The organism is Pseudomonas sp. TNT3, assembly GCF_010095445.2.
In the GTDB taxonomy this organism is placed as follows: domain Bacteria; phylum Pseudomonadota; class Gammaproteobacteria; order Pseudomonadales; family Pseudomonadaceae; genus Aquipseudomonas.
This window is the reverse complement of the sequence record NZ_WFGV02000005.1, coordinates 57,672-115,342: the sequence shown is the minus strand read 5'-3', so window position 1 is coordinate 115,342 and position 57,671 is coordinate 57,672. Positions and strand designations below refer to the sequence as shown.

At 59.0% G+C, this 57,671-nt stretch carries 51 protein-coding genes and 1 riboswitch (2 of these 52 cut by a window edge); of the genes, 25 read left to right on the top strand and 26 right to left on the bottom strand.

Features of this window, described 5'->3' with window-relative positions:
* The 3 genes from GBC55_RS05220 to GBC55_RS05210 all read left to right on the top strand — a co-directional run.
* Positions 1-874: the 3' portion of an IlvD/Edd family dehydratase gene (locus tag GBC55_RS05220; RefSeq protein WP_162436760.1), read on the top strand. It extends 863 nt beyond the left edge of the window; the window shows 874 of its 1,737 coding nt (coding positions 864-1,737); its start codon lies beyond the left edge, outside the window; its stop codon occupies positions 872-874.
* A 225-nt stretch (positions 875-1,099) separates the two neighbouring features.
* Complete coding sequence (locus tag GBC55_RS05215; protein WP_162436761.1) at positions 1,100-1,816, top strand: FadR/GntR family transcriptional regulator; 717 nt, start codon at positions 1,100-1,102, stop codon at positions 1,814-1,816.
* 123 nt (positions 1,817-1,939) lie between these two features.
* Entirely contained in the window at positions 1,940-6,805 is a 4,866-nt protein-coding gene (locus GBC55_RS05210) for a DUF6543 domain-containing protein (RefSeq protein ID WP_162436762.1), read from the top strand.
* 53 nt (positions 6,806-6,858) lie between these two features.
* Here GBC55_RS05210 and GBC55_RS05205 read toward each other — a convergent pair whose 3' ends face one another.
* Positions 6,859-9,243: an RND family transporter gene (locus GBC55_RS05205; protein ID WP_162436763.1), complete on the bottom strand. Its 2,385-nt coding sequence runs from the start codon at positions 9,241-9,243 to the stop codon at positions 6,859-6,861.
* Between the two features lie 28 nt (positions 9,244-9,271).
* A complete protein-coding gene (locus tag GBC55_RS05200) occupies positions 9,272-10,324 on the bottom strand; it encodes a YCF48-related protein (RefSeq protein WP_162436764.1) in 1,053 nt (350 codons plus the stop codon).
* A 366-nt stretch (positions 10,325-10,690) separates the two neighbouring features.
* On the opposite strand from GBC55_RS05200, the gene GBC55_RS05195 reads away from it, so the two are divergent.
* Both GBC55_RS05195 and GBC55_RS05190 read left to right on the top strand, forming a co-directional pair.
* Positions 10,691-10,837, top strand: a complete 147-nt coding sequence (locus GBC55_RS05195; RefSeq protein ID WP_162436765.1) for a hypothetical protein — start codon at positions 10,691-10,693, stop codon at positions 10,835-10,837.
* A gap of 81 nt (positions 10,838-10,918) precedes the next feature.
* Positions 10,919-11,458 (top strand): dihydrofolate reductase family protein, encoded by a 540-nt coding sequence (locus tag GBC55_RS05190; RefSeq protein WP_162436766.1) that lies wholly within the window; start codon positions 10,919-10,921, stop codon positions 11,456-11,458.
* 153 nt (positions 11,459-11,611) lie between these two features.
* Here GBC55_RS05190 and pepN read toward each other — a convergent pair whose 3' ends face one another.
* From pepN to GBC55_RS05160, 6 genes are read right to left on the bottom strand one after another with little or no spacing between them, the layout of a single operon-like run.
* Complete coding sequence (pepN, locus tag GBC55_RS05185; protein WP_162436767.1) at positions 11,612-14,269, bottom strand: aminopeptidase N; 2,658 nt, start codon at positions 14,267-14,269, stop codon at positions 11,612-11,614.
* A 10-nt stretch (positions 14,270-14,279) separates the two neighbouring features.
* Positions 14,280-15,110, bottom strand: coding sequence for a DUF2797 domain-containing protein (locus GBC55_RS05180; RefSeq protein ID WP_162436768.1), 831 nt, complete (start codon positions 15,108-15,110; stop codon positions 14,280-14,282).
* The gene (locus tag GBC55_RS05175; RefSeq protein WP_162436769.1) at positions 15,107-15,367 is read right to left on the bottom strand and encodes a DUF1315 family protein; all 261 of its coding nucleotides are present in this window, start codon (positions 15,365-15,367) and stop codon (positions 15,107-15,109) included. Before GBC55_RS05175 ends, GBC55_RS05180 begins: the two co-directional genes overlap by 4 nt.
* A 34-nt stretch (positions 15,368-15,401) precedes the next feature.
* The gene (locus tag GBC55_RS05170) at positions 15,402-16,271 is read right to left on the bottom strand and encodes a rhomboid family intramembrane serine protease (RefSeq protein WP_162436770.1); all 870 of its coding nucleotides are present in this window, start codon (positions 16,269-16,271) and stop codon (positions 15,402-15,404) included.
* On the bottom strand, positions 16,268-17,239 hold the full coding sequence (locus GBC55_RS05165; protein ID WP_162436771.1) for a metallophosphoesterase: 972 nt from the start codon (positions 17,237-17,239) through the stop codon (positions 16,268-16,270). The genes GBC55_RS05170 and GBC55_RS05165 overlap by 4 nt, the downstream gene beginning before the upstream one ends.
* Positions 17,239-18,129: an NAD(+) kinase gene (locus GBC55_RS05160; protein ID WP_162436772.1), complete on the bottom strand. Its 891-nt coding sequence runs from the start codon at positions 18,127-18,129 to the stop codon at positions 17,239-17,241. The genes GBC55_RS05165 and GBC55_RS05160 overlap by 1 nt, the downstream gene beginning before the upstream one ends.
* Before the next feature lie 112 nt (positions 18,130-18,241).
* Between GBC55_RS05160 and GBC55_RS05155 the strand changes: the two genes are divergently transcribed.
* The gene (locus GBC55_RS05155) at positions 18,242-19,192 is read left to right on the top strand and encodes a DUF1853 family protein (RefSeq protein WP_162436773.1); all 951 of its coding nucleotides are present in this window, start codon (positions 18,242-18,244) and stop codon (positions 19,190-19,192) included.
* 165 nt (positions 19,193-19,357) lie between these two features.
* Here the strand turns inward: GBC55_RS05155 and GBC55_RS05150 are convergent, their stop codons facing one another.
* Complete coding sequence (locus GBC55_RS05150) at positions 19,358-20,641, bottom strand: arsenic transporter (RefSeq protein ID WP_162436774.1); 1,284 nt, start codon at positions 20,639-20,641, stop codon at positions 19,358-19,360.
* Positions 20,642-20,896: 255 nt separating this feature from the next.
* Positions 20,897-21,457 carry an NAD(P)H-dependent oxidoreductase gene (locus tag GBC55_RS05145; protein ID WP_162436775.1) on the bottom strand — a complete coding sequence of 187 codons (561 nt, stop codon included), beginning with the start codon at positions 21,455-21,457 and terminating at the stop codon, positions 20,897-20,899.
* Positions 21,458-21,633: 176 nt separating this feature from the next.
* Here GBC55_RS05145 and GBC55_RS05140 point away from each other — a divergent pair, with 176 nt between their 5' ends.
* Positions 21,634-21,894, top strand: coding sequence for a hypothetical protein (locus GBC55_RS05140; RefSeq protein WP_162436776.1), 261 nt, complete (start codon positions 21,634-21,636; stop codon positions 21,892-21,894).
* A gap of 88 nt (positions 21,895-21,982) precedes the next feature.
* Positions 21,983-22,876 carry a LysR substrate-binding domain-containing protein gene (locus GBC55_RS05135; RefSeq protein ID WP_162436777.1) on the top strand — a complete coding sequence of 298 codons (894 nt, stop codon included), beginning with the start codon at positions 21,983-21,985 and terminating at the stop codon, positions 22,874-22,876.
* Here the strand turns inward: GBC55_RS05135 and GBC55_RS05130 are convergent.
* The 5 genes from GBC55_RS05130 to GBC55_RS05110 form a co-directional block, all read right to left on the bottom strand.
* The gene (locus GBC55_RS05130; protein WP_162436778.1) at positions 22,842-23,456 is read right to left on the bottom strand and encodes a GNAT family N-acetyltransferase; all 615 of its coding nucleotides are present in this window, start codon (positions 23,454-23,456) and stop codon (positions 22,842-22,844) included. The genes GBC55_RS05135 and GBC55_RS05130 overlap by 35 nt on opposite strands.
* Before the next feature lie 14 nt (positions 23,457-23,470).
* The gene (locus GBC55_RS05125; protein ID WP_162436779.1) at positions 23,471-25,726 is read right to left on the bottom strand and encodes an Orn/Lys/Arg decarboxylase N-terminal domain-containing protein; all 2,256 of its coding nucleotides are present in this window, start codon (positions 25,724-25,726) and stop codon (positions 23,471-23,473) included.
* A gap of 154 nt (positions 25,727-25,880) precedes the next feature.
* Complete coding sequence (gene dnaQ, locus GBC55_RS05120) at positions 25,881-26,639, bottom strand: DNA polymerase III subunit epsilon (RefSeq protein WP_162436780.1); 759 nt, start codon at positions 26,637-26,639, stop codon at positions 25,881-25,883.
* A gap of 183 nt (positions 26,640-26,822) precedes the next feature.
* The gene (gene rnhA / locus GBC55_RS05115; protein WP_008028618.1) at positions 26,823-27,275 is read right to left on the bottom strand and encodes a ribonuclease HI; all 453 of its coding nucleotides are present in this window, start codon (positions 27,273-27,275) and stop codon (positions 26,823-26,825) included.
* 92 nt (positions 27,276-27,367) lie between these two features.
* A complete protein-coding gene (locus GBC55_RS05110; protein ID WP_162436781.1) occupies positions 27,368-28,126 on the bottom strand; it encodes a methyltransferase domain-containing protein in 759 nt (252 codons plus the stop codon).
* Positions 28,127-28,191: 65 nt separating this feature from the next.
* Here GBC55_RS05110 and gloB point away from each other — a divergent pair, with 65 nt between their 5' ends.
* The 8 genes from gloB to fabI all read left to right on the top strand — a co-directional run bounded on the left by gloB (position 28,192) and on the right by fabI (position 38,984).
* A complete protein-coding gene (gloB, locus tag GBC55_RS05105) occupies positions 28,192-28,959 on the top strand; it encodes a hydroxyacylglutathione hydrolase (RefSeq protein WP_162436830.1) in 768 nt (255 codons plus the stop codon).
* Positions 28,960-29,058: 99 nt separating this feature from the next.
* Positions 29,059-30,489: a transglycosylase SLT domain-containing protein gene (locus tag GBC55_RS05100; protein ID WP_162436782.1), complete on the top strand. Its 1,431-nt coding sequence runs from the start codon at positions 29,059-29,061 to the stop codon at positions 30,487-30,489.
* Positions 30,490-30,786: 297 nt separating this feature from the next.
* The gene (locus GBC55_RS05095) at positions 30,787-32,619 is read left to right on the top strand and encodes an extracellular solute-binding protein (RefSeq protein WP_162436783.1); all 1,833 of its coding nucleotides are present in this window, start codon (positions 30,787-30,789) and stop codon (positions 32,617-32,619) included.
* On the top strand, positions 32,616-34,457 hold the full coding sequence (locus GBC55_RS05090) for an extracellular solute-binding protein (RefSeq protein WP_162436784.1): 1,842 nt from the start codon (positions 32,616-32,618) through the stop codon (positions 34,455-34,457). Before GBC55_RS05095 ends, GBC55_RS05090 begins: the two co-directional genes overlap by 4 nt.
* 4 nt (positions 34,458-34,461) lie before the next feature.
* Positions 34,462-35,535 (top strand): microcin C ABC transporter permease YejB, encoded by a 1,074-nt coding sequence (locus GBC55_RS05085; RefSeq protein ID WP_162436785.1) that lies wholly within the window; start codon positions 34,462-34,464, stop codon positions 35,533-35,535.
* A 1-nt stretch (position 35,536) separates the two neighbouring features.
* Positions 35,537-36,556 (top strand): ABC transporter permease, encoded by a 1,020-nt coding sequence (locus GBC55_RS05080; RefSeq protein WP_162436786.1) that lies wholly within the window; start codon positions 35,537-35,539, stop codon positions 36,554-36,556.
* 1 nt (position 36,557) lies between these two features.
* A complete protein-coding gene (locus tag GBC55_RS05075; protein ID WP_162436787.1) occupies positions 36,558-38,168 on the top strand; it encodes an ABC transporter ATP-binding protein in 1,611 nt (536 codons plus the stop codon).
* 21 nt (positions 38,169-38,189) lie between these two features.
* The gene (gene fabI / locus GBC55_RS05070; RefSeq protein ID WP_008152082.1) at positions 38,190-38,984 is read left to right on the top strand and encodes an enoyl-ACP reductase FabI; all 795 of its coding nucleotides are present in this window, start codon (positions 38,190-38,192) and stop codon (positions 38,982-38,984) included.
* 161 nt (positions 38,985-39,145) lie between these two features.
* Here the strand turns inward: fabI and GBC55_RS05065 are convergent, their stop codons facing one another.
* Entirely contained in the window at positions 39,146-40,024 is an 879-nt protein-coding gene (locus GBC55_RS05065) for a LysR family transcriptional regulator (protein ID WP_162436788.1), read from the bottom strand.
* Between the two features lie 107 nt (positions 40,025-40,131).
* Here GBC55_RS05065 and GBC55_RS05060 point away from each other — a divergent pair, with 107 nt between their 5' ends.
* Positions 40,132-40,557 carry a VOC family protein gene (locus GBC55_RS05060; RefSeq protein WP_162436789.1) on the top strand — a complete coding sequence of 142 codons (426 nt, stop codon included), beginning with the start codon at positions 40,132-40,134 and terminating at the stop codon, positions 40,555-40,557.
* 18 nt (positions 40,558-40,575) lie between these two features.
* Here GBC55_RS05060 and GBC55_RS05055 read toward each other — a convergent pair whose 3' ends face one another.
* The 6 genes from GBC55_RS05055 to GBC55_RS05030 form a co-directional block, all read right to left on the bottom strand.
* Positions 40,576-41,190 carry a GGDEF domain-containing protein gene (locus GBC55_RS05055; protein ID WP_162436790.1) on the bottom strand — a complete coding sequence of 205 codons (615 nt, stop codon included), beginning with the start codon at positions 41,188-41,190 and terminating at the stop codon, positions 40,576-40,578.
* 74 nt (positions 41,191-41,264) lie between these two features.
* Positions 41,265-41,843, bottom strand: coding sequence for a hypothetical protein (locus GBC55_RS05050; RefSeq protein WP_162436791.1), 579 nt, complete (start codon positions 41,841-41,843; stop codon positions 41,265-41,267).
* Between the two features lies 1 nt (position 41,844).
* Entirely contained in the window at positions 41,845-44,013 is a 2,169-nt protein-coding gene (locus GBC55_RS05045; RefSeq protein ID WP_162436792.1) for a xanthine dehydrogenase family protein molybdopterin-binding subunit, read from the bottom strand.
* Positions 44,014-44,037: 24 nt separating this feature from the next.
* Positions 44,038-44,493: a (2Fe-2S)-binding protein gene (locus GBC55_RS05040; protein ID WP_162436793.1), complete on the bottom strand. Its 456-nt coding sequence runs from the start codon at positions 44,491-44,493 to the stop codon at positions 44,038-44,040.
* A gap of 203 nt (positions 44,494-44,696) precedes the next feature.
* The gene (locus tag GBC55_RS05035) at positions 44,697-45,854 is read right to left on the bottom strand and encodes an NnrS family protein (RefSeq protein ID WP_247266862.1); all 1,158 of its coding nucleotides are present in this window, start codon (positions 45,852-45,854) and stop codon (positions 44,697-44,699) included.
* Complete coding sequence (locus tag GBC55_RS05030) at positions 45,851-46,099, bottom strand: transmembrane sensor/regulator PpyR (protein ID WP_162436795.1); 249 nt, start codon at positions 46,097-46,099, stop codon at positions 45,851-45,853. Before GBC55_RS05030 ends, GBC55_RS05035 begins: the two co-directional genes overlap by 4 nt.
* A 289-nt stretch (positions 46,100-46,388) precedes the next feature.
* Here GBC55_RS05030 and GBC55_RS05025 point away from each other — a divergent pair, with 289 nt between their 5' ends.
* The gene (locus tag GBC55_RS05025) at positions 46,389-47,222 is read left to right on the top strand and encodes an AraC family transcriptional regulator (RefSeq protein WP_162436796.1); all 834 of its coding nucleotides are present in this window, start codon (positions 46,389-46,391) and stop codon (positions 47,220-47,222) included.
* A gap of 30 nt (positions 47,223-47,252) precedes the next feature.
* Here GBC55_RS05025 and GBC55_RS05020 read toward each other — a convergent pair whose 3' ends face one another.
* On the bottom strand, positions 47,253-47,840 hold the full coding sequence (locus GBC55_RS05020) for a LysE family translocator (protein ID WP_162436797.1): 588 nt from the start codon (positions 47,838-47,840) through the stop codon (positions 47,253-47,255).
* Between the two features lie 167 nt (positions 47,841-48,007).
* On the opposite strand from GBC55_RS05020, the gene GBC55_RS05015 reads away from it, so the two are divergent.
* From GBC55_RS05015 to GBC55_RS05005, 3 genes are all read left to right on the top strand, one after another.
* A complete protein-coding gene (locus tag GBC55_RS05015) occupies positions 48,008-48,628 on the top strand; it encodes a LysE family translocator (RefSeq protein WP_162436798.1) in 621 nt (206 codons plus the stop codon).
* 61 nt (positions 48,629-48,689) lie between these two features.
* Entirely contained in the window at positions 48,690-49,772 is a 1,083-nt protein-coding gene (locus tag GBC55_RS05010) for a bifunctional transcriptional activator/DNA repair protein Ada (protein WP_162436799.1), read from the top strand.
* A gap of 1 nt (position 49,773) precedes the next feature.
* Complete coding sequence (locus GBC55_RS05005) at positions 49,774-50,391, top strand: DNA-3-methyladenine glycosylase (RefSeq protein WP_162436800.1); 618 nt, start codon at positions 49,774-49,776, stop codon at positions 50,389-50,391.
* Positions 50,392-50,533: 142 nt separating this feature from the next.
* Here the strand turns inward: GBC55_RS05005 and mntP are convergent, their stop codons facing one another.
* Entirely contained in the window at positions 50,534-51,103 is a 570-nt protein-coding gene (mntP, locus tag GBC55_RS05000) for a manganese efflux pump MntP (protein WP_162436831.1), read from the bottom strand.
* A riboswitch (yybP-ykoY riboswitch) is annotated at positions 51,102-51,279 on the bottom strand. Its footprint overlaps the gene before it by 2 nt.
* A 169-nt stretch (positions 51,280-51,448) precedes the next feature.
* Between mntP and GBC55_RS04995 the strand changes: the two genes are divergently transcribed.
* Positions 51,449-51,853 (top strand): PaaI family thioesterase, encoded by a 405-nt coding sequence (locus GBC55_RS04995; protein WP_162436801.1) that lies wholly within the window; start codon positions 51,449-51,451, stop codon positions 51,851-51,853.
* A gap of 45 nt (positions 51,854-51,898) precedes the next feature.
* Positions 51,899-52,387, top strand: coding sequence for a GFA family protein (locus tag GBC55_RS04990; protein ID WP_162436802.1), 489 nt, complete (start codon positions 51,899-51,901; stop codon positions 52,385-52,387).
* Between the two features lie 28 nt (positions 52,388-52,415).
* On the opposite strand, the gene miaE is transcribed toward GBC55_RS04990, so the two are convergent.
* Entirely contained in the window at positions 52,416-53,024 is a 609-nt protein-coding gene (gene miaE / locus GBC55_RS04985; RefSeq protein ID WP_162436803.1) for a tRNA isopentenyl-2-thiomethyl-A-37 hydroxylase MiaE, read from the bottom strand.
* Between the two features lie 160 nt (positions 53,025-53,184).
* On the opposite strand from miaE, the gene GBC55_RS04980 reads away from it, so the two are divergent.
* Positions 53,185-54,048: a universal stress protein gene (locus tag GBC55_RS04980; RefSeq protein WP_162436804.1), complete on the top strand. Its 864-nt coding sequence runs from the start codon at positions 53,185-53,187 to the stop codon at positions 54,046-54,048.
* A 98-nt stretch (positions 54,049-54,146) separates the two neighbouring features.
* Here the strand turns inward: GBC55_RS04980 and GBC55_RS04975 are convergent, their stop codons facing one another.
* Entirely contained in the window at positions 54,147-54,617 is a 471-nt protein-coding gene (locus GBC55_RS04975) for a DUF1289 domain-containing protein (RefSeq protein ID WP_162436805.1), read from the bottom strand.
* A gap of 511 nt (positions 54,618-55,128) precedes the next feature.
* Here GBC55_RS04975 and acnB point away from each other — a divergent pair.
* Positions 55,129-57,671, top strand: the 5' portion of a protein-coding gene (acnB, locus tag GBC55_RS04970) for a bifunctional aconitate hydratase 2/2-methylisocitrate dehydratase (RefSeq protein ID WP_162436832.1). The gene runs 67 nt beyond the window's last position; the window shows 2,543 of its 2,610 coding nt (coding positions 1-2,543); the start codon lies at positions 55,129-55,131; the stop codon falls past the right edge of the window.

The following is a 57,671-nucleotide window of genomic DNA, read 5'->3' as shown; positions in this document are numbered from 1 at the left end:
TGTGGACCTGGAGCTGGATGACTGGACCCGCATGGGTCGAGGCATGCCGACCATCGTCGACCTGCAACCGTCCGGTCGTTTCCTCATGGAAGAGTTCTACTATGCCGGAGGCTTGCCCGCCGTACTGCGCCGCCTCGGCGAAGCCAATCTGATTCCCCATCCTGATGCGTTGACCGTCAACGGCAAATCCATTGGCGAGAACACCAGGGAAGCGCCGATCTATGGTCAGGACGAGGTCATTCGCACCCTCGACAATCCCATCCGCGACGACGGGGGCATCTGTGTGCTGCGCGGCAACCTGGCGCCGCTCGGTGCCGTGCTCAAACCGTCCGCCGCCAGTGCTGAGCTGATGCAGCATCGCGGTCGTGCGGTGGTGTTCGAGAACTTCGACATGTACAAGGCGCGGATCAACGATCCAGAGCTGGACGTGGATGCGAACTCGATACTGGTCATGAAAAACTGCGGCCCGAAGGGTTATCCGGGCATGGCTGAAGTTGGCAACATGGGCTTGCCGGCCAAGCTGTTAGCGCAAGGTGTGACGGACATGGTGCGCATTTCCGATGCGCGCATGAGCGGCACCGCCTACGGCACGGTGGTGCTGCATGTCGCCCCCGAAGCCGCTGCCGGCGGGCCTTTGGCGACGGTAAAAGAAGGAGACTGGATCGAACTCGATTGCGCCAGCGGGCGACTGCACCTGGATATTCCGGACGCGGAGCTCGCGGCGCGCATGGCGGATCTGCAACCACCGCAGCAACTGATTGTGGGCGGTTATCGTCAGCTGTACATCGATCATGTACTGCAAGCAGATCAGGGCTGTGACTTCGATTTCCTGGTCGGATGCCGAGGCGCCGAAGTGCCGCGCCACTCGCATTAAGCGCAAAAGATCGCAGCCTGCGGCAGCTCCTGCATTGGAATGCATTCCACTGTGGGAGCCAGCCTGCTGGCGATTACGGTCTGTCAGTCGATACCCATGTGGCCTGACACACCGCTAATCGCTAGCAGGCTGGCTCCCACATTTGGTTTGTGTATCCACCTCAATACTGTGTCGTGCCTGCTATCATGCGCGGCATCTCCATCCCACAGGATCGCGCCGTTCCCCATGGATTACCGCAAACCCTCCGACCGCAAAAGCATGCACTCGCGCATCGTCCAGGAACTGGGCATGCAGATCGTTTCCGGGCGGTTCAAACCGGACGACAAGTTGCCCGCCGAAGCGCTGTTGTGCGAAGAGTACGCGGTCAGCCGACCGGTGCTGCGCGAAGCCACGCGGGTACTGGTTGCCAAAGGCCTGGTGTATTCCCGTCCGCGCGTCGGCACGGTGGTCAAGCAGCGCAAGGAATGGCACATGCTCGACCCGGACGTGTTGCACTGGCTGATGCAAAGCAGTCCGCAAAATGAATTCTTCGACCTGCTGACCAGTGTGCGCAGCATCATCGAACCCGCTGCGGCCGCCCTGGCCGCCCAGTTCGCCACCGACGCGGACATCGCCTCCATCGGTGAAGCCTATCAACGCATGGAAGCCGCGCCGACACCGGAAGCCTTGCTGCAACCGGACCTGGATTTCCATAGCCGGATCGCCGATGCGACGCACAACGATTTGCTGGCGAACCTGTGCAACATGCTCTCGGTCGCGATTGCCGAAGCGCTGAAGCATTCCAACCAGCGACCGAACCTGCATGAACTGGCATTGCCACGGCATAAGGCAATCCTCACCGCCATCGAAAACCGCGACGCTCTCGGTGCACGGCATGCGACGCTGGTGCAGCTGGATGATGCGCGCAATGCCCTGAGCACGGTGCTGGGGCAGACCTTGTAATATTCGCGATACCCCACTACCGCACGCACGACGACAAAAACCGTTTTCCTGTTTCGGACCGATGATCGGTCCATTACTCCGGCAGCCACCTAGGCCCGGATTTAACAGGAAAAGGATGTCGTCATGCCCGCCTCAAACACCCCCGCTTCATCCCGGGCGCCGAGCCAATTATTCGCTCAGGCCGTTCACCAGCGTTTCACCAATCGTCCGTCGCTGTTCTCCGTGGTTTTCAATGCGCTGCGCGATCGAATACTCGAACACTATCCGACCCTGGAGATGGACCTGCGCTCCGTCAGACTGGCCAGCCCAACCCCGTCCGGGCATTGGGAGTTCCAGCTGCTGAGCAATGTTGCTGTCCAGCATGTAATGAGCCCGCAACTGCTGGACTTCAGCCCTCGGCACGACTTGCCGTTCTACCTGACCGAGAAAATACCCAGCCGTTTGAAAGCACCGGAGCCGCCCTACACCATCGACATGCAGGTCATCGCGAACATCATCGCGTCCCTGCGATCGACCATTCACATCTATTTTCAACAGGCACTGGCCGACTACTGGGGCACTGCCGATGCCCAAGGTAATAGTCACTGGCAATGGCTCAGCGAGTTTCTCAACGGTCAGATGACCGCAGCTGCAGCGTCGCGGTCGGATTTGACTCAACCCCAGCGGGACATGCTCTCGCTCGTCGCCGCCTGGCCAGAACAGCTGCAACGTTCCCCCCGTGCAACTCCACCCACTGCTGCGAGCTTCATCGAGACCACGCTCATCAGCGGGGACAAAGAAGAACGGCTGCTGACACCGGACCTGTTGCTGGTACGCGACAAACAGGTGCTGTTGTACAGCGTCGCCGGTGCGATCGAGACATTCGATTCCATCGAGGTTTTCAGCGAAGCCTGGGGTATCCGGATGCAGCGCAGGTTTCAGTTCGACAGCATTACCTGGCGACGCAATGAGCCCAACGGTAACGTGTTCGAGCAACAAGCCGGTCTGATTCTGAATCAGCAACTCGTCGACCTGGGCGCAATGACGTTTCAGGGTGACAGCGAGCGATCGATCGACCGCCGTCTGGACAGGCTCACGGATCCAGCGCTGTTTTTTTCCGCAATGCCTGAAGCCGCCCCTGCCCGGCTCGAACAGGTCAGCCTTCATCTGCCCGAGTGGCTCACGCAAGCCAGCGTCAACGATCGATTCGCCTACCGCCGTCACCTGCAAGACATGGCCCACGTGCTGCAACAGAATCAGGGTCGATCGTTCAACGAAGGCGTTGAAAACATCCATGATTTCAGCCGTGAAGCGTTGCGTAAGCAGATGCAGACTGACCATGGTCATCAGGATCCCGACGATGTACTGCTGGACTTCTCCGTGGCCGCCGGTTACCCGGGCGGAGCAGGCTTTATCGAACACGTGCGGATGTCATTGACGGAGCTGGCCCTGAAGAATCTCGCCGGCAAGCCCAAAGGTACGCTCAAGCTGACCTCAAAAAGCGGTAAGGCCCTCCCCGGCTGGCTAGTGGCCGATTACGTGCTGGGCAGTAGCGGGCTGATTCAACGCGTCGATATTGGTACAGCCTACCCACAGAGCATCAAGTCACTGTTGCTGTCCGACTCTGCCGACGCCCGTCGACGAGAGATGTTGTTTACCCGTGAACTCAAGGTCAGGTTGCCAACGCAGGCGCTGGAGTACGCCATCAGGCAACAGTTCGGATGTTCTGCTAAAGGCTACCGCTACGTGAAAGCCTTGATGGGTGAGACCGTGACGGATAGAAGTACCGACGGCCAGGAGATCGTCCTGCGACCCTTGGCCCTGTGCAGAAAAGCTGGCGCCACACCCGACGCCGTCAACAACATGTTCATCATTGAACCTCGCGACATCAACGCTGGTCCGCACTTGCTGTATCGGCCGCTGTACAGCGATTGCCTGTACGAATACCCCACGCGTCAGGCCCTGCTGGATGCCATCGCCACACCGGGGGACCTGCAGGACAGTGTGTTGACCTGGCTGACAGACAAGGCTCGTCCGATTTTTGATCACGGCGGAATCAAAGAACCGCACATCATTCGCTTTACGCTTGGGGACGAGTTTGATCCCTATACGAAACCGGCACCCGCGACCCTGGCCGTCGACGACGGGGCCGAAAAATGGTTGCAGGCGCAAACCGACGGCCAATTGCTCAACCATTTGTTCCACAGCACCGCATGGGCGCTGGTCGACCTGGCTGACCGGGATTCGGTCTCGAACAGCGAGAGCCGTTGGGCGATCGTGATGGAAGGTGCCTGGCTCCTGTTCAATACACTGCTACTGCCTTTGATTCAGGGACCGGCCATGCTGGCAGGTTGGTTTCTGGTGTTGGTCAGTAGCCTTGAACAGGATCTGGCCGGTTTGGACAGCGACGATTCCACCACCAAAGAGTTGGCGTTGATCGACCTTTTGCTCAATGTCGCAATGGTGCTGCTGCACTCGTCCTCCAACCCCGGTCGACAAACGTTGCCGGAACGCTCTTCGCAAGAAATCGACTTGCACCTGGAGTCATGGCGTCGGGCATCCCCCGTGCCTTACACACAAGCCCCGCCGAGGGTTAGACAGGGCCCGGTTGCGCTGCCGGGGAAGCCTCCGGCGACAGGGCACACGACCCTGGATTTCAGCCGTTCGCTTGCCAGTGACAAGGCCAGCGCAAAATTGCTCGACGCCTTGCTGACTGTCAACGTGCCCTGGCCAGAACCTATACCAAGCCCCAAAGTCGACGGGCGCTTGAAGGGGCTGTACCGGATCGGCGATCACTGGCATGCCAGCGTCGGTGGATTACTGTTTCAGGTCAGCATCGAGCCCGGCTTCGGCGATGTTTACCTGGTCGATCCGCAGCACCCGCACCATCCCGGCTTTCAGCTTGCCAGCGATGGCCAGGGGCATTGGCGCCTGCAACGTGGTGCCCGGCTTGACGGAGGGATGCCCAGGCACAGGGTTAAAGTCTGGGCAGATGACAATAAAGTGCTCCTGGATACGTTAGCTGCGCAAACGGAGTCCCTGCGGTTAGAGACTCAACCACTGGTTAGTGCTATCCGGGAATCCCGGAAAACGCTGGCGCCTGCCCGCGCCAATCTCGACAAACAGAAGAAACTCCTGCGGGTGCTCTGGAAGTTGACGTTTGCTGACGTTGCGCCTGAAAAACGCGCCGAATACTTCAAAAAACACGAAGAGCAACGCGCCGTAACGGCGATTGCAAACGCCCGCATGCACGTTGAACTCGACAAATACCTGGATGCCGTCTCAGAGGTGGCACCCGTCATGCACCAGCTGTTCGAAAAAAAAACCGAACAAATGGCAGCAGATCCAACCAACAGCGGTCATGCGGAAATGCGCCTGCACGCCGCCATTTATGAATTCAATAGTTGGTCCAGTGCCTTTGATTATCTGGTCAAAGCGCGCATGGACCTCCTTGAGCTGGACAGTGGCGAGCACATTGAAGAACTGACTCCCCGTGTCAACGACGGGTTGCAACAGGGCATCACTAGCGCATATCACGAGTTTCTCAATATCCAGAAGATTTTGCTTGAGATTGAAAACAAGCAGATTCCGATTGCCCTGAAGATAGAAACACTCCTCCATCAGGCCGATCCAGCGCTGCGCCAGGGCTTGTTGATCGTGACGCAAAACGATAAGTACGTCTCTTCCGGCTCCTTGAAGCAGTCCAAACTACTGACGCTGCTTGAACTGGCCATTGATCGCAGTTTCCAGCCTCATGACGAGGTCCAGTTTTCCATCGCTCAACAGCTCCTGGCCCCCCAGATACTGCAAAGCGTTCTTGCTCACTCGGAAATGCGCTCCCGTTCAGGCTATTCGGCCATTGAACAGACGGCGGTCCTCACGGATGTGCTCGAGCGCTACAAGCGCATAGAGAACGCTTTCAATGCGTTGAGCGACAAGCGATCCGGTTACATTCGTGAGGAATATCGAGACCCGTTTCTAAAACAGTTCGATGACGCCCGTACCAGCCTTGAGACGCAACTGGCTGACTTGATTCTCGTCGATGAAGGTTTCGCCCCTGCCCCATCAGCCGAAAAACCTGCCAGGGCAAAAGCGTCGAGCAAGAAAGTCATCAAGACCAGAAAAGGCAGTCTGGTAGGCGATCTGCGGCCGTCAGATAGCGGTACTCCGGGCAGCCTTGTCGACATCAGAGACCCCAGCACCGGGCAGGCTATCGCCACCTATCGAGAACAAGCGACTGAAGGTATCTGGGAAGAGGTGAACGAATCTGGCTCGACACAGCCTGAAGTCCCAGTGGTGCCCGAGGGTCCTTCGGTTCGCTCAATGAAAAAAATAAAAGCGCAGGCGCAACGGTTACTGGACGAGAGGACACGCAACGAAAAGGATATACGTTTTGAACAAAGGCAACTAAGGGATCCCCGACGAATCGAGGACCTGCGTCCCTGGGAGTGGGATCACATGCTGACCACGACTGCGAGCACGCTCGACGCCTTGGCAAGAGAAATTCAGAGCAGCCATGCGTCGGACGAAAACGCTACCCGACTGGCGAGCACTTACCTTGCCGAAGCGCAAGCCATGAAAAAACAAGCCCACGAATTTTGTCGCGAAGGGTATCTGTTACAACGTCCCAGAGCCTCTAACATCGACTACCTGGTGGAACACGGCTTTGTTGAAATCACCTTGGTCAACAGTCGTATTCCCTTGAAGGGCGGAGACTTTCTGACCGAGTATGCCGTGCACGATATCAACATGATCAGAAACGGTAGACCAGACAACGACAACGCCTTGTGGTACGCGCATTTCCATTACAAAGCAGCCGATGCCCCTCTGTCGCCCCCTGATTTTGCCCATCTAAAAACCCGCGCGGAACGTAAATTCACACGCAAGGAACTGTTCGAGCAAAACAAGAAGAATCCGCGAGCGGTGATCAACCTGGATAAAGAGAAAATCCCGCTGTCGTTAGCGCAAAAGCTTTTCCTGAACGTGAACAACGAGCACGCGGCCAACTGACAAAAAAAAGCCCGGGCACAATGCCCGGGCTATTTTTTTGCTGCGGTCAGCTATCAGTGAGCAAACAACGAATTGCCCTTCTGCCCCGCCAGTTTCTCCGGCTTGATCAGGAACCGTGCCAGCGCTGGCAACAGCCACAGCGCGCCGAACATATTCCACAGCAGCATGAAGGTCAGCATCAGGCCCATGTCGGCCTGGAACTTGATCGCCGAGAAGATCCAGGTGCACACGCCGATGGCCAGGCACAGGCCGGTGAACAGTACGGCTTTACCGGTAGATTTCAGCGTCTGGTAGTACGCCTCTTGCAGCGGCAGACCGGCACGCAGGAAGCTTTCCAGACGGCTGTAGATGTAGATGCCGTAGTCCACGCCAATCCCCACGCCCAGTGCCACGACCGGCAAGGTCGCCACTTTCACGCCGATGCCCATGAACGCCATCAGCGCGTTACCGAGTACCGACGTCAGCACCAGTGGCAACACGATGCACAAGGTCGCCGCCCAGGAACGGAAGGTGATCATGCACATGGTCGCAACGCAGATGTACACCAGGATCAGGATGGTCAGCTCGGATTCCTTGATCACTTCGTTGGTCGCCGCCTCGATCCCGGCGTTACCCGCCGCGAGGATGAATTCCAGGCCGTCCTTGTTGTTCTCCTTGGCGAAGTCCTGCACCGCGTGAACCGCTCGGTCCAGGGTCGCGGCCTTGTGGTCGTTGAGGAACACCAGTACCGGGGCCAGGGAACAGCTGTTGTTGTACAGGCCATCTGCCCGGGCGATGGAGTTGTTCAACACATCCGGGTTACGTGACAGGGTTTCCCATTTCAGGTTGCCCTCGTTCATGCCCTTGATCATCTGCTTGGACACGGTCACCAGCGAGATCGCCGACTGCACGCCCTCGGTGTTCTGCATCTTCCACATCAGCTCGTCGATCGGCGCCATGGCTTCATAGCGCGAGCAGCCTTCGGCCTTGGTTTTGACCATCACCACCAATACGTCAGAGCTGGTGGAGTAATTGCTGATGATGAAGTTGTTGTCCTTGTTGTAACGCGAGTCCGGACGCAGCTCCGGAGCACCCTGGTCCAGGTCGCCAATTTTCAGATTCTGGCTGTACCAGAGGCCGCCACCGAAAGCGATCAGTGCCAGGGCAATCGACACCGGGGCGACTTTCGGACTGGCGAAGTTCGACAGCAGACGCCAGAACGGATGCTCGCGCACCGCGTCCTTCTTGCTGCGCTCCACGGCGCGCTTGCTGATGCCGACATAGGAAATCGCCACCGGCAACAGGATCAGGTTGGTGAACACGATCACCGCCACGCCGATGGACGCGCCGATGGCCAGTTCACGAATCACGCCGATGTCGATGATCAACAGGGTAATGAAGCCCACCGCATCCGCGAGGATCGCAATCATCCCCGGCAGAAACAGTTGACGGAAGGTCCGTCGTGCGGCGGTCAGAGCGTTGTCCGCCTCGCTGGACTGCAAGGCGATACCGTTGATTTTCTGTACGCCGTGGGAGATACCGATGGCAAAAATCAGGAACGGCACCAACATCGAATAGGGATCGAGTCCGAAGCCGAAAAAGTGCATCAAACCGAGTTGCCAGACTACCGCCACCAGCGTGGTACTGAGTACCGCCACGGTGCTGCGCATGCAGTTGGTGAACCAGTACAGCAGGATCAGGGTGATCACGAAGGCGATGCCGAAGAACATCACCACCATGACCAGGCCATCGATCAGGTCGCCTACTTTCTTGGCGAAACCGACGATGTGGATCTTGATGTTGGGGTTCTGTTTCTCGAACTTGTCGCGGATCTTGTCTTCGAGCTCGTGGGAGAACTTGCGATAGTCCAGGGCCAGCAATTTGCCCTGGTCCTGCGGGTCCGGGTAGGACTCCAGCAATGGAATATCGACGATGCTCGACTTGAAGTCGTTGGACACCAGTCGCCCGACTTGCCCGGACTTGAGCACGTTGTTGCGCAGCAGATCGAGGCTTTCCTGCGAACCGTTATAGCTCTGCGGAATCACTTCACCACCGGCGAAGCCTTCTTCCGTCACCTCGGTCCAGCGTACGCTCGGACTCCACAGCGACTTGAGACCGGAGCGGTCGACGCCGGAGATATAGAACACTTCGTCGTTGATCTGACGCAGGGTCTCCATGTACTCCTTGGAGAAAATGTCGCCGTCGGTGGCTTCAACCGAGATCCGCACCGTGTTGCCCAGGTTCGCCAGGTCGTTGCGATGCTCCATCATCTTCTGAATGAAGGGATGTTCCAGCGGGATCATTTTCTCGAAACTGGTGGACGGACGAATCAGCGTCGCCTGCCAGAACAGGAAAATACTGACCAGCAGGCAGATCGTGATCACTGCCGGGCGGTTGTTGAAAATCAGGCGTTCGAGAAATGTCGCCTTGTCTTGGTGATGGCTGCTTAGGGATGTCATAGACCCGCCTTCTTATTATGTGCCCGGCTCATTTGCCCAACTCGGCGCCCGATGGCGAAGTAGCGCGAACGCCGCCCTGTCCTGCCAGAATCAGATTTCCGTTGCCTGCGGCAGTGACAGCCGACACGGAAATGCGATCCGCACGGTTGAACACGCTGAAGGTTTCGCCGTTGTCGTTGCTGCGGATCACCGAGCCACCATTACCAACGATCACGATGGAACCGTCATCGAGCAACGTAGCTCCGGACAGACCAAACTCCAGCGCGCCACGGGTGGCCTTGAGTTCAACCGGCTCCCAGGTGGTGCCGAAATCGGTGGAGCGGAACAGGTTGCCGCGCAATCCGTAAGCCAACAGGGTGTTGGCTTGGGCCGTACCGATCACGCCGAAAAGAGAACCTTCGTACGGGCCTTCGAGTTTTTCCCAGGTCTGACCCCAGTCCGCAGAGCGGAACATGCTGCCCTGCTCTCCGACGATGAACAGCCCGGCATCCTTGACGGCTGCGATGCCGTTGAGGTGAAACTGGTCTTCGTTATCGAGGCGGTCGCTGGCGTCTTCCCAGTGCTTGCCGCCATCGACGGTTTCCAGCAATGCGCCGTAGGCACCCACGGCAAAGCCGCTGTTGGCGTCCTTGAACCAGACGTCCAGCAGCGGCGCTTCGCGTGTCAGATCTTCGTATTGTTTGGTCCAGGTAACGCCGCCGTCCTCACTGGCGAGGATCTGCGCGTCATGGCCGACGGCCCAACCGTGCTTGTCGTCGACGAAAAATACCGATGTCAGCAGTTGCCGGGTGGGCACTTTGGCTTGGGTCCAGGTAGCGCCCTGGTCATCGGAATACAGGATGTGCCCACGATCACCGACGGCCACCAGCCGCTTGCCGGCGTGGACGACATCGAGCATCAGGCTTTTGCTGGCCTTGGCGGATTCAACGGAATAGACAACATCGGATGCCGGCGCGGCCGCAGCCAGCACAGGAGCCGACAACATGGCAGTGCCCAACAGCGAGAGCGCTGTAGCCAGCAACGCGAATTTGCGTAATGCCGGCGGGCGGCAGATACCCACACCCATGACAGGCTCACTCATAGACCTTCCCCCATTATTATTGTTAGGTCGTTCAACCTTTCAGGGCGCCGTAAGGGTGTTCATCTTGATCGGCTGTCTGGAGCATAGTCCTGAAATGCGCAATCTAGAGCCCCTTCGGAAGCTGGCTTATCCTATCGGGGTTTGGAAAGGTCTGACAATCGACGCCACGTTATCTTTTGTTAACTGGCGGGATAAGGGCTGGAGGTGAATGAGGGGGTATTCGGAGGGGTGATCGTGGAGGCTTATGAGTACACGTTACTTTGTACGAAATGCGCAGGAGCTGCGTAGGAACACTCTCTGTAGTCGAATATGCCAGGTGACGGCCGGGGTCAGGCCAGCCCCGCTCGCGCGATAATGAGTTTTTACATGCTGTCCTTGTTCGGTATCGCCGGTGAGAAGGAGCGCAACCGGATTAAATTCAGAACCCTCGCTCAACACAGCGGCTTTATCGTCAAACCGGTAAGGCGCCTCCCAAAGGGTTACGGCATTATCTTCGCCGCCTCTAAAGAATGATTACCATCGACCGTAGTCACTTTCCAGAGGGACTCTTTATTTACAGGGCATTTCCCGCACGAATGATGACAAGGAAAACACATGTCGACGCTGGTCTATTACGTAGCCGCAACACTGGATGGTTATATTGCCACTCAACAACACAAACTGGATTGGCTGGAGAACTTTGCGCTAGGGGATGACGCAACGGCCTATGATGATTTTTATCAGACGGTCGGAGCCGTGATCATGGGGTCACAGACCTATGAATGGATCATGTCGAACGCTCCCGATGACTGGCCTTACCAGGACGTACCCGCCTTTGTCATGAGCAACCGGAATCTGTCAGCACCCGCCAATCTGGATATCACCTTCTTACGCGGCGATGCCGGGGCCGTCGCGGCCAGCGCCAGACAAGCGGCGAAGGGCAAGAATGTCTGGCTAGTCGGTGGCGGTAAAACGGCAGCCAGTTTTGCTGACGCAGGGGAATTGCAGCAGTTGTTCATCACCACCATTCCGATCTTTCTCGGCAGCGGCGTTCCCCTACTGCCCGTTGACTGCGCGCTTGAAGTCATTCTCAGAGAACAACGAACGCTGCAGAGCGGCGCCATGGAATGCGTCCTGGACGTGAAAGCGGACTAACAACATCCGTAAGTAGACCGTGTATCGAAACTCGCAACATCGTATGATTTTTTTGTGATCTATCAATGCGGTGAGCCACCAGTCTTCGCGCCACAGCGCGGCGTCGGAGACGTGGCGGCCCCTCCTATAGTGTTCCTGTAATGCTCCAGGCTGTCAGGCCAGGCTTTTGCTGACCACTTCGAACACATCGCTCGACAGCTGACCCGAAGCCCGAATCCGCTCCAGCTCACCTTTCATCAACGCCTGACGAGCGTCGTCGTATTTGCGCCAGCGAGTCAGTGGCGCCAGTTGGCGGGAAGCAATCTGAGGATTGAACCCGTTCAGCTCGATCACCAGGTCCGCCAGGAAGCGATACCCCGAACCATCCGCCGCATGGAAGTTGATCAGGTTCTGCCCGGCAAATGCGCCTACCAGTGCCCGCACCTTGTTCGGGTTCTTCATGTTGAACGCCGGATGCTGCATCAGCTGACGCACCCGCTCCAGACCACCCGGCAGCGGGCTGCCGGCCTGAACGCTGAACCACTGATCCATGACCAGCGGATTGTCCTTGAAGTGCTCGGCAAAACTGGCCAGCGCCTTGGCTTTCTCTTCGTCGAACGGCGAATTGACCAACACCGCCAGCGCCGTCAGGCGTTCGGTCATGTTGTCGCTGAACTCGAACTGTTCAAGAGTCGCGGCCAGGACTTCCGGTTTTTCGCTGAGCATCAGGTACGACAGCGCAATGTTCTGCAGCGCGCGACGAGCAAAGTGCTCGGCCTCGGCCACATAAGGCGTCTTTTTCGACAGGTCGCGGTTGGCCTGATAACGCAGCCATAGCGGTTCGAACAGGTTGTCCGCCAATTGCTCGCGAGCAAACTCGCGGGCGATGTGGATGGCATCAACGTCAGCAACCTCGCTGATTTCCGTCAGATACGCTTCACCCGGCAGCGAGAGCATTTCCGCGACCATGGCCTGGTCCAGCGTTTCGTCCGTCAGCACAGAATGCAGGGCGGTGATCAGACGTTGATCCAGCACCAGCTTCTCACCCTTCTGGTGATCGGTGATCAGCTCTTGCAGCACTTGAACCGACAGTTGCTGGCCGGCGTCCCAACGATTGAAACCGTCAGTGTCATGCTGCATGAGGAACATCAATTGGTCGCGGCTGTACGGGAAGCTCAGCTTCACTGGCGCCGAGAAACCACGCAGCAACGACGGCAGCGGCTGTTCCGCGACGTCAACGAAGGCGAACGTCTGCTCGGCCTCGGTCACCGAAATCACACGCGAAGTGCCCTGGGCGCTGGCCTCACCTTGCAGGCGCAGGGCAATTTCCCCGCCCTTGCTGTCCAGCAGGCCCAGCTCGACCGGGATCACAAATGGCAGCTTCTCAACCTTGTCCGGGGTCGCCGGGCAGCTTTGGCGGAAAGTCAGGCTGTAGGTTTTCGCCGCGGCGTCGTATGACTCGCTCACCGCCAGGCGTGGCGTACCGGCCTGGCTGTACCAACGTTTGAATTGGTTCAGGTCGACACCATTGGCGTCTTCCATGGCCTTGATGAAGTCGTCGCACGTCACGGCCTGGCCGTCATGGCGATCAAAGTACAGGTCGCTGCCTTTGCGGAAGCCTTCGGCACCGAGCAAGGTGTGGATCATGCGAACCACTTCCGAGCCCTTCTCATACACGGTCAGGGTGTAGAAATTGGAGATCTCGATAAAGCTGTCCGGGCGCACGGCGTGGGCCATCGGGCCAGCGTCCTCGGCGAACTGGTGGGTCCGCAGGTAAGCCACATCCTGGATGCGCTTGACCGTGGCCGAGTTCATGTCGGCGGAGAAACCGGAATCACGGAACACCGTAAAACCTTCCTTGAGCGACAGCTGGAACCAGTCGCGGCAGGTCACGCGGTTACCCGACCAGTTGTGGAAGTATTCGTGGGCGACGATCGCCTCGACCCGCTGGTGCGCGGCGTCGGTGGCAGTCTCGGCCTTGGCCAGCACGGCGCTGGAGTTAAAGATATTGAGCCCCTTGTTCTCCATGGCGCCCATGTTGAAGTCGTTCACGGCGACGATCATGAAGATGTCCAGGTCGTACTCGCGGCCGTACACCTCTTCGTCCCAGCGCATGGACTTCTTCAGGCTGTTCATGGCGTGCTGGCACTTGTCGATGTTTTCCGGCTCGACATAGATACGCAGCGCCACGGAACGCTCGGTCATGGTGGTAAAGGTGTCTTCGACGCACCAAAGATCACCGGCCACCAGCGCAAACAGGTACGCCGGTTTCATGAACGGGTCTTCCCAGGTCGCCCAGTGCCGGCCGTCTTCGCCAGGCCCTTGGGCAATCGGGTTGCCGTTGGACAGCAACACCGGGTAGCTGTGCTGCTCGGCAACCACCGTGGTGGTGAACTTGCTCATCACGTCCGGGCGGTCGAGGTAATAGGTGATCTTGCGGAAGCCTTCAGCCTCGCACTGGGTGCAGAACATGCCGCTGGATTTGTACAGGCCTTCCAGCGCGGTATTGGTTTCCGGGTGGATCCTGACACTGGTGTCGACCGTGAACGTGGTGCTGGTCGGGTGCAGGGTCAGATGATTCTCGGTTAACTGGTAGTCAGTTTCGCTCAGCTCTACATCACCGAGGTTGACCGACAGCAATTCAAGCTGCTGGCCATCCAGCACCAGCGGCGGCAAGCCAGGGCCACGCTCGGGATTGCGGCGCATCACCAGTTGCGCATGGACCAGGCTGTGGTCCTCGAACAACTCGAAGGTCAGGTGCGTCTCGTCGATCAGGTACTCGGGCGCCTGATAGTCCTTCAGGTAGATCATCTTCGGTTGTTCGGTGCGCATGCTGGAGTCCTTACTGATGCACGGCGAGCTGGTAAGCCGTGTATTTACGAATATTGATGACGCCGGTGTCGAAGATCAGGTACTGGCCCTTGATCCCCAGCAGCGTGCCTTCGGCAATCGGATTCTTGTCCAGATTGAAGCTGACGATCTTGGCCGGGTACTGCTCGACCGGGTAGCGGATTTCAATCGGTTCCACATCGGCAATGGTCTGGATCGCCTGCAGTCCGAAACGTTCCTGCAAACCTTGCAAACCTTCGGCGCAGCTGTCGAACAACTGATCGCGAACGGCTGCCAGGTCCACCGAAACCGCTTCGCCCTTGAGTAAAGCACGCCAGTTGGTCTTGTCCGCCACCTGGCTGCGAAACAGGTCCTCGACGAAGCCCGATTGCTGACGCGTCGACACGCGCATGATCGGCAACGCCTGACGGGCGCCCTGATCGATCCAGCGCGTTGGCAGCTGCGTAGCGCGAGTAATACCGACTTTCACGCCCGACGAGTTGGACAGGTACACAATGTGATCGGTCATGCAGAACGTCTGGCCCCACTCGGGCTCACGGCAGGTACCGGCGTCGAAGTGGCAACGCTCAGGGCTCATGATGCAGATATCGCACTGCGCCAGCTTGGTCATGCACGGGTAGCAATAACCCTGGCTGAAACTGGTTTTGGTCTTGCGTCCGCAATGGGAGCAATGGATCGCTCCCAGGTATTCCAGGCGCACTGTGGTCCCGATCAAAGGATTGACCGGGACCTCGACATCACCCAGACGAAACGCGTACTGCACGTCCGGCCCGTCAAGGCGTGCCGACATTTTGCTGATTGCACCGCGGCCAATCTCGATCAATGGATGGCATCCGACTTGAACAGGATATTAGGCACTTCAATCGACTTGGAGCTGCATTCCTGAGGACCCATGTAGCCGGTGCGTTCTTCTTCGGGCAGGTTCTTGATCTCCCAAGCGATCATGGCCTGCAACGACAGTTCGCGCTGTTCGGCGGTGAGTTTGCCACCGTCGGACCATTTGCCGATTTCCACCGCCAGTTTCAGGCTCTCGTAGATATCGGGGGTGATGTTCTTGATCATTTCGTTAAAAGAGGACATTAGGTCTCCGCGCTCTTGAATCTGCACAAAAATTTTAGACGGCCAGTTTACGGCGGTTGTACAAACCACCTAACAAACCGGTGAAGCATCCGATGAGTAACCCGCCGACGTGGGCCGCGTTGGCAATTTCACCAAAACCGATCATCGAGACCAGCCCGGACAGGCACAGCAGCAGCCAGACCAGCATCATCACCAGCACGCCCCGTGGCAGGCGATAAGCCGGGTTCGGCGACAGCATCTGGAAGATCCAGCAATGCCCGAGCAAGCCGTACAACACGCCGGACAACCCGCCAAACAACGTCGGACCGCTGAACAGATACTGGGCATAGTTGGAGACCAGGCTGAACAGCAGGGTCAGGCCAATCAGATTGATGCTGCCCTGGCGGGACTCTATCCGCCGCCCCAGCTCCCAGTACCACATGCCGTTCATGGCCAGGTGCAGGATGCCGAAGTGGATCAGCATTGGCGTTACCAGGCGCCACCACTGCCCCGCGGCCAGGCTGTCAGCCAGTGGCACGAAATGGATGTACTCGCCGACCACACGAAAATCGAGGAAGGTCAGCCAGCGCATCGTGTCGAGGTTTTCACCCAGCAGCGTGACGACGCCGACGATCATGCTCAGCACCAACACCAGGCCAGTCGCCTTGGCATAACGCAGCTGTTCGATAAAGCCTGGGCGCTTGGTGGTTTGCGCATCAGGGATGTCCAGCTGCTGATCGGGATCACCCGCCGGAAAGCGTTCGTACAGCGAGCGCACGTCTTCGCTGATGCTGGCGGGCACCCACAGCACCTGTTCGCCAGATTCCTCGCTGACCCGATGCGGAACCTGCATGCGCTGCAGCAATTTGACGAACCCGCTCAAGTCCACCGCCAGTGGCAGGCGCAGTACGGCGACGGTACTCATTGCAGAACCTCCGGACGCTCGACATCGACCCAAACGAACTTGTTCGGATCAAGCCGTGTTTCCTGATCCAGGCGATAGGCGACGAGTTTGCCGTAGAGCACCGCGCTGTAATCCAGGCAACCGAGGTTTGGACGGATCGGCGCGGGTTTGCCACTGCGCCAGTAATGACCGACGAACAGCAGCGGCTCGTCGACGCCGTAGCGCAGCAAGGTGTTTTTTTCGATGGAAGACAGTGGCGTCTTGGCCACCGGGTCAGGCAAGGCATCAGGCTGGAACACAATGTCTCCGTAGGTTTGCGGGTCGTCTTCCCAGAACTTGGTGCGAAAGAACGAACGCGTCAGGCCATCGCCACTGGTCATGGTCAATCCGTCCGGCAGGCGCATGTCGGTGCCGCGCAACAGGCGGTCGAACACGGTGCAGGCAAAACTGCCGGGCACCGCAGAGGCCTGGAGGAAGTGCTCATCGACGCACCCATTGGGGAACTGGGCTCGCAGCGGTGCGATCAGGCCGGCATCCCAGCAGGCGTGCACCACCCGGAAACGCCCGGCATCGACGAACAACGGCATCTCATAGAACCATTGCAGGAAGTCGTGCCAATCGGCGGGATGGTGTTCGAACTGGGTCAGGGTTTCGGCCAGCAGGCGGGCATGGCGCGGTGTGTGTTCGCGCACGTATTGCTTGCCGCTACCCGGTGGCGCAGGCGTGCTCCAGCCGAGGGCATTGAACTCGTGGTTGCCCATGATGCACAGCGCCTGGCCGGCTTCGACCATGTCGTGGACGATATGCAGCGCCTCGCGAATCCGCGGGCCACGGTCGATGATGTCTCCGACGAACACCGCCATACGCGACGGATGGCGCCAGACGCCACCTTGTTTGTGATAACCGAGCCGGTCGAGCAAGTGCTCAAGGGTCAGAGCGCAACCGTGCACGTCACCGATCAGGTCGTAGCTACGCGCGGGATCGAGCATCAGTCGCCTCCACCACCCAGCCGACTGCCCCAGCCGAGCTTGGTCCGGCAGACTTCATAGTAGTTGTGGTCGAGCGGGTGGATCAGCCGCAGTTTCTGGGCTTTCTTGCTGACGGTGATGGTGTCACCCGGCGCGCAGGTGAAGTGGTTTTGCCCGTCACAGGAGACTTGCGGGTAGATCTGCATATCCTTGGACACGACGATTTTCAGCTCACTGTTGCCATCGACCACAATTGGCCTGCCTGACAAGGTATGGGGGTACATCGGCACAATCACAATAGCGTCGAGCTTGGGGTGCATGATCGGTCCGCCGGCTGACAGCGCATAAGCCGTCGAACCGGTGGGCGTGGCGACGATCAGGCCGTCGGCCTTCTGGCTGCACACGAACTGGCCATCGATATACAGCTCGAATTCGATCATTCGCGTGGATTTGCCAGGGTGCAGCACCACGTCGTTCAGCGCATCGCCCTGCCCGATGGCTTCGGCGTGGCGACGGACTTCGGCCTGGAGCAGGAAGCGGTTTTCAACCAGATAATGGCCGTCCAGCACTTCAGCCACTTTGACTTCCAGCTCATCCGGGCGGATGTCGGTCAAAAAGCCCAGGCTGCCGCGGTTGATACCCAGCACCGGAATATTGTGTCGGGCCAGTGCCCGGGCCGCGCCGAGCAGGCTGCCGTCACCACCGACCACAATCACCATGTCGCACACTTCGCCGAGCATCTTGCGCGACGAGGTTTGCAGGCCATGACCTGGCAGCACTTCGGCAATGGTGTCTTCGAGGATCACGTGCAGATGACGATCGAGCAGAAACCGTTTCAGTCGGCGGACGGTATCCAGCACCTGCGAACTGCCGAGGCGACCGATGATGCCGATATTACGAAATTGCTCCATGGGGCTTCCAGGCTCTGCGACGGCGAAAAACACGATTATGGGCGAAAGCGCGGCATAGACAAAATCCTTTCAGCGACAAGGGTGTAGTCACGTTTAGAGCTATGCTCGCAAGATGATCCTATTTCCAGACTTGCTTCAGTTGCCCCACCAGTTACGCCATCCGGAGGTGCGTGACCTGGCGTGGGTGATTCTCGCGCCGCCCATGCTCAGCGATACGCCATGGCCGCAGCGTCACCCGCTGGCCGGCAGTGACTGGGTGCAGGCGCCCGAACGCCTGGAGAGCTGGCTACGACAACTCGATCGCGACAGTTATGACCTGCTGCACTGGCTGGCCCAGGCGCGAACCCGTCGATTGGGTTTGTACTACGAGCGCCTGTGGCAGTACGCGGTGCGCCACGCGCCGGGTATCGAGCTGATTGCCGCGAATCTGCCGATTCGTCGCGAAGGTCACACGCTGGGTGAGCTGGACATGCTGTTGCGCGATCGCGATGGAGTGCACCACCTGGAGTTGGCGATCAAGCTTTACCTCGGCCCGCAGAATGGTGACGGGACCGACCCGGCGCAGTGGCTCGGACCTGGTTGCCATGACCGGCTGGACCGCAAACTGGCACACCTCAGCCAGCATCAACTGCCCATCTCGGCACGCCCGGAAAGCCGCGATGTGCTGGCGGCGCTGGATATTCAGCAGTTCAGCGCGCATTTGTGGCTAGGGGGTTATCTGCTGTATCCGTGGCCCGGGCAGGCCGAGTCGCCGAGCGGTGCGCATCCGCAGCATCTGCGTGGAAGCTGGCTGCATCAGAAGGATTGGGCGCACTTTGTCGCGCAACGTCCGTCAGGTCGCTGGCAACCCCTGCCCCGTCACGCCTGGCTGGCACCGGCGCACTACCCCGTCGAGCAAACGTGGAACGATGAGCAGTTGAACGCCTGGCTGGGCGAACTGGATCCGCTGGCGCCCGCGCAGTTGCTGGTGAGATTGACCGAGAATGCCGAAGGGGACTGGGAGGAAGCGGAGCGGCTGTTTCTGGTGGCGGATCTTTGGCCGAATGTGCCGGGGAATGGTTGAGAGGTGTTGAGTCTTGGCCCGCCCCATCGCGAGCAGGCTCACTCCTACAAGGGATTGTCGTATGGCAAAAATCCAGTATTGGGGCCAGTCGCCCCTGCACCGAATGTGCGCAGGGCGGAAGAACCAATGTGGGAGTGAGCCTGCTCGCAATGGGGCCGGCCCGGTCTAAATCGACAACCGCACAGCCAGCGCCGCCAACGTCACCAACAACACCGGGACCGTCAACACGATCCCGACCTTGAAGTAATACCCCCACCCAATGCGGATGCCCTTGCGCTCCAGCACATGCAACCAAAGCAATGTCGCCAGACTCCCGATTGGCGTGATCTTTGGCCCCAGGTCACTGCCGATGACGTTGGCATAGATCATCGCCTCTTTCACCGCACCCGTTGCCTGGCTGGCATCAATCGATAGCAGGCCGATCAACACGGTCGGCAGATTGTTCATGATCGAAGACAGCAGCGCCGTCAGCACCCCGGTCCCCATCGCCGCGCCCCAGACGCCGTAACCGGCAAACCCGTCCAGCCAACCGGCCAGATAGCCCGTGAGCCCCGCATTACGCAGCCCGTAGACCACCAGATACATGCCCAGCGAGAACACCACGATGTGCCACGGGGCCTCTTTCAATACCTTTTGGGTGGAGATCTTGTGGCCGCGGGCCGCAATCGCCCAAAGCAACGCGGCACACACGGCGGAAATGGCACTGATCGGAATGCCCAGGGGTTCGAGGGCAAAGCAGCCCGCTAACAAAATCACCAGGACCACCCAACCGGCATAGAACGTTGCCTTGTCATGGATTGCACTGACAGGGTCCGCGAGTTGTGCGGGGTCGTAATCCTTGGGAATGTCACGCCGGAAAAACCACATCAACACCAGCAGCGTCGCAGCGACACTGACCAGGTTGACAGGAATCATCACTGCCGCGTAGCGATTGAATCCGATGTTAAAGAAGTCGGCGGAAACGATATTTACCAGGTTCGACACCACCAACGGGAGGCTCGCAGTGTCGGCAATAAAACCTGCACCCATCACAAAAGCGAGGGTCGCTGCCGGTGAAAAACGCAACGCCAGCAACATGGAAATCACGATGGGTGTGAGGATCAGTGCAGCCCCGTCATTGGCAAACAGCGCCGAGACCAGTGCGCCGAGCAACACCATATAGGCGAAAAGCTTGCGCCCGCTGCCACGCCCCCATCGGGCGACGTGCAGGGCTGCCCAGTTGAAGAAACCGGCCTCGTCCAGCAGAAGACTGATGATGATCAGCGCGACAAAGGTACCGGTAGCGTTCCAGATGATTTGCCATACCAGCGGAATGTCGCTCAGGTGTACCGCGCCGAAAATCAGCGCCAATACCGCACCGAGTACCGCACTCCAGCCGACGCCAAGGCCTTTGGGTTGCCAGATCACCAGGGTAATGGTCAGCAGGAAAATCAGTGACGCCGTGAGCATGCGATGCAACCTTGGAAAAACGATGAAACATACAGCATCTCGACGACTGCCTCTATCCTGCCAATGCCGAACCTGAGCCATAAACCTTGTAGCAGCTGCCGAGCCTGCGAGGCTGCGTTCGACTGCGAAGTGGTCGCTGTTGGGAAGGCGAGGACTTCGTCTTCGTACGCAGCCTCGCAGGCTCGGCAGCTGCTACAGGGAATGCGGGGGATGCATCCAATAGTTACGACAACAAATATCGTTGCTACAGACGCATCAGGCTTTTTTGTGTTGCTCGACCCACTTCCCGTACGCATCGATGAATTTTTGCAAGAACGGTTTGACCGACTCGGACAGATTGCCCGCCTCATCGAATGCCGAACCTGCGCCGCCAAGGTACGCTTCCGGCTGTTGCATGCACGGTACATCAAGGAAAACCAATGACTGGCGCAGGTGGTGGTTGGCGCCAAATCCGCCAATCGCGCCCGGTGAAACGCTGAACACCGCACCCGGCTTGCCGCTCCAGGCGCTCTTGCCGTAAGGACGCGAGCCGACGTCGATCGCATTTTTCATGGGGGCGGGTACAGAGCGGTTGTATTCCGGGGTCACAAACAGCACCGCGTCGGATGAGCTCACTTCTTGTCGGAAAGTGCTGTAGGCTGCCGGCGGTGAAGCGCCATCGATATCTTCGTTGTAGAGCGGCAACTCACCAATTTCGACAATGTTCAGCTTGAGATTCGCAGGCGCCAGATCGGCCAACGCCAGTGCCACCTTGCGATTGAGCGATTCCTTTCTCAAGCTGCCGACTACTACGGCGATTGAATAAACATTGCTCATGGAAGATTCTCGACTGTTCAACGGAAAGAACTTGTAGTTATAGATGACGATTCAAGCAGCGGGCGACTGAAAATTGCCGCCCCTGACTATTTTTTTCTTGCAGGAAAACTTACTTCACTCAGCCACGGTCTACCCAACCGCAAATTGAGTGATTTATCTCCAGAGGTTCTAAGCAGATGGCAGCAGTACTCGTCGGTCAGTTCCATGCAAGAGACGCGGAAGGCCGTGTTTATTCGGTGCATGAGTTCCAGGAATCCAACCCGTCGGCAGACGGCCTGACCGGCTCCGTGCCCGTCACCACCTACAAACTGGCAATTGGCGACCGCGTCAAAAAGCTCGATGACAATCAGTTTCTGCTGATTCAATCGGACGTCACTATCGTTCGCGAACCCGACACCTATGTCGGCAGCCGCCCGGAAACCACCGTCGCTTCATAACCTTGCGTTATGAGCAGAAGTCATATGCGCGGACTTGGGTTAGGATTCAGCCACTGACTCCCTCACCTGCTGAACATGGACTTCACGCATGCGTTTACGTCATATCGAAGTGATCCAGGCGCTGTTGCAGACCGGTCACCTGGGTACTGCCGCCGAATGGTTGCAGTTGCCGGTGACCGAGGTGGAACGCATTTTGCGCGACGCTGAGGATCAGCTGGGTTTCATGCTGTTTTCCAGCGTGCGTGGACGCCTGCAGGCCACGCGTGAAGCGCGGGAGTTGCAAGTTGAAATTGCCCACGTCTACGAAGCGCTGGAGCCGCTGCAGCGTCTCGCCAGCAGCCTGAAGCAATATCAGGCCCCTCCCCTGCGAATCATTTGCACGCCGCCCTTGGCCCAACAACTGTTGCCACAGAGTATCGCGGCCCTGCGCCGGCACCTGCCCGACGCACCTTGCACGCTGTTGAGCCAGCCCACCCGCGAAATCGTCAGAAGCCTGTTGCTGCGCGAAAGCGACCTGGGCCTCAGCCTGCACGACCCCGATCACGCCGACATTCAGTGCCTATTGATTGCCCAGGGCAAACTCCAGCTACTGGCGCCCCACGGCTGGGTCAAACCGAAGCAGAAGTACATTTCGCTGCAGGATCTCGCGGGGCAGTCACTGGTGGGTTTGGAAGGGCACGATCCGCTGAGCCCGGCGTTCGATAACAAACTGCATGCTCTGCGCCCTGCCCCGGTCATCCACACACGGGTTCAGACGCATCAGATGATGCGCAGCATGGTTGAAGCCGGGGAAGGCCTGGCGATCGTCGATCCGTTTACCGCACTCGGCGCCCGATCGGCCGGTCTGGACGTCTGCCCACTGGCGCCAGCGGTGCCCATCAGCCTCTATGCCCTGACGTTGAAAAACGGCGAACCGTTACCGGCCGTTCAGGCACTGCTGGAGATCGTTACGGAACAAGCCGTGGCGATGTTGGCGAACTGAGCGGGTTTTCCAGCGGATTATCAAACAGCCGGTACCAGAACAGTGCGACTTCGGCAGTGTTCGGATCAATACCGCGATAGCGCAAGTAATCGATACCGCCAACTACGTATCCACAACGTTCATAGAGCCGGCAGGCGCCCAGGTTGTTGTTCTGGGTTTCGAGCATGATGCCCGGCAGTTTCTTTTTTCGACTCCAGAACTGCGCCACGTCCAGCAGCGCCTTGGCGACACCATGCCGACGGGCCGGCGCATGCACCGCCAGTTCGTCGATGTGGGCAAACCCGTTCCAGTTGGTGCTGACCACCAGATGCCCCACGGGCTCGTCATCGAGAAACGCCATGAAGATCGCGCTGTCGGTCGCATCTCGGAAACTGCTGAACTCTTCCGGATCGATGCCATAGCACTTGCGGTAAGGGGTGATTGGCGTCACAGGCCACTGCGCCACCGGCTTGCCAACCTCGGCCCCGCCGTAGGCTGTGACTTCAAAACTGAAATCACTGCCCCAGATATAGGCGGCAAAACCATCGTCGGCAACGCGCACCGACAGCCCTGGGTATTTTGGATTGATAACGGGTTGCATACTGGGAAAAGTCCTCATTCCTTGATGCAATCAACGGTGTAGTGCCGTCCATTGCCCTCGTCTTCGTGTTGCAAACCATGCACATCAGCAACGAACCCCGGGAAGCTGCTATCGAATGTGCGGGCAAATGCCAGGTAATCGATGATTGAGCGGGTTGCGTCGGTAAAACGTTCCCCGGGCATGATCAGCGGAATCCCCGGCGGATACGGTACCAGCATCACAGCGGCGATCCGCCCATCCAGAGCATCGATCGACACCGCTTCAATATCGCCGCGTACCAATTGATCATAGGCATCAGAGGGCTTCATGGCGATTTGCGGCATCACCGTGTACATGCGCTTGAGATGTTTGGCCGTGGCATTGCTGCGGTAACAGGCGTGCAACTGATCGCAAAGATCGCGCAGGCCAATGCCGCGATAGCGTACGCCGTCCTCTTGAGCCACGCACGGCAGGCAGGCCGTCAAACTGACATTGGCGTCGTAGCTGCGCTTGAACTCCAGCAACTCCGTCAGCAACGTACTCCACTTGCCCTTGGTGATGCCCATGGAGAACAGCACCAGAAACGAATACAGCCCGGTTTTTTCCACGACCAGGCCGCGCTCCCATAGGAACTTGCTGACCACCGCCGCCGGGATCCCGCGCTCGCTCAACGCGCCGCCAGCCGTCAGGCCGGGCATGACCAGCGTGACCTTGATCGGGTCAAGTAACACATAGTCGTCCGTCACACCGCCAAAGCCGTGCCATTCCGCATCCGGTTGCAACAACCAGTCTTCAGTGACGACCCGATCAATGCCTTCCACAGACGGCGGCTGCCAGATCGAAAACCACCAGTCATCCGCGGCGATGTGTTGACGCAAGTTGGCCAGGGCGCGGCGAAAGCTCAGCGCCTCATCGAACATTTCCTGCAGCAATGACCGCCCCGCCGGCCCTTCCATCATGGCCGACGCGACATCCAGCGAGGCAATGATGCTGTATTGCGGCGACGTGGAGATATGCATCATGAACGCTTCATTGAAGCGATCGCGGTCCAGCTGCCGGGCGCCGCCGTCCTGCACATGAATCATCGAGGCCTGACTGAAGGCCGCCAGCAGTTTGTGCGTGGAGTGGGTGGTAAACACCAGCGGGCTGTCCTCACTGCGCGATGTGCCCATGCCGTAACGGCCGGTGAAGAACTCGTGAAACGCCGCGTAGGCGTACCAGGCTTCGTCGAAGTGCAAGACCTCGACGCTGTTGCCCAGGCTTTGCTTGATCAGCTCTGCGTTGTAACAGAGGCCGTCATAGGTTGAATTGGTCACGACGGCGAGTTTGACCTTGGGCGCGCGGCCTTTGGTCAGCGGGCTGGCGTCGATCTTGGCCTGGATCGATTCGCGGCTGAACTCGCTGAGGGGGATCGGCCCGATGATTCCCAACTCATTGCGTTCCGGGCACAGGTACAACGGAATGGCCCCGGTCATGATGATCGAATGCAGCACTGACTTGTGGCAGTTGCGATCTACCAGCACCAGGTCATCGCGAGCGACCATGGAGTGCCAGACGATCTTGTTGGCGGTGGACGTGCCGTTGATTACGAAAAACGTGTGATCGGCGCCGAAGTTTCGCGCGGCGCGCGCTTCAGCTTCCGCCAGTGGCCCGGTGTGGTCGAGCAACGAGCCCAGCTCCGGCACTGACACCGACAGATCGGAACGCAGGGTGTTTTCGCCGAAGAACTGGTGGAACGCCTGCCCTACAGGACTTTTGTGATAAGCCACGCCACCACCGTGACCCGGCGTGTGCCACGAATAATTGGAGTCGGCCGTGTGCTGAACCAAGGCCTTGAAGAATGGCGGCAGCAGGCCATCAAGGTATTTGCGGGCGGCACGTGCGACCTGGCGTGCGAGAAAGGGCACGGTGTCTTCGAACAGGTAAAGAATGCCGCGCAACTGGTTGAGTTCGGCCATGGCATCGGCCGGGGCATTTTCCAGGGTCACCTGCTCGCCCAGCGCGAAGATCGGCAGGTCCGGCGCACGAACCCGCGCAAGACCGATCAATTCGGCCATGTTTTGTAACAAATGGGAGTGGGCGCTGGCATCTTCACTCGCGATCAACATGCACGAGAGGCCATGGTGGGTCGAGGCGACCAGGCGTCCCTCGGTGTAATCCACCGCCGAGACAATGCTGAAGCCTTCCTGCTCCAGCTCCCGGGCAATGCCACGTACTCGATCACCGGCAACGGTGTCGGCCTTGATGTCGCGATGGACAATCAGGACCGGGAATTTCAAATCTTTATACATGGGGCTCAGTGTCCTGAGGCGGCAGACCATGGTCGGCCAATCACCTCAGGGTAGAGGGTTGAAGCGAATGTGGCGAGTGTGGATGCCCCAATGCAGGTCAATGACGACGCCTGATGGTGCAAGTACGCACCCTTGCAGCAGCTGCTACAGAGAATCAGGCCTGCGCCTTGGCATCCGCCAGCTGCTGCCACAGCGATGCCGCACCAGCCGCCTTGGCAACCGCTTCAAGCCGCGCCAGGTGTTGGGACAGGTCATCCTCGCTGGCGCGGATAATCCGTGTTGGCTGGCGATCAGCCGGCAAGCGTCGAATTTCGGTGGCCGAGTTGTCCGCCCCTTCGCCGGAACCGTTGCCATCGGAGGCATTGCCCGCCAGCGAAAGGCTGGTCTGGCCACCGGTCATGGTCAGGTAAACGTCGGCGAGAATCTCGGAGTCGAGCAAGGCGCCGTGCAGTTCACGGCCGGAGTTGTCGACGCCATAACGTTTGCACAAGGCATCCAGGCTGTTGCGCTGCCCAGGGTGACGTTCCCGGGCCATCATCAAGGTGTCGAGGATCGAACAGTGTTGCGTGATGTCAGCGCGATCGTGCTGACCCATCAGGGCAAATTCGTTGTTGATGAAGCCAACGTCGAACGCCGCGTTATGGATGATCAGCTGAGCGCCTTTGATGAACTCGTAGAATTCTTCGGCCACTTCATTGAAGCGCGGCTTGCCCACCAGGAATTCGTTGGTGATGCCATGGACGCCGATCGCGCCTTCGTCACTTTCACGGTCTGGCTGCAGGTAAACGTGGAAATGCCGGCCCGTCAGGCGCCGACCAATCAACTCGACACAACCGATTTCGATAATCCGGTGGCCGTCGGTCACCGGCATGCCGGTGGTTTCGGTATCGAGTACAACGGATCTGGTGGCCATCAGTGCTCAGCTCTCAACGGGGTCATTCGTGCAAAAGCGGCGATCTTAACACGCAGCCGGTGTTCGTCGAGAACAGGGTCACCGAAGGCTCGGGCCGCGTTCGGACGGTCTTTTGATCTGCGCTTTAAAAAAAGATCAAAAGATCGCAGCCTTCGGCAGCTCCTACGGGGATTGGCAGCGCTTTTAAGCTTGCTTGTACCCGCGAACCTCATCGACCCCACGGTTGGCCAACTGATCCGCGCGTTCGTTTCCATGATGGCCAATGTGCCCACGTACCCACTTCCAGGTGACGTTGTGGCGATTGACCTGCTCATCCAGCAGCTTCCACAGGTCAGCGTTTTTCACCGGCTCCTTCGCGGCGGTTTTCCAGCCGCGCTTTTTCCAGTTGTCCATCCACTCGTTGATGCCTTTCATTACGTACTGCGAGTCGGTGACCAGCAGCACGTCACACGAACGCTTCAGCTCTTCGAGGCCGCGAATCGCCCCCATCAACTCCATACGGTTGTTGGTGGTGTTGGCTTCACCGCCCCAGAGTTCTTTTTCCACGCCCTTGCACACCAGCAACGCGCCCCAGCCGCCTGGACCAGGATTGCCCTTGCAGGCGCCGTCGGTGAAGAGTTCTACGCTATCGCTCATGCCAGTCTTTCCAGAAAATGCGGTGGCTCGCCGATCTGTGATCGACGATGCCCGAGGCCGGGGCAAACCCGGCCGGGAATTAAAAGAGGGTATTACGGTTCGATGCGGCGACGGTTGACCTTGGCCATCGGCAGTGGAATCAGCTTGCCCATCGGCTCGCGGCGCTCCTGACGGACAGGGCGCAGCCCTACCACGATCTTGCGCGCCACTAATAAATAGAAGCCTCCGCCCGACAGCTGCCAGTCACCGGCCTTGCGTTCCCAACCGGACAGACGGGTCTGCCATGCCGGGGACGCAAGCGGCGGACGATAGCACCCGAAGCGGCGTTTCTCCAGCGCGAAGCCCAGCAGGTTCAACCAGTCACCGACTCGCGACGGAGAGATGCAACGTGCCTTGCTCAGGGCATCATGGGCGAACACATGACGCAGTCCCCAGCTACTCCAGGGGTTGATGCCGATAATCAGCAAATGGCCACCGGGGCGCACGCTGCTTGCCGCTTCGCGCAACAGACCGTGGGGTGACAGGCAAAAATCCAGCCCATGCTGCAGCACCACGACATCGGCTGCATGTTCGCTGAGTGGCCAGGCTTGTTCTTCGCAAACGATCTCGACACCCGGCAACGGCGCGCCGAGCCGCACATTGCGCTGAACCTGCGGCGCCGAAGGCGGTGTCTCGGCCGACGGCCCGTAGTGCACCAGGTAGCCACCAAAGAACCGTCCCAACTCGTCCTCGAGCATGCGACGCTCTTCATTCAGCAGGAATTGCCCGATAGGACCGGACAGCCATTCACGGGCTGCGCTGATCAGTTCCAGCCAGTCTGGATCGGCCTGTGCGAACGCTTTATCGGTCATTGCATTCTCCAACGCGCCAGGAAGCTCTAAGATGCGCCAATGTTTTCCGCTTGGCGAATTCGACGATGATACAGATCAGTGCCCTACCCGCCTTTACCGACAACTACATCTGGTTGTTACAAGATCACGGTACCCAACGCTGCGCCGTGGTCGATCCGGGCGATGCAGCGCCCGTCCAGGCCTGGCTTGCCGCACACCCTGGCTGGGTGTTGAGCGACATTCTGATTACGCACCACCACCATGATCACGTCGGTGGTGTCGAGCAGCTGAAAAAGGCGACGGACGCGACAGTATATGGCCCCGCCAGCGAAAGTATCCCGGCCCGGGACGTCGCGCTCAAGGACAACGACCGCGTCAGCGTTCTGGGTTGGGAATTCGATGTCTTCGCCGTTCCCGGCCATACCCTGGGGCATATCGCCTTTTATCATCATGGTTTGCTGTTTTGCGGCGACACCCTGTTCGCTGCTGGTTGCGGCCGTCTGTTCGAGGGCACGCCGGAGCAAATGTTCACCTCGCTGACGCGGCTCGCCGCGTTGCCTGAAGATACGCTGGTGTATTGCACACATGAATACACCCTGAGCAATTTACGCTTTGCCGCGGCGGTCGAACCGGGCAATCAGGACACTGCCGAACGGCTCGCAAAAGTCGCTCAACAGCGCGAAGCCGGGATCATGACGCTGCCTTCGACGTTGGCCCTGGAAAAACTGACCAATCCGTTCCTGCGTGCCGGCGAAACATCCGTTAAACAAAAAGTGGACGAACGGAGTGGCACTGATAATGCCAGTCCGAGTGCGGTTTTTGCTGCCTTGCGTGCGTGGAAAGACAAGTTCTAGGGGGGCTACTCATCGGTACAAGAATTCTGAATGGTTGACCGCAGGGGGTGCGCTTTCTAGAATCGCCCGACATTTTTGCCCGGAACTAACTTCCAGCCAATGTCGTCATCTATTCGTAAAGCCATCAATTCAGACGCATTGACCCGCCTGGCTCAAGCCATCGCGGTGGCTGTGTCCGCCACCCTGGCGGGCTGTTCAAGCCATGTGCCGCAGACCGAAGCGGCACACACCCCGAATATCGCCGCACGAGCCAAACAGAAGCCCATCTGGCTCAGCGAAAAACCTGTACCGCAAATCCCGCAGGATGTCTGGGAGCGCATGCGCCAAGGCTTCCAGCTGCAGGACGGCCTGGGCGTCAACCCGCGCATCGAGCAGCAGCGCCTGTGGTTCGCCAGTAATCCGTCCTTCCTGGAAAACGCAGGAGATCGCGGCAGCCTCTACATTCATTACATCGTCGAACGCCTTGAAGAACGCAACATGCCACTGGAACTGGCGCTGTTGCCGGTGATTGAAAGCGCCTACAACCCGATGGCCTATTCCCGGGCCAACGCGGTGGGTCTTTGGCAATTCATCCCTTCCACCGGGCGTTACTTCAACCTGCGTCAAACCCGTTTTTACGATGGCCGACGTGATATCACCGCCTCGACCACCGCGGCGATGGATTACCTGACCAAACTGCACGACATGTTCAACGGCGACTGGCTGCTGGCCCTCGCGGCTTACAACGCGGGCGAAGGTACGGTCAGCCGTGCTATCGAGCGTAATGAAAAGCTGGGCCTGCCAACCGATTACTGGAACCTGCCGCTGCCGGCTGAAACCCAGGCTTATGTACCGAAGTTGCTGGCACTGTCGCAAGTGGTGCTCTCGCCTGAAGCCTACGGGGTGAACCTCAACCCGATCGCCAACGAACCCTACTTCCAGGTTGTCGAAATCAACCAGCGCATGGACCTGTCCAAGGTTGCAGCGGTCGCCAACATCGACGAAGACGAGCTGTTCCAGCTCAACCCGGCGTTCAAACAGCGCACTACCATTGATGGCCCCCAGCATCTGCTGGTGCCAACATCGAAGGCACAGCTGTTAACGACCAGCCTGTCGACCATGCGTCCTGACGAGTTGATCAGCAAGCGGCCGCTCAAACCGGTTTTCGAAGGCGTAGACAGTCGTGAGGTGGCGACCCTCAAGCGCACCTATCGGGTCAAGCGTGGCGACAACCTCGGCACGATTGCCAAAGCCAACAACGTCGACGTCAAAGACCTGCAACGCTGGAACAAGCTGACGGGCAAGAACCTCAAGGCCGGCCAGACCCTGGTGATGCAGGACAACACCAAACGCAGCGCTGGACGTATCAACACGGTAGTCGCGTCGAACAGCAAGAAGCAGCAGACGAAATACAAGGTCAAGCAAGGTGACTCGTTGTACATGGTGGCCAAACGCTTCAACGTTGAAATGCAGCACCTCAAGCGCTGGAACCCGCGCGTAGGCCAGGCCCTCAAGCCTGGACAGATGCTGACGGTCTACTCCCCGCATTAAAAAAAGCCCCTGACTTCAGGGGCTTTTTTTTGCCCGAGAGCATTATGCAAATCCCCTGTAGCCGCTGGCGAAGCCTGCGTTCGGCTGCGAAGCAGTCGTCAAACCTGCGTCACGATTTTCCCGAAAACCCGTGCTGTCTCAATTCACGACTGCTACGCAGCCGAACGCAGGCTTCGCCAGCTGCTACAGGTCTCGCTGCATGAATTAAGGCGTCATTAATCTCCGTCTTTTTCCTGTCCATACAAGCTGTTACTGTACGGACCACAAAGCCCAAGCCGCCTGGATCGGATCTCTGACTTGAAGCGTCCCCTCCTCCTGCTCCTGATCAGCCTGGCCTTGAGCTCCACCGCAAGCGCGACGATCAGCGAAAGCCATGGTTATGCGCAGTTCGGCACGCTCAAGTACCCGGCCAGATTTACCCACTTCGATTGGGTCAACCCGCAAGCGCCGAAAGGCGGTACGTTGCGGGTGATGGCGTTTGGCACCTTCGATACGCTCAACCCCTACACCTTCAAGGGCTCAAGCCCGGTTTCCACGCCGAACTTCCCACAATATGGCATCAACGAGCTCAACGAGCCGCTAATGGTTGGCACCGGTCAGTACGCGCCCTCCGGTGACGAACCAACCTCCAGTTACGGCTTGATTGCCCAAACGGTCGAATACAGCGAAGACCGCAGCTGGGTGGTGTTCAACCTGCGCCCGGAAGCACGCTTTCACGACGGCTCACCGATCACCGCGTACGACGTCGCGTTTTCCTACCGGCTGCTACTCAAGGAAGGGCATCCGCAGTACCGCACCAATCTCCAGGAAGTGTTGCGGGTCGACATCCTCAACCCGCATCGCATCCGATTCGTCTTCAAGCGCGCCGGCAATCCTTTGCTGATCCTGCGCCTGGGCGAGTTACCAGTGCTGCCACAGCACTACTGGAAAGATCGTGATTTCAAGGCCACCACCTTCGAACCCCCGCTGGGCAGCGGACCTTATCGCATCACCTCGGTCACTCCGGGGCGCCAGCTCATATTCGAGCGGGTCAAGGATTACTGGGGCAAGGACCTGCCGGTCAATCGCGGCAAATACAACGTCGATCGCATGGAGGTCGAGTTCTACCGCGACAGCGACGTCGCCTTCGAAGCCTTCAAGGCCGGTGAATTCGACATCTACATCGAACACCAGGCGAAAAACTGGGCAAACGGCTACCGCTTCCCGGCCGTCACCCGGGGCGACGTGATCAAGGCACAGATCCCGCACCAGATCCCGACCCAAAGTCAGGGCCTGTTCATGAACACCCGTCGGGCAACGCTCAATGACCCCAAGGTCCGCGAAGCATTGGGGCTGATGTTCGACTTCGAATGGACCAATCGCACGTTGTTCAGCGGCGCCTACAAGCGCGCCATGAGCTACTACCCCAACAGCGAGTTTTCCGCCACCGGCCTGCCGGTCGGCCATGAATGGTTGATGCTCAAGCCCTACCGTGACCAGTTGCCGGCAAAACTCTTCACCGAACCGTTCAGCCTGGCCCAGACCGATGGCCGGGGTATCCCGCGGGACACTTTGCGCAAGGCGTTGGGCCTGCTCGCTGAAGCGGGCTGGAAACTCAATGGCCAACGCGTGCAGAACGCTGCCGGCCAACCGCTGCGGCTGGAGATCCTGCTGGTCAACCCGAACCTGGAACGCATTCTTCAACCCTACGTGGAAAACCTCGCCAGCATCGGCATCGATGCCCGGCTACGCACGGTTGATCGCGCCCAGTACAAACAACGCCTGGATCAGTTCGATTTCGACATGATCCTGATAACCCTCAATCAGACACTGAGCCCGGGCCTGGAGCAATGGCAGTACTTCCATTCGAGCCAGGTCGGGGTCAAGGGCAGTAAAAACTACGCGGGGATTGCCAACCCCGTTGTCGACCATCTGCTTGAGCAATTACTCGCGGCCCAGACCCGAGACGAACAAGTAGCCGCCGGCAAAGCCCTGGACCGGGTGCTGTTGTGGCAGCACTACATCATTCCCAACTGGTACCTCAATTATCACCGCCTGGCCTACCGCAACCGGTTCGCCTTTGTTACCACGCCGCCCTACACCCTGGGCCTGAGCGCGTGGTGGCTGAAATCTTCGGAGAAGGATCGATGAAACCCGTACGTGCCTTGCTCTTGCAGGCCAGCGGTCTGTTGTTTGCCGGACTGGCCTGCGCCGCCCCGCAACACGCCCTGACCTTGTACAACGAGCCGCCGAAATACCCCGCTGACTTCAAGCATTTCGATTACGTGAACCCGGACGCCCCGAAAGGCGGGATTTTTCGGCAGGCGGGATTTGGCGGCTTCGACAGCCTTAATCCGTTCATCAGCAAAGGCGTCCCGGCCGAAGACATCGGCATCATCTACGACACCCTGGCCAAACAGGGGCTGGATGAACCGTTCACCGAATACGGCCTGGTCGCCGGCAAAATCGAAAAAGCCCCGGACAACAGCTGGGTGCGTTTCTACCTGCGCCCGGAAGCACGATTCCACGACGGTCACCCGATCCGCGCCGAAGACGTGGTGTTCAGCTATGACATGCTGACCAAAGAAGGTGCGCCACTCTATCGCGGCTACTACAGCGACGTCGCGGAAGTGGTCGCCGAAGACCCGCTGACGGTGCTGTTCAAATTCAAGCACAGCAATAACCGCGAACTTCCGTTGATCCTCGGCCAATTGCCGGTCCTGCCCAAGCATTGGTGGGCCACCCGGGATTTCAACAAGGGCAATCTGGAACTGCCGTTGGGCAGCGGTCCCTACAAAGTCAGCCAAGTGAAGGCCGGACGCTCGGTGCGTTATGAACGGGTCAAGGATTACTGGGGCAAGGACCTGCCGGTCAACCGTGGTTTCTATAACTTCGACGTCATGACCACCGATTACTACCGCGACAACACGGTGGCCCTTGAAGCCCTTAAGGCCGGGCAGTTCGATTACTGGCTGGAGATGACCGCGAAAAACTGGGCCAACGCCTACAACATCCCGGCGGTCACCGAAGGTCGATTGATCAAGGAACAGATCCCCAACGGCAACCCCACCGGCATGCAGGGCTTCGTGTTCAACCTGCGCCGCCCGGTATTCCAGGACGTGCGCGTGCGCCAGGCCCTGACGCTGTTGCTGGACTTTGAATGGACCAACAAGCAACTGTTCAACGGCGCTTATGCGCGCACCCGCAGCTACTTCGAAAATTCGGAGATGGCCGCCACGGGCCTGCCGGACGCCGATCAGCTGGCAATCCTCGATCCGTTCCGCGGCAAGATCCCCGACCAGGTATTCAGCGAGGCGTTCCAGAACCCGGTGACTGATGCCAGCGGCATGATCCGCGCCCAGCAACGCAAGGCCTATCAACTGCTGCAGGAGGCCGGCTGGAGAATCGTCGACGACAAGATGGTCGACGCCACGGGTAAGCCAGTGACCATTGAATTCCTGCTGGCCCAGACCGAATTCGAGCGCGTGCTGCTGCCATTCAAGCGCAACCTCAGCGACCTCGGTATCGATCTGGTGATCCGTCGGGTCGACGTCTCCCAATACATCAACCGCGTGCGCTCCCGGGACTTCGACATGATCGTTGGCGGCTTCCCGCAGTCCAACTCGCCGGGTAACGAACAGCGCGAATTCTGGATGTCGGCCGCCGCCGACAAGCCCGGCAGCCGCAATTCCATGGGCCTCAAGGACCCGGTGGTGGACCAGTTGGTCGAGCAGTTGATCAATTCCGATTCGCGCAACAGCCTGGTGGCTCACGCCCGCGCGCTGGACCGCGTGCTGCAATGGGGCTACTACGTGATCCCCAACTGGCACATCAAGACGTGGCGCGTGGCTTACTGGAACCATATCGGCCATCCGAAAATCTCACCCACGTACGATGTCGGCATCAACACCTGGTGGATCAAGCCCGACGCGAAACCGGCGATAGAGATCGAAACCAAACTGCAAACCGACGCTGCGGGCACGGAGTAATCAGATGCTGGCGTATATTTTTCGGCGACTGCTGCTGATCATTCCGACGTTGCTCGGCATTTTACTGATCAACTTCGTCATCATTCAGGCTGCACCGGGTGGCCCCGTAGAGCAGATGATTGCCAAGCTCGAAGGCTTCGAAGGCGCCACCAGCCGCATTGCCGGCGGTGGTGCGGAAGTGTCGGTTGCCGGCTCGGCCTATCGCGGCGCCCAAGGCCTGGACCCGGCGCTGGTCAAGGAAATCGAGCACATGTACGGCTTCGACAAATCGGCGCCGGAACGCTTGTGGATCATGATCAAGAACTACGCCACGCTGGATTTCGGCGACAGCTTCTTCCGGGACGCCAAGGTCATCGACCTGATCAAGGAAAAGATGCCGGTGTCGATTTCCCTGGGCCTCTGGAGCACGCTGATCATGTACCTGGTGTCGATTCCGCTGGGGATCGCCAAGGCCACTCGACACGGCAGCCATTTCGACGTCTGGACCAGCTCGCTGATCATCGTCGGCTACGCGATTCCGGCGTTCCTGTTTGCCATCCTGCTGATCGTATTGTTCGCCGGCGGCAGTTACTTCGACTGGTTCCCGCTCAGGGGCCTGACCTCGAACAACTTCGACGAACTGAGCATGGGCGGCAAGATTCTCGACTACTTCTGGCACCTCGCGCTGCCGGTGACGGCCCTGGTGATCGGTAACTTTGCGACCATGACCTTGCTGACCAAGAACAGCTTCCTCGATGAAATCAACAAGCAATACGTGGTCACGGCCAAAGCCAAGGGCCTGACGAACCATCGCGTGCTTTACGGTCACGTGTTCCGTAACGCGATGCTGCTGGTGATCGCCGGCTTCCCGTCGGCGTTCATCGGGATTTTCTTCACCGGCTCGTTGCTGGTGGAAGTCATCTTCTCGCTCGACGGTCTCGGGCTGATGAGTTTTGAAGCGGCGATCAACCGCGATTACCCGGTGGTGTTTGGCACGTTGTTCATCTTTACCCTGTTGGGGTTGGTGGTGAAATTGATCGGCGACCTGACGTACACCTTTGTCGATCCGCGCATCGACTTCGAAAGCCGGGAGCATTGAGATGAATCTTTCCCCGCTCAATCGACGACGTTTCGAACTCTTCAAAGCCAACAAGCGTGGCTGGTGGTCACTCTGGCTGTTTCTGGTGCTGTTCGGCCTGAGCCTTGGTGCTGAACTCATCGCCAACGACAAACCGCTGGTGGTGCACTACGACGACGGCTGGTATTTCCCGGCGCTCAAGCGCTACCCGGAGACCACCTTCGGCGGCGAATTTCCGCTGGAAGCAAACTATAAAAGTCCCTACATCCGCGAACTGCTCAAGGCCAAGGACGCCTGGGTGCTGTGGGCGCCGATCCCCTATAGCTACCAGAGCATCAACTACGACCTGAAGGTGCCAGCTCCGGCGCCGCCGTCGGCCGACAACCTGCTGGGCACTGACGATCAGGGCCGCGACGTGTTGGCCCGGGTGATTTACGGCTTCCGGATTTCGGTGCTGTTTGCCCTGACGCTGACCGTCCTCAGCTCGATCATCGGTGTGATCGCCGGCGCCTTGCAGGGGTTCTATGGCGGTTGGGTCGACCTGGCCGGTCAGCGCTTTCTGGAGATCTGGTCCGGGCTGCCGGTGCTGTACCTGTTGATCATCCTCGCCAGCTTCGTCCAGCCGAACTTCTGGTGGCTGCTGGGGATCATGCTGCTGTTCTCCTGGATGAGCCTGGTCGACGTGGTACGCGCCGAATTCCTGCGCGGCCGCAACCTTGAGTACGTCCGGGCCGCCCGCGCCCTGGGGATGCAGAACGGTGCGATCATGTTCCGCCACATCTTGCCCAATGCCATGGTGTCGACCATGACGTTCATGCCCTTTATTCTGACCGGCGCCATCGGCACCTTGACCGCACTGGATTTCCTCGGCTTCGGTTTGCCGGCTGGCAGCCCGTCACTGGGGGAGCTGGTGGCACAGGGCAAATCCAACCTGCAAGCGCCGTGGCTAGGCATGAGTGCCTTTGCCGTACTGGCGTTGATGCTGAGCCTGCTGGTATTTATCGGTGAGTCCGCTCGCGATGCCTTCGACCCGAGGAAGTGAAATGAATCAGGACAATCTGATCGAAGTACGCGACCTCTCCGTCGAATTTGTCGTGGGAGAGCGCTGTCAGCGCGTGGTTGAAGGTGTCAGTTTCGATATCAAGCGCGGTGAAACCCTGGCGCTGGTGGGAGAAAGCGGCTCCGGAAAATCCGTGACGGCCCACTCCATCCTGCGGTTGCTGCCCTACCCGCTGGCCCGGCATCCCTCCGGGACCATCGAGTATTCGGGACAGGACCTGCTGAGCCTGAAAGAAAAAACCATCCGGCATATCCGCGGTAACCGGATCGCGATGATCTTCCAGGAGCCGATGACCTCGCTCAATCCGCTGCACTCGATCGAGAAGCAGATCAACGAGGTGCTGGGCATCCACAAAGGCCTGATCGGTAAAATCGCGACGAAACGAACCCTTGAATTGCTGGAAATGGTCGGTATTCCCGAACCGCACAAGCGCCTCAAGGCGTTGCCCCATGAATTGTCCGGCGGGCAGCGACAGCGCGTGATGATCGCCATGGCCCTGGCCAATGAGCCGGAACTGTTGATCGCCGATGAACCGACCACTGCGCTGGACGTGACCGTTCAGCTGAAAATCCTCGAATTGCTCAAGGAATTGCAAGCGCGCCTGGGCATGGCGTTGCTATTGATCAGTCACGATTTGAACCTGGTGCGAAGAATTGCGCATCGAGTATGTGTCATGCAGCGCGGTTGCATCGTCGAACAGGCATCGTGCGAAGAGTTGTTCCGCGCGCCGCAGCATCCGTACACTCGGGAACTGCTGGCAGCGGAGCCCAGCGGCAAGCCGGCGACCAATGTCATCGGCCCGCCATTGCTGCAGGTCGAGGACTTGAAAGTCTGGTTTCCGATCAAGAAAGGCTTGCTGAAAAAGACGGTCGATCACATCAAGGCGGTAGACGGAATCAACTTCAGCCTGCCTCAAGGCCAGACCTTGGGAATTGTGGGGGAAAGCGGTTCCGGCAAGTCGACACTGGGTCTGGCGATTTTGCGGTTGATCGGCAGCAAAGGCGCGATCCGTTTTGAAGGCAAGCAGCTAGACTGCCTGACGCAGCAACAGGTTCGACCGCTACGGCGGGAGATGCAGGTGGTGTTTCAGGACCCGTTCGGCAGCTTGAGTCCTCGGATGTGCGTAAGCCAGATCATCGGCGAAGGCCTGCGGATCCACAAGATGGGCACCGAGGCTGAACAGGAGCAAGCGATTATTGCAGCACTCAAGGAGGTAGGCCTGGACCCGGAAACCCGGAACCGCTACCCCCATGAATTTTCCGGTGGACAGCGGCAGAGAATCGCCATTGCCCGAGCATTAGTGTTAAAACCGGCGCTGATTCTGCTGGACGAGCCCACCTCGGCGCTCGACCGGACAGTGCAACGCCAAGTGGTGGAGCTACTGCGTTCACTGCAAACCAAGTACAACCTGACGTATCTGTTTATCAGCCATGACCTGGCTGTCGTCAAAGCGCTGAGCCACCAGCTGATGGTGGTCAAGCATGGCCAAGTGGTCGAACAGGGAGACGCGCAAAGTATCTTTGCCGCCCCCCAACATCCGTATACACAGCAGTTGCTGGAAGCCGCTTTCCTGGCACCAGCCACTGCGCAATAACCTGAAAGAGAGGAGCAACACATGGGTTTTCTCGCCGGTAAGCGCGTACTGATCGTCGGTGTCGCCAGCAAGCTGTCCATCGCATCCGGCATCGCTGCCGCCATGCATCGCGAGGGCGCTGAGCTTGCCTTCACTTATCAGAACGACAAACTCAAGGGTCGTGTCGAAGAGTTCGCACAAAGCTGGGGTTCGAACCCGGACCTGTGCTTCCCGTGCGACGTGGCCAGCGATGAAGAAATCGCCAAGGTCTTCGTTGAACTGGGCAAAAAGTGGGACGGCCTGGATTGCATCGTGCACTCCGTCGGCTTCGCACCGGGCGACCAGCTGGATGGCGACTTCACCGAAGCCACCACCCGTGAAGGTTTCCGTATTGCTCACGACATCAGCGCCTACAGCTTCGTGGCCTTGGCCAAAGCCGGTCGCGAAATGATGAAAGGCCGCAACGGCAGCCTGCTGACCCTGTCGTACCTGGGCGCTGAGCGCACGATGCCTAACTACAACGTCATGGGCATGGCCAAAGCTTCCCTGGAAGCTGGCGTGCGTTACCTGGCCGGCTCCCTGGGCCCGGACGGCACCCGCGTCAACTGCGTCTCGGCCGGCCCGATCCGCACCCTCGCCGCTTCCGGCATCAAGAACTTCCGCAAGATGCTGGCCGCCAACGAAGCGCAAACTCCGCTGCGTCGTAACGTCACCATCGACGAAGTCGGCAACGCCGGCGCCTTCCTGTGCTCGGACCTGGCTTCGGGCATCAGCGGCGAAATCATGTACGTAGACGGCGGTTTCAACACCACCGCCATGGGCAGCCTCGAAGAGTAATCTTCAGCTCGCCAATGAAAAAAACCCGCCTCTTCAGGCGGGTTTTTTTACGCCTGCAATTTACCGGACAACACAACTCCCTTGTGGGAGCGAGCCTGCTCGCAATATCGGTATGTCATTCAGCATGTATGTCGCCTGGCAAGCCACTATCGCGAGCTGGCTCACTCTTGCAGGGTGGCTGATTCGCCTCTCAGGCACTGCGCAAACAATTGCTGGATCGGCTGCATACGATGGCTGTACCGCTGCAACAACACCATCTCCCGATAAAACGTCAGTTCGCCCAACGGGATCACCCTGACCTTAGCGCCATACTCAAGCCACAGCCCGGCCCGAGGCAGCAACGAAACGCCCAGCCCGCACTCGACCATTTTCACGATGGCCTCCAGCTCATCCAGCTCAAGAGCACTCTGCACGTCGATCCGCTGCTCACGCAAAAAGCGCGTCACCAGGCGTCCGCCGAACGAGTTCCGGTCATAGCGCACATGGGGATGGTCAGTCAGTAACTGCAACGGGTCATCGCCCGGCTGATCGAGTGGAACAATCAGGACAAAAGGCTCCCGTCGAATAACCTGCGCCGACAGTTCCTTGGGCAGTTCGAACGGCGGTTTGATCAGGATTGCCAGGTCCACTTCGCCCGTGTCCACCTGACTCAACAAGTTCAGCGATACCCCAGGCACCAGTTTCGGTTCCAGCTGGGGCGCCTGTTGCCGTAAACGCAGTAATGCCTGTGGCAGCAAGCCGGTTTGCGCCGTCGCTACCGCCCCGATTTTCAGCTCTCCCCGGTATTCGCTCACGTCATCGCTGATCGCCATGCGGCTGAACGTGTCGAGCATGTCCCTGGCCATCGGCAACGCGCGCAGCCCCGCCGCATTCAGCAGTGCCTGGCGCCCCGTACGATCGAACAGGCGAATACCCAGTGCCTGCTCAAGATTACGAATCTGCGCGCTGACCGCCGACTGGGTAAGGCCAATGTGCATGCCCGCCGCGGCAAAGGTGCCGTAGCGCGCGACAGCGAGGAAGGTTTTCAGCTCTCGTAACATTGGCGTCTCGACTGATCGAAATAATTCATGCTCGGCGCAAAAACTATCGTCTTTCAAACACAATTCACAGAGATAAACTCAGCGTTCACTCTATCGAGATCCCGCGCATGTCTCTTTCTCCTTTTCACCTGGCCATCCCGGTTTACGACCTCGCCGCCGCGCGCCATTTTTACGCGGCCGTGTTCGGGCTGGAAGAAGGCCGTTCCAGCGATCATTGGGTCGACTTCAACTTCTTCGGCCATCAGCTTGTGATCCATCTGGCACCGAAGAATGCTTCCCAGGAAGCCGCCCACACCAATGCCGTCGACGGCCACAACGTGCCCGTGCCGCATTTCGGCGTGGTATTGGGGATGTCGGAATGGGAGGCCCTGGCCGAGCGTTTGCAATCCCTGGGCACGCGCTTCGTGATCGAGCCCGGCATCCGATTTCAGGGGTTGGTGGGCGAGCAGGCCACAATGTTCCTGTTCGATCCTTGCGGTAACGCACTGGAGTTCAAGGCCTTCAAGGACATCGATCAGCTGTTTGCCAAATGAGTGAGAGACGCAGGACGCTTAAAACCGGACCGATCCCTGGTGCCGCGCAAGATCAATCGCGGCCATCAGGCCATCAACAGTGCCGTGAGTCGCAGGATCGAATTCGATTTGTTCAATGCTGAAGCGAATGTCGTAACCAGGGTGCGCGGTGGCAAGGCGCTCATCGAGCATTTCCTGAACCCTCGCCCTGATACCGGCGATTTCTACCGCAGACGAGCCGGCCAACAGCACCGCGAACTCATCACCGCCTACGCGTCCAACCACGTCACTTTCGCGAAAGGCGATACGCAAAACATCGGCAAAGGATTTCAGGGCTTTGTCGCCCTCGCCACGCCCGTACACGTCGTTGATCTGGTTGAAATAAGTCAGGTCGAATAGCAGCAACGTCGCCGGTTTCTCCAGCTGCTGACAGGCATCCAGCCACAACTGGGCCAGAACCAGAAACCCGTGAAGGTTCGTCAGCAGGGTCAACTCGTCCATGCTTGCCATTTGCACCGCCGTTAGCTGTTGCTCGAACGAGCGTGCCAGCTCTCTCATCCGTTCCCGATCTTGCACTGCATTTTCGAGAACACTGCGTTCGCATGAGAGCTCTGTGTGAGCACCGGATTTACCCGGTTTTCCTGAAACGACCATCAGTCACTCCGTTGGAAGGTATATACATTAGAGACCCCCTTTCCCGGTATGACTCACTATTTTGCTACCGCTGGTCAGATACCCTCGACGGGGCAAGGCCCTCCTGCATCAGCCCAAAGCTTGAACTGGGCGACAAAAATGTCGTGTGGCACCGGTACCGGCGCTCGACCTGCACCAGGGTTCCAGCCCCATAGCACCAGCTTGTCATCGCTGACATGTTTGATCAGCGCCGCAAAATCCCGATCGCCATTGCTTGAACGGTCCTTGATCATCGCGCACAGTTTGTCTGCCGGAAGTCCGATCCAGGCCATTTTGTGCGCTGCTGGCGGCAGGCTCCAATGCGGTGCTCCGGGCGGTGCATTGGGACCGTAACTGGCCGGCGGATTGGCTTCCGCATGGCAGGTAGCACAGGGCAAACCCGCCGCGCCCTTGCCATCCATGCCACGGACCACGTTCATGGCGTGGGGAACGCCCGCGTCGAACTGCAGTGGAGAATCGCCGGGAATGTGGCAGTTTTGGCAACGGGGGCTCTGGAAGACTTTCTGCACCGTCTCGAACGCCTTCAAGGCTTCTTTATCGTCGGCGAACAGGTCTTCGGCATACGCTGCCAGGCCGAACAGAATCACCGCACCCAGTACCAGATGTCGTCTCATCTCACACCCCCGACAGTTGCAGCGGCAGTTCCCGCAGCCGTTGCCCGGTCAATGCGAATACCGCATTGGCCACCGCAGGTGCCGTGGGCGGTACCCCCGCCTCGCCAATGCCTCCGGGCTTGTCGGTACTGGGCACGATGTGCACTTCGACCACGGGCATTTCGTTCAGGCGCAGCACTTGATAGTCGTGGTAGTTGGACTGCACCACTTTGCCGTCCTTGAACGTCAGTTTGCTGTGCAACGCAAACCCCAGGCCGAAGGTGATGCACGATTCCATCTGCGCCGCGATGCTTTGCGGGTTCACCGCAATCCCGCAATCCACCGCACAGACCACGCGATGCACACGGATCGCCAGGTTGTCCTGGGACACTTCGGCCACTTGCGCGACGTAGCTGCCGAACGACTCATGCACCGCCACGCCCAGCGCATGGCCGTCCGGCAGCGGCGCTGTCCAGTTGGCTTTTTCGACGGCGAGGTTGAGCACGCCGAGATGCCGTGGGTGGTCCTTGAGCAAAGTGCGTCGATAGTCGACCGGGTCCTTGCCCGCCGCCTCGGCCAATTCGTCGATCAGCGACTCCATCACGAACGCCGTATGACTGTGTCCGACCGAGCGCAACCACAACACGTTGATGCCGGTTTTCGGCGAATGCAGCTCGACCTGATGATGCGCCAGACCTTCGAGATAGGGACTGTCCGCCACCCCTTCGACCGAGGTTTTGTCGATGCCACCCTTGACCATCGCCTCTTCGAGCATCGTACAGGCCATGATCGATTGCCCGACCATGACATGCTTCCACGCAATGGGCATCCCGCCAGCATCCATGCCGATACGCGCCTGATGCACAAACGCCGACCGGTAGTAGCCGCCACGTATGTCGTCTTCTCGCGACCATACGGTTTTCACCGGACCACCTGCGGCTTTGGCGACCTCCACCGCTTCCGCGACGAAATCCGAGGTCGGGTTGGCTCGCCGACCAAACCCGCCGCCGAGAAATTCGGTGTGAATAATGACCTGCTCAGGCTTCAGCCCGGTGATTTTTCCGGCGATCATTTGATCCAGTGTCTGAAACTGCGTACCCGTCCAGATCTCGCATTTGTCCTGGGTGATTTTCACGGTGCAGTTAAGCGGCTCCATCGGAGCGTGGGCCAGGTAAGGCACGCTGTATTCGACGTCGATCGTTTTCGCCGCCTTGCCCAGCGTGCCCTGGGCGTCGCCGGCCGTGCTGGCTGGCAGCCCTGTGGTGCCCGCGAGCTTGCGGAAACTCTCCAACAGTTTTTGGCTGTCGAGGCCGGTGTTCGGGCCCAGGTCCCAATCGACCTTGAGTGCATCGCGGCCCAGTTTCGCGGCCCAGTAATGATCGGCGATGACGGCGACACCGCTGGGTACCTGCACCACTTTGTGCACACCCGGAATCGCCAGCGCCTCGGCGCCTTCGAAAGATTTGACGCTGCCGCCGAACACCGGCGAACGCGCGACCATCGCCGTCATCAGGCCTTCGAATTGCACGTCGATGCCGAACTTGGCCCGCCCGGTGATTTTCTCTGGCGTGTCCAGCCGTTTAGTGGGCTTGCCGATCAGTTTCCAGTCCTTGGCTTCTTTGAGTTTGATCGAAGCAGGGTCGGGCACGGGTAGCTTGCCGGCGTCGTCCGCCAGCTCGCCATAGGTGGCGCGGTTGTCGCCTGCGATGACCACGCCGGACTCGGTACGAATGGCCGAAGGCGCTACGCCGAAGCGCTTGGCTGCCGCGTCGATCAGCATTGACCGGGCTGCCGCGCCGGCCTGGCGGTAACGGTCGAATTCCATCCAGGTCGACGTTGACCCACCCGTAATCTGCATCCCGCCAAACCCGGCCAGGCCATAATCGGCAGCAGAGGCCGGAGAGTGTTCGACGATGATTGTCGACCAATCGGCATCCAGTTCCTCAGCGATCAGCATGGTCAGGCCGGTCCAGATGCCCTGGCCCATTTCCGAATGCCCGAGCAGTACCGTGACGCTGTTGTCATTGCCGATTCGCAGAAAAGCATTCGGTGCAAACACGTTCCCCTGGTTCTCGGCGCCCGTCGCGAACCGGTGGGCACCGGGGATGACGAACGCCACCACCAGCCCGCCACCCAACACGACGCTGCCTTTGAGAAATCCACGCCGCGATAACGGATTGAAGCTGTTCATTGCTCACCCTCCCTCACCGAGGCATCAACCGATTTGTGCAGCGCGTTTCACCGCCGCACGAATGCGCGGATAGGTGCCGCAGCGGCAGATATTGCCGGACAGCGCCTGGTCGATATCGGCGTCAGTGGGCTTGGGGATTTTCGCCAGCAGCGCGGCGGCCGACATGATCTGACCGGACTGGCAATAACCACACTGGACCACATCGAGCTCGGCCCAGGCTTGCTGGACCGGATGCGAACCGTCGGTGGACAAGCCTTCGATGGTGAGAATTTTCTGCCCATGGGCCACGGCCGTGGCGGGCGTGATGCATGAGCGCAGCGGCGCGCCGTCAACGTGCACCGTACAGGCGCCACATTGAGCCATGCCACAGCCGAATTTGGTGCCAGTAAGGTGCGCGACATCGCGCAGGACCCACAGCAGCGGCATGTCCGCGGGGACATCCAGCGCCTGGTCCTTGCCATTGATATTCAGGGTCAGCATTGCGGTTACCTCAGACTCACGGGGACGCGTTTTTTCGGTGGGAGCACGCGTTGCTCCTACCGCACGGCGCATCTTTGCGCGCCTGGTTCATCCCTTACAGCTAAGCGCAAATTGCCGAACCGGACTGGCGCATCGACCACCGGTCACGCAGTCACTGTCCTGAGGCAAGCGCAGAGTGGCGTTTTGCGCTTGCACCCATGTCGCTAAACCCTTGGCCCCAGCAAGATGCCGGTATAGCGCATCAGGAACAGCCCGAACGCAACACACCAGAGCAACGCCGAGATGCCCAGGCCGACAGTGGAAAACGGCACCAGCAAGACGCGACAGACCGCACCAATGGACAGCAAGGCGAATCCAAGGATGATTGCCTTCGATGGCTGCAACGGTCGCCCTGTATGACCGAGACTGACCCGCGCAATCATCGCCAGGATCAAACCGCCGATTCCTCCCACCGCCAGCGAATGCGTGGCGAGGCTTTGTTGTGGCATCAGCCCCGCATGCCACAGCGCCATCGCCAGCGCTGCAACCACCAGCCAGGCATAGGCAAGGTACAGCGACCAGAGCAACGGCACACGCCAGATACCCCGGTCGTACCAGCGCCAGAGCCGCAGCAGATGCAAACCGCCCATCAGCCCAAACAAAACGGCGAGCCAGCGGTTGGGGACGTTGTCCAACCCTGCGGCAAACGACAGCGCCGCCAGCATCCCGCCGAGCAGTAACCCTTTGAACAGCCAGGGTTGCGCCACTGAGGCGGTGGGGCGATTCAAACCTCTTTGAATGAAGAACGGAATCACCCTCCCGCCGATCACGCTCATCAGCGCGCCGATTAACCACAACGCCGCCAGTACGCCCCGCCGTTGCAGGTCGACATCCTCGGTGGAGATCCCCACCAGCGTCATGGCCTGGCAACCCGCGAGCAAGGCGATCACCAGCAGAATCGGATAGTTGTCGCGTTTGCCGGCAGCGATCAGCTCGCGGCCCAACATCCAGGCCAGTAACGGCAGAAACGGGATTTGCAACGCAATCAATACCACCGACGGCATCGGCAGCCACCAAGCGAGTCGCGCCGTCAGCCACACCAGCAAAAGACCGATAAGCGGCCCGCCGTGCAGACCTGGACGCCCGGTCCAGTTCGGCACTGCCGTCAGCAGAAATCCGCCAATGATCGCCGAGGCGAACCCGAACGGCATCTCATGCCGATGCCAGACCAGCATGCCGCCCACGGGTTGCGCCGCTGGAAACCAGCCGTATAGCCACAGGCCCCAGACCGCAACGGCAATCGCCGCAAACCCCGCGCCGGCCAGAAAGAACGGCCGAAACCCCAGCGTGAACACCTGCGCCCTGGCGAACTTGCGCGTCACACTCCAGCTCCGACCGGGCATTGTCCCAGCCGATGCTGGGACAGCAGGCGCATGACGTAGCCGATTTTGAGCAAGGTCGGTCCGATGATCGTCATCGCGTGCAACGACACCAGCGCGACGATGGGCAAATGACCGTCGTACAGATAGGCGCCGTAAATGCCAGCGAGCAACAGTGCAAGACCTGCGCCCAGTACGCGATTCGACAGCTGAAGAACATTGTGGGGATTGGTGAAGAAGTCGAACATTTTTCGGTACTCCTGAAGTCGTTCAGTTGTACCGGGGATGTATCAAGAGCCGTGCCAGGTTTTAAGCCCTTTTAAATCAATGAGATCAGAGGCTCGATGTCATTTAGACCATATTCAACAAGAGTCTTTATGACATCATTTCGAGTCATTACGACTCCATAATGATGAATCTGACGAGGGATCACTCATCACAAAACGGATGCAAAAAACTCGACATCAACGCGCGGGGACGAGCCTTTGACGGCGAGAACAAATACACTCAGGCGCTGACCTGCCGAGGACCCTAAGCATGAAGCACGCCGTTGCCAAAGACGCAGACAAGGCCCCGCGCTTCTGGCGCGATGACGCCCTGCCCTTCATTGAAGCCCGCTCCATCGCTGACGGGCGCGAGGTCTGCTACACGCGTCATTCTCACGAACACTTTTCGATCGGCGCCATCACCGCCGGGCGCAGCACCTACATTCACGAACAAGCCCGGTTTCAGGTCAGCGCCGGCACCGTCGTGCTGATGAATCCCGGCGATGTCCATGCGTGCAATCCGATCGACGACGAACCGTGGTCGTATCTGATGCTGTACATCGACACCGCGTGGCTCACTGATCTGCAGCACCAGCTGGGCTTCAGCTCCGACTTGGCGTTCCGCCGTTTTTCCATCACCCATGACCGCGACACCCAGCTATTCGACGGACTGGTGGCGCTGCATGAGGTGTTGGTGGACACATCGCAAGACCACCTGCAAAAACACAGCACAGTGGTGGAGTTTTTTACCGAGGTGCAGCAACGGTTCAACCCGGCCGAGCAACCGCTACGCGAACCTAACTTCAAGCTGGAGCGGGCCGCCGAATTCATTCGGGATAACTGTACGCAATTGCTCAAGCTCGAAGACATTTGCGCAGCCGCGCAGCTGTCGCCGTCCTACCTGATCCGTGCATTCAAGCAACACTTCGGCATGACGCCCCACGCCTTCCTGGTCAACCGACGCATCCAGTTCGCCCAGGAGAGACTGCGCAGCGGCAAACTGATTGCCGACGTCGCCCTCGAGGCGGGTTTCGCCGACCAGGCCCACTTTCAACGCGCGTTCAAACAACACCTGGCCGCCACACCGGGGCAGTATCGCGGGTGACGTAGGTCTGTGAGCGCTCTGCAGGCAAGATCAAGGCAACAACAAATACCCCGCACTCACCGCCAACAACGCTGCCATTCCCCGGTTGAACATCCGCATACCCGCCGGGTTGTTCAGGTAGCCGCGCAAAAACGTCCCCGCATAGACCCAGCAACCGACGGACACATAGCAGATCACCAGATACACCGCCGCAAACTGCCAGACCAATCGCGCCTCGCCATCGGCAACAAAAGCCCCCATGCCCGCCACACAAGCCAGCCACGCCTTGGGGTTGAGCCACTGCATGACGGCACCGTAGAGCATTGACGGCGCCCGGCCTGACTCTTTCGCATCGAGACGCCCGTCATCGGCGGCCAGTTTCCAGGCCATGAACAACAAAAACGCCACCCCCGCCAGCTGCACAACCCGGGCCAGGCCCGGCCAGATCTGCAGCACTTCGTGCAGTCCCAACCCCATCAACACCAGCAACAACACGAACCCCAGTGTCGCGCCGGCAACATGCCGCTGACTGGCGCGAAAACCAAACCGCGCACCGGAACTCAACGCCACGATATTCACCGGCCCCGGCGTTATCGAAGCCACCAATGCAAACGCCGCCATGGAGACAATCAGACTCATCACACCCTCTTCAATTCAGTGGTACCAGCCATGACGGTAAGGTGCGACTCAATTTCTGTATTGAACAAAACACCCCCTCACCTGTACCGCGACGACCGTCAATCACTGTACGGGTCGGCCGCCAAACGACCATGGTAAAAATACTCTTCTTGCTTCTGGAGCCGATCATGGACCTCGCCACCCTCTCCCTCTTTCTTCCCGCCTGCTTCGCGCTGAACATGGCGCCGGGTCCGAACAATCTGTTGTCGGTCAGCAATGCCACCCGTTATGGCTACCGCACCGCGTGCATGGCGGGCCTGGGTCGGCTGCTGGCGTTTGCCGGAATGATCGCCCTGGCGTCTGCGGGATTGGCGGTTGTGCTGCAAACATCCGAACTGTTGTTCTATGGGATCAAGATTCTGGGTGCGGCCTATCTGTTCTACCTCGCCTGGCAACTGTGGCGAGCCGACTCTGGCACTGAAAACGTCGTACAGGGCGCGCCCGTCGGGCTTTTAGCGCTGCCACGGCAGGAGTTTCTGGTCGCGGCCGGCAACCCGAAAGCGATCCTGATCTTCACCGCATTCCTGCCGCAGTTCGTCAATCCGACCCAGGCGATCACTCCACAATTCGCCGTGCTGGGCGCGCTGTTCCTGGTCCTCGAATGGATTGCCATCGCTGCTTATGCCTATATGGGTCTGCACATGCGCCGCTGGTTTGCCAAACCCAGTGGCAAACGGATCTTCAACCGCTGCTGTGCAGGTTTGCTCTCGGCGGCCGCATCGGTGTTGCTGATGGCACGCCGGGCCTGATGAGGAATTCTCTGTCGATTTTCCGGTGGAGACACTGACCGACGCCCCCTATGCTCACGTCATGAACCTACAAAACGCTTTGCTTCCGCCCCACGCCGAGATGGTTCGCGCCATGCTCGAACGAGACACCTCCTACGAGGGAGTGTTCTTTACGGCCGTCAAAACCACCGGCATCTTTTGTCGGCCCAGTTGTACGGCGCGCAAGCCAAAACCGGAGAACGTCGAGTTCTTCGCCCATGCCGATGAATGCCTGTCGGCGGGTTATCGCGCTTGCCTGCGCTGCAAGCCTCTGGATGCTGCCGCCATTGCGCCGGACTGGGTGCAAAAACTGCTCACCTGCGTCGACAGTGATCCCGACCAGCGTTGGACCGATGCCCAGCTACTGGCCGAAGGCGTGGAGCCGCTGAAGCTGCGGCGCTGGTTCAAACAGCATTTCGGCATGACGTTCCACGCCTGGCTACGTACCCGGCGTCTGGGCATGGCGTTGGGCGGGATCAAACAGGGCGATTCCATAGATAACGCCGCGTTCGACTCGGGTTACGAGTCCCTGAGCGGTTTCCGCGATGCCTTCCAGAAGTCCTTCCACATCACCCCCGGCCGCGCCGCCCAAAGCGAACCGCTGCTGTTCACCCGCCTGACCACCCCGCTGGGGCCGATGATCGCCATGGCTGAACAGCGAGGGTTGGTGCTGCTGGAGTTTCTTGATCGACCGGCGCTGACGCGGGAAATCCAGGCTCTGCAGAACCGCCACGGGTATGCCGTCGCACCCGGACACAACGCTCACTTGCAGCAAATCGAAGCAGAACTGGCAGCCTATTTCGCCGGAAAGCTGACCGAGTTCAAAGTCCCGCTGCACCTGCCCGGCAGCGAGTTTTTCAGGCAGGTCTGGGCCGAACTGGCGAAAATCCCTTATGGCAAGACCAGCACCTACGGCACCATCGCTGCGACGCTGGGCAAGCCCGGCGCCAGTCGTGCGGTGGGCATGGCGAACGGGCAAAACCGCCTTTCGATTGTCTTGCCCTGCCACCGGGTCATCGGGGCGGATGGCTCGTTGACGGGCTATGGTGGAGGACAACCGCGCAAGGCATTTTTGCTCAGGCTGGAAAATGCTGCGCTACAGATCACTCGACAACTTGCGTTCTGACATGCCCGATCCCTACCTGCCCGCGAGCGTTTTTCTGTCGTCCATCGATGACGACTGGCGGCGACACATTGCCGCCATCGGCCCTTGCCTGCATCAACCACACCCGGCACGCGATCCATATGAATCGCTGGTGCGGGCCATTGCCTATCAGCAACTGCACGCCAAAGCCGGCGACGCCATTCTCGGGCGATTACTCGCGTTGTTTCCCTCGGGCTCTTTTCCGAGGCCCGAACAGATGGTGGCAACCGGGTTCGATCAGCTGCGCAGTTGCGGATTCTCGGCCAACAAGATCACGACCATTCAAGGCATAGCCCAGGCAGCGTTAAGCGGTGTGGTACCGGACTACACAACGGCGTTGGCGATGGACGACGAGGCGCTGATCGAGCGCTTGATCACATTGCGCGGGGTCGGTCGCTGGACCGTTGAGATGCTGCTGATTTACAGCCTGGAACGCCCGGATATCTTGCCGGCGGATGATTTCGGTGTTCGTGAAGGCTACCGACGTTTGAAAGGGCTAGAGGTGCAGCCGACGCGCAAGCAGATGATCGAAATCGGCCTGGCGTGGCGCCCCTATCGCACGGTCGCGGCCTGGTATTTGTGGCGGGTGCCTGCCAGATAGACCAACTGCGAAATCTGCATAGGAGCCCTGTAGGAGCTGCCAAGTGAAACGAGGCTGCGATCTTTTGATTTTGTTTTTTAAGATCAAAAGATCGCAGCCTCGCTTCGCTCGGCAGCTCCTACGGGGCCTAAGGTTCGCAGGCTTAAACCGACAAATGCTCGTACAAGATCGTCGCGCCGACGATGATCAACACCACGCCACCCAGAATTTCAGCACGTTTGCCCATCACGCTACCGATGACGCGGCCCAGCATCACACCGATCGTCACCATGGTCAGGGTCGCCAGGCCGATCAGTCCGGCCGCCAGCCAGATGTTGACGTCCACAAACGCCAGACCTACACCCACGGCCAATGCATCAATGCTGGTGGCAAATCCCGTGACGGCGAGCAGCCAGAAACCATGTTGCTTGGGCTTCTCGACCTCTTCTTCGGGCTCTTCGTCTTTCACCCCGTTATGGATCATGTGCAATCCGAGCAGCAGCAACAGGGTGAAAGCGATCCAGTGGTCCCAACTGGCCACGAATTGCGAGGCAGCCTGGCCGATAAACCAGCCGATAATCGGCGTGATGGCTTCGATCAAGCCGAAGATCAGGCCGACACGCAAGGCTTCGAGAAATTTGGGTTTGTGCAGGGCCGAGCCTTTACCGATAGCGGCCGCGAAGGCATCGGTGGACATGGCGAAAGCAAGGAAAACAAGAGAGGCTGGGTTCACGCTGTAATACCGGTCGGGCTTGAGTCCACGACATATCCGCGCGCCCGACTTCAGCGCAGGTATGTCGATGGTCTCACCAACCAGAAGGTGCCCGCACCACGGCATGTTGCCGAGAATGTTGATGCGGGCGCTTGCGACGAATCGCAAACAGGCTACTCCCCAAAGAGGCGCGCAGGGTAACCGGTGGGATGTGAAAAAATCATGAATAGCTGGCCTGAGTCGCAATGAACAGATGAACAGATGAACACATTCACCACAAATCCAACGGCACATCACCCTCCTTTATAGACAATGACACCCTAAGAACCCAGGCGCATCTTGGCTCCTCATTCGGAGGGATTCGTCATGCTGAACACGCTCAAACAGATCAACTCAACCTCAGCGTTCAATCGTTGGGCCGGGCTGGAAGTCACCCGTGCGCAGAGCGGTGAAGTGGAACTGACCATGGCCTTTCGCGAAGCGGACATGGCGCAATATTCAGGGTTCCTCCACGCGGGCCTGATCGGCGGCTTGCTCGACACGGCCTGTGGTTTTGCAGCAGGAACGGTGGCGGGCAGCGTGCTGGCTTCGCATTTTTCGGTCAATTGCCTGGCGCCTGCCATCGGCGAAGTGTTCATCGCCCGGGGCCGGGTGGTGAAGGCTGGAAAGAAGCAGGTGTTCGCTCGCGCCGAGCTGTTCGCACAAACCGGTGATCAATTGAAACTGGTGCCGACGGGCGACGCGATTCTGGTGCCGGTCGAGGAGCGCTGAGGGTCTAAGCTGTCCCGGTGAGTTGAAGAACTACCGGAGGTTTCCATGCAGCTCGAAGGTTCCTGCCACTGCGGCGCCGTGTCGTTCAGTTTGACCAGCGTCCACCCTTACCCTTATCAGCGCTGCTATTGCTCGATTTGCCGCAAGACCCAAGGTGGCGGTGGTTATGCGATCAATATCAGCGGCGATGCCGACAGCCTCAACGTGCGTGGGCGCAAACACATCACGATTTACCATGCACGACTCAAGGAGGACGGCGACAAACGTGCCCATAGAAGCACCGCCGAGCGGCATTTCTGTTCCCTCTGCGGTTCCGGCTTATGGCTGTTCAGCCCTGAATGGCCGACCTTGATTCACCCGTTTGCGTCCGCCATCGACACCCCGCTGCCGGTGCCACCGGAACACACGCACCTGATGCTTGGTTCGAAGGCGCCGTGGGTCGAGGTTGAATCAACACCGGGGGATCAGCAGTTCGATGTCTACCCTGAAGAATCCATCGCCGACTGGCACACCCGCCTGGGCCTGAGCGGCTAGACGCGCTCGCGAATATTGTTCCTGCAACTCAAGCGGCTACTGGCACGCCACTGTGAAACCGAAACTCGACGTCGGGGGATTCAATCAGCTCTTGCTCGGCGGCACGAACCCTGTCGATCACCTGCGCGATGTCCTTGGCGTCCCCGTACTGGTAGGCCAGCTTCAGGTAACCCTGGAAATGCCGGGCCTCGCTTTTCAGCAGACCAAAGTAGAATTTGCCCAGTTCTTCATCCAGATGCGGTACCAACGCCTCGAAACGCTCGCAGCTGCGCGCCTCGATGAACGCGCCGACCACCAGCGTATCGACCAGCTTCACCGGCTCGTGACTACGTACTACTTTGCGCAGGCCTGACGCGTAGCGCCCGGCGGACAATTGACGGAGTTCGATCTTGCGTTTTTTCATCAGGCGCATGACCTGTTCGTGATGCACCAGCTCTTCCCGGGCCAGGCGTGACATGAGGTTGATCAGATCGACATGGGAGTGGTACTTGGCGATCAGACTCAACGCCGTACTCGCGGCTTTGAATTCGCAGTTCTTGTGGTCGATCAGCAGCGTGTCCTGATCGGCCAGCGCGGCCTGGACCCAGCCGTCGGGAGTGCGGCAGCCGAGGAACTCGTGAATTTCGGGAAGGATCATGGGGCTCACGGATAGAAGGTTCAAAACGAAGGGCGCCGATTATACCGGCCTGCCCGCAGACCACCAGTCGCTAACCGTTGATATGCATCAAGTCCCGAACTCGCGACCAGCAACTATAGTTGTCCCACGCAGTATTTTTTACTTCCTGGAGATCCCGAACATGCAAGCCATTCGTAGCATTCTGGTGGTCATCGAGCCCGAACACTCGGAAAGCCTGGCGCTCAAACGCGCCAAATTGATTGCCGGCGTGACCCAGGCCCATTTGCACCTTCTGGTGTGCGATCGCAAGCACGACCACAGCGGCATGCTGGGCGTGCTCAAAGCCGCGCTGCTGGAGGACGGCTATAGCGTCACCACCGAGCAGGCCTGGAATGAAAGCCTGCACGAAACCATCGTTGATGTGCAGCAGGCGGAAGGTTGCGGGCTGGTAATCAAGCAACATTTCCCCGACAGCCCATTGAAAAAGGCCCTGCTGACACCGGCGGACTGGAAACTGCTGCGTCACTGCCCGAGCCCGGTGCTGCTGGTGAAAACCGCGAAACCGTGGAAAGACGGGGTTATTCTGGCCGCCGTCGATGTTGGCAATACCGATGGCGAACACCGCCAACTGCACTCCACCATCATTGATTACGGGTACGACATCGCCAGCCTGGCCCACGCGCATCTACACGTGATCAGTGCCCATCCGTCGCCGATGCTGTCCTCGGCCGACCCGACATTCCAACTCAGTGAAACCATCGAGGCGCGTTACCGCGAACAGTGCAAGGCGTTCCAGGCCGAGTTCGATATCGACGACAGTCACTTGCATATCGAGGAAGGCCCGGCGGATGTACTGATTCCGTTCATGGCGCACAAGCTGCACGCGGCGGTGACGGTGATTGGTACGGTGGCGCGGTCCGGGTTGTCCGGGGCGCTGATCGGGAATACGGCGGAGGTGGTGCTGGATGCGGTGGAGAGTGATGTGCTGGTGCTGAAGCCGGAGGGGATCATGGATCATCTGGAAGAGATCGTGACTCACCATTAACGCAAAGCAAGATCAAAAGATCGCAGCCTTCGGCAGCTCCTACAGGTAAAACGCAATCCACTGAGCTGCCGAAGGCTGCGATCTTTTGACTTTAAAACTCAGCCGCCAAAGGCATCCTTGAGAAAACCCGGCGCAATGTAGCGCTGGTAATGCGCCTCGGAGAGCAAGAAGAACTCGCGATCAATCGCGTCTCTCAATTCCGGCAGGTTCCAGTCCCGAAACTCCGGCATCAACACCATCCCGTAGGCTTCCAGGTTGTTGATCACCCGCGCGCCCCGCGCGATGAGCTGATAGGCCCAGCAGTATTCCGACTGGTGCGGCACAAAGCGGATCTTGCGTTGTTCCAGCTGCACACGCAGGCGCTGGGGATCGAAAACTTCCAGCTTACTGGCCATCACCTGGGACAACAGCTGTTCCAGTCGCAACCACACGGCGCGCTTTTCCTCCTCGTTGTAACCATTCCAGTTGATCACTTCATGGTGGAAACGCTTGCAGCCACGGCACACCAGATCACCGTAAACAGTGGAGCAGAGGCCGACGCAGGGGGTCTTGATGGTCTGATTGGGCATAGGTAAGGAGAGCACGGGAAAGCAGGACAGATCGGCATGTTAGCCCTTTGTCCCACATTGATCACCCCTCAACGTTGAGGGCCTTTGGGTCGACTGGATTTCGCCACGCGCAGCAACCGCTGCTCGCGCCCTGCTTCACACCTGGTCCCCCGGCAATGCAATTCTCCACCAAAGTCCAATAGGGACCGACTTACCTTTAAATTTTTTTTGCCGTAGAATCAGCCAGCCTTTTAAGGCGCCAATGTCCGTTAGAAGCTGTTTTCAAAGCGTCACGAGCACAGTCGTTCCTTCAGAGCGGTGTTGGCGAAGGGTTTTTCCAGCGGGGAAAAGCCCAACGCCAACCCTCATCAGCTCCCCGTTCTGCAGGCGTAAAACTTTGAAAGCAGCTTCTGTAAGGAATTGTCGGTAATTCTGGCTAAGTGGCCCACAACGCCACGCAGCGCATGAGTACGACAATTTCGGGATGAGCGTCCCGGACACCCATTTGGGACCACTGATGAGGGTAATAACTGTGCTTGAAGCCTACCGCAAACATATCGAAGAGCGTGCAGCACTGGGTATCGTTCCCCAGCCGCTTAACGCCGAACAAACAGCCGGCCTGGTCGAGCTGCTGAAAAATCCCCCGGCTGGCGAAGAAGCTTTCCTCGTTGACCTGATCACCAATCGCGTTCCGCCAGGTGTGGACGAAGCAGCCTATGTAAAGGCTGGCTTCCTGTCCGCCCTCGCCAAAGGCGAAGTCTCCTCCCCTCTGATTGACAAGAAACGCGCTGTTGAACTGCTCGGCACCATGCAAGGCGGCTACAACATCGTGACCCTGGTTGATCTGCTGGAAGATGCCGAACTGGCACCCGTAGCCGCCAAAGAACTCAAGCACACCCTGCTGATGTTCGACGCATTCCACGACGTCGCGGAAAAAGCCAAGAACGGCAACGTTCACGCCAAGGCCGTGCTGCAATCCTGGGCTGACGGCGAGTGGTTCAAGAACCGCCCTGTACTGGCCGACAAGATCAGCCTGCGCGTGTTCAAGGTCACCGGCGAAACCAACACCGACGACCTGTCCCCTGCCCCGGACGCCTGGTCCCGCCCGGACATCCCGCTGCACGCCCTGGCCATGCTGAAAATGGCCCGTGAAGGCATCGTGCCTGACGTCCAAGGCGTCACCGGCCCGATGAAGCAAATCGAAGAAATGCGTAACTCCGGCTTCCCGATCGCCTACGTCGGTGACGTGGTCGGTACCGGTTCTTCACGTAAATCGGCCACCAACTCGGTGCTGTGGTTCTTCGGCGACGACGTTCCTTTCGTGCCGAACAAGCGTGCTGGCGGTTTCTGCTTCGGCAGCAAAATCGCTCCGATCTTCTACAACACCATGGAAGATGCTGGCGCACTGCCAATCGAATTCGACGTTACCAACATGAACATGGGCGACGTGATCGACCTGTACCCACATGCTGGCAAAGTCTGCAAACACGGCACCGACGAAGTCCTGACCACCTTCCAGATGAAGACTCCGGTTCTTTTGGACGAAGTCCGTGCTGGCGGCCGTATCCCGCTGATCATCGGTCGCGGTCTGACCGACAAGGCTCGTGCCGAACTGGGCCTGGGCCCTACCGACCTGTTCAAGCTGCCTGAAGCACCTGTCGACACTGGCAAGGGCTTCACCCTGGCACAGAAAATGGTCGGCAAGGCGTGCGGTCTGCCAGAAGGCAAAGGCGTTCGTCCTGGCACCTACTGCGAACCGAAGATGACCACCGTCGGTTCCCAGGACACCACCGGTCCAATGACCCGTGACGAACTGAAAGACCTGGCATGCCTGGGCTTCTCGACCGATCTGGTGATGCAGTCCTTCTGCCACACCGCGGCCTATCCAAAGCCGATCGACGTGACTACCCACCACACCCTGCCTGACTTCATCATGACCCGCGGCGGCGTTTCCCTGCGTCCGGGCGACGGCATCATCCACAGCTGGCTGAACCGCATGCTGCTGCCGGACACCGTCGGTACCGGTGGTGACTCCCACACCCGTTTCCCGATGGGCATTTCGTTCCCGGCCGGTTCCGGTCTGGTCGCGTTCGCCGCAGCCACTGGCGTTATGCCGCTGGACATGCCGGAATCGATCCTGGTGCGCTTCAAAGGCAAAATGCAACCGGGCGTCACCCTGCGTGACCTGGTTCATGCCATTCCTTACTTCGCGATCCAGGCTGGCCTGCTGACCGTCGAGAAGAAAGGCAAGAAGAACGCCTTCTCCGGCCGCATTCTGGAAATCGAAGGCCTGGACAACCTGAGCATCGAACAGGCTTTCGAGCTGTCCGACGCCTCGGCTGAACGTTCGGCTGCCGGTTGCACCATCAAGCTGTCGAAAGAGTCGATCACCGAGTACCTGAACTCCAATATCACCCTGCTGCGCTGGATGATCGGCGAAGGCTACGGCGATGCACGTACTCTGGAACGTCGCGCTCAAGCGATGGAAGCCTGGGTTGCCAACCCTGAGCTGATGGTTGCCGATGCTGACGCCGAATACGCTGAAATCATCGAAATCGACCTGGCCGACATCAAGGAGCCTGTGCTCTGCGCGCCAAACGATCCGGACGACGCCCGTCTGCTCTCCAGCGTTGCTGGCGAGAAGATCGACGAAGTATTCATCGGTTCGTGCATGACCAACATCGGTCACTTCCGCGCTGCCGGCAAGTTGCTGGAGCAGGTCAAGGGTCAACTGCCAACTCGTCTGTGGCTCTCGCCTCCGACCAAGATGGACGCTCACCAGCTGACCGAAGAAGGCTACTACGGCATCTACGGCAAGGCCGGCGCGCGCATGGAAATGCCGGGCTGCTCGCTGTGCATGGGTAACCAGGCACGTGTAGAGCCGAACTCGACTGTAGTCTCCACGTCGACCCGTAACTTCCCGAACCGTCTGGGTGACGGCGCAAACGTCTACCTGGCTTCGGCTGAGCTGGCGTCTGTTGCTTCCATCCTGGGTCGCCTGCCGACCGTCGAGGAATACATGGAATACGCTGGCCAGATCGACAGCATGGCGGCTGATGTATACCGCTACCTGTC

Excerpts from the sequence above, each read along its gene's own strand:
- GBC55_RS05215 (WP_162436761.1), top strand. The coding sequence starts at position 1,100 with ATGGATTACCGCAAACCCTCCGACCGCAAAAGCATGCACTCGCGCATC.
- GBC55_RS05210 (WP_162436762.1), top strand. The coding sequence starts at position 1,940 with ATGCCCGCCTCAAACACCCCCGCTTCATCCCGGGCGCCGAGCCAATTA.
- GBC55_RS05205 (WP_162436763.1), bottom strand. The coding sequence starts at position 9,243 with ATGACATCCCTAAGCAGCCATCACCAAGACAAGGCGACATTTCTCGAA.
- GBC55_RS05200 (WP_162436764.1), bottom strand. The coding sequence starts at position 10,324 with ATGAGTGAGCCTGTCATGGGTGTGGGTATCTGCCGCCCGCCGGCATTA.
- GBC55_RS05195 (WP_162436765.1), top strand. The coding sequence starts at position 10,691 with ATGCTGTCCTTGTTCGGTATCGCCGGTGAGAAGGAGCGCAACCGGATT.
- GBC55_RS05190 (WP_162436766.1), top strand. The coding sequence starts at position 10,919 with ATGTCGACGCTGGTCTATTACGTAGCCGCAACACTGGATGGTTATATT.
- pepN (WP_162436767.1), bottom strand. The coding sequence starts at position 14,269 with ATGCGCACCGAACAACCGAAGATGATCTACCTGAAGGACTATCAGGCG.
- GBC55_RS05175 (WP_162436769.1), bottom strand. The coding sequence starts at position 15,367 with ATGTCCTCTTTTAACGAAATGATCAAGAACATCACCCCCGATATCTAC.
- GBC55_RS05170 (WP_162436770.1), bottom strand. The coding sequence starts at position 16,271 with ATGAGTACCGTCGCCGTACTGCGCCTGCCACTGGCGGTGGACTTGAGC.
- GBC55_RS05165 (WP_162436771.1), bottom strand. The coding sequence starts at position 17,239 with ATGCTCGATCCCGCGCGTAGCTACGACCTGATCGGTGACGTGCACGGT.
- GBC55_RS05160 (WP_162436772.1), bottom strand. The coding sequence starts at position 18,129 with ATGGAGCAATTTCGTAATATCGGCATCATCGGTCGCCTCGGCAGTTCG.
- GBC55_RS05155 (WP_162436773.1), top strand. The coding sequence starts at position 18,242 with ATGATCCTATTTCCAGACTTGCTTCAGTTGCCCCACCAGTTACGCCAT.
- GBC55_RS05150 (WP_162436774.1), bottom strand. The coding sequence starts at position 20,641 with ATGCTCACGGCGTCACTGATTTTCCTGCTGACCATTACCCTGGTGATC.
- GBC55_RS05145 (WP_162436775.1), bottom strand. The coding sequence starts at position 21,457 with ATGAGCAATGTTTATTCAATCGCCGTAGTAGTCGGCAGCTTGAGAAAG.
- GBC55_RS05140 (WP_162436776.1), top strand. The coding sequence starts at position 21,634 with ATGGCAGCAGTACTCGTCGGTCAGTTCCATGCAAGAGACGCGGAAGGC.
- GBC55_RS05135 (WP_162436777.1), top strand. The coding sequence starts at position 21,983 with ATGCGTTTACGTCATATCGAAGTGATCCAGGCGCTGTTGCAGACCGGT.
- GBC55_RS05130 (WP_162436778.1), bottom strand. The coding sequence starts at position 23,456 with ATGCAACCCGTTATCAATCCAAAATACCCAGGGCTGTCGGTGCGCGTT.
- GBC55_RS05125 (WP_162436779.1), bottom strand. The coding sequence starts at position 25,726 with ATGTATAAAGATTTGAAATTCCCGGTCCTGATTGTCCATCGCGACATC.
- dnaQ (WP_162436780.1), bottom strand. The coding sequence starts at position 26,639 with ATGGCCACCAGATCCGTTGTACTCGATACCGAAACCACCGGCATGCCG.
- rnhA (WP_008028618.1), bottom strand. The coding sequence starts at position 27,275 with ATGAGCGATAGCGTAGAACTCTTCACCGACGGCGCCTGCAAGGGCAAT.
- GBC55_RS05110 (WP_162436781.1), bottom strand. The coding sequence starts at position 28,126 with ATGACCGATAAAGCGTTCGCACAGGCCGATCCAGACTGGCTGGAACTG.
- gloB (WP_162436830.1), top strand. The coding sequence starts at position 28,192 with ATGATACAGATCAGTGCCCTACCCGCCTTTACCGACAACTACATCTGG.
- GBC55_RS05100 (WP_162436782.1), top strand. The coding sequence starts at position 29,059 with ATGTCGTCATCTATTCGTAAAGCCATCAATTCAGACGCATTGACCCGC.
- GBC55_RS05090 (WP_162436784.1), top strand. The coding sequence starts at position 32,616 with ATGAAACCCGTACGTGCCTTGCTCTTGCAGGCCAGCGGTCTGTTGTTT.
- GBC55_RS05085 (WP_162436785.1), top strand. The coding sequence starts at position 34,462 with ATGCTGGCGTATATTTTTCGGCGACTGCTGCTGATCATTCCGACGTTG.
- GBC55_RS05080 (WP_162436786.1), top strand. The coding sequence starts at position 35,537 with ATGAATCTTTCCCCGCTCAATCGACGACGTTTCGAACTCTTCAAAGCC.
- GBC55_RS05075 (WP_162436787.1), top strand. The coding sequence starts at position 36,558 with ATGAATCAGGACAATCTGATCGAAGTACGCGACCTCTCCGTCGAATTT.
- fabI (WP_008152082.1), top strand. The coding sequence starts at position 38,190 with ATGGGTTTTCTCGCCGGTAAGCGCGTACTGATCGTCGGTGTCGCCAGC.
- GBC55_RS05065 (WP_162436788.1), bottom strand. The coding sequence starts at position 40,024 with ATGTTACGAGAGCTGAAAACCTTCCTCGCTGTCGCGCGCTACGGCACC.
- GBC55_RS05060 (WP_162436789.1), top strand. The coding sequence starts at position 40,132 with ATGTCTCTTTCTCCTTTTCACCTGGCCATCCCGGTTTACGACCTCGCC.
- GBC55_RS05055 (WP_162436790.1), bottom strand. The coding sequence starts at position 41,190 with ATGGTCGTTTCAGGAAAACCGGGTAAATCCGGTGCTCACACAGAGCTC.
- GBC55_RS05050 (WP_162436791.1), bottom strand. The coding sequence starts at position 41,843 with ATGAGACGACATCTGGTACTGGGTGCGGTGATTCTGTTCGGCCTGGCA.
- GBC55_RS05045 (WP_162436792.1), bottom strand. The coding sequence starts at position 44,013 with ATGAACAGCTTCAATCCGTTATCGCGGCGTGGATTTCTCAAAGGCAGC.
- GBC55_RS05040 (WP_162436793.1), bottom strand. The coding sequence starts at position 44,493 with ATGCTGACCCTGAATATCAATGGCAAGGACCAGGCGCTGGATGTCCCC.
- GBC55_RS05030 (WP_162436795.1), bottom strand. The coding sequence starts at position 46,099 with ATGTTCGACTTCTTCACCAATCCCCACAATGTTCTTCAGCTGTCGAAT.
- GBC55_RS05025 (WP_162436796.1), top strand. The coding sequence starts at position 46,389 with ATGAAGCACGCCGTTGCCAAAGACGCAGACAAGGCCCCGCGCTTCTGG.
- GBC55_RS05020 (WP_162436797.1), bottom strand. The coding sequence starts at position 47,840 with ATGAGTCTGATTGTCTCCATGGCGGCGTTTGCATTGGTGGCTTCGATA.
- GBC55_RS05015 (WP_162436798.1), top strand. The coding sequence starts at position 48,008 with ATGGACCTCGCCACCCTCTCCCTCTTTCTTCCCGCCTGCTTCGCGCTG.
- GBC55_RS05010 (WP_162436799.1), top strand. The coding sequence starts at position 48,690 with ATGAACCTACAAAACGCTTTGCTTCCGCCCCACGCCGAGATGGTTCGC.
- GBC55_RS05005 (WP_162436800.1), top strand. The coding sequence starts at position 49,774 with ATGCCCGATCCCTACCTGCCCGCGAGCGTTTTTCTGTCGTCCATCGAT.
- GBC55_RS04995 (WP_162436801.1), top strand. The coding sequence starts at position 51,449 with ATGCTGAACACGCTCAAACAGATCAACTCAACCTCAGCGTTCAATCGT.
- GBC55_RS04990 (WP_162436802.1), top strand. The coding sequence starts at position 51,899 with ATGCAGCTCGAAGGTTCCTGCCACTGCGGCGCCGTGTCGTTCAGTTTG.
- miaE (WP_162436803.1), bottom strand. The coding sequence starts at position 53,024 with ATGATCCTTCCCGAAATTCACGAGTTCCTCGGCTGCCGCACTCCCGAC.
- GBC55_RS04980 (WP_162436804.1), top strand. The coding sequence starts at position 53,185 with ATGCAAGCCATTCGTAGCATTCTGGTGGTCATCGAGCCCGAACACTCG.
- GBC55_RS04975 (WP_162436805.1), bottom strand. The coding sequence starts at position 54,617 with ATGCCCAATCAGACCATCAAGACCCCCTGCGTCGGCCTCTGCTCCACT.